This window comes from Myxococcus dinghuensis (assembly GCF_024198235.1).
Lineage (GTDB): Bacteria > Myxococcota > Myxococcia > Myxococcales > Myxococcaceae > Myxococcus > Myxococcus dinghuensis.
In genome coordinates, this window is the sequence record NZ_JAKCFB010000004.1 from 230,372 (window position 1) to 288,042 (window position 57,671).

The window sequence follows — 57,671 nt, forward strand, 5'->3', positions numbered from 1 at the left end:
CGGGCGAGTCTCCCGGCGAGTATCGCCAGCGCATCCAGCGCGACGGTGAGTGAGTCCACGGCATGAGCCCCCCACGGGAGATCCGCGCGGACTTCGACCGCGCCTCCGTCGTCATGTACCAGGCCTACCCGGACGCCATCGCGGACGTCGCGGTGGAGCGGCAGCGGTTCGGCCCGCCGTTCTCCGTGGGGCGGATGACCTGGATAAAGCCCAGCTTCCTGTGGCTCATGCACCGCTCGAACTGGGGCCGCAAGAGCGGCCAGGAGCGCATCCTCGCGGTGCGCATCCGGCGCGGGGGCTGGGAGGCGGCGCTCGGCGAGGCCGTCCTCACCCACTTCGACCCCCGTGCCCACAGCACACCCGAGGCGTGGCGCCAGGCCTTCGCGTCCGCCACCGTCCACGTGCAGTGGGACCCCGAGCGCTCGCTGCGCGGCGCCGGCCTGCCCCACGACAGCATCCAGGTGGGCCTGGGCCGCGCCGTCATCCAGCACTTCGTCGACGACTGGACCCTCTCCATCACCGACCTGACCCCGCTCGTCCACAAGCTGCGCAAGCACCTGGAGGAAGGGCGCGCGGACCACGCCGCCCGCCTCCTCCCCAAGGAGGCCCCCTACCCCGTCCCCCCGCACCTCACCCGTGCCCTGGGGATGTGAGAGGCCTTCCACACCACGCCACCGCGCTTCCCGGCCCTCCCGACTTCACGGACCCACGACAGGCTTTGACGCTCTCACTGCCAGCGCGTATGGTGCGCCGCCATCAATATTGATTCGCAGAATCGAAATGACCCCAGGCGCCCGCCTCCGGGTCGCTTCGTGGAGCGCGCCGCGTGCGCGGCGGAGCCGTTCGCTTCGAGCGCCTTGGGCTGGATGAAACCGTGAGCACACCTGACCGTCGTCCGTCGTCGTCCCCCGTCGTCATCCTGGCCGTCGTCGCCCTCCTCGGAGGCGCGGGCGCAGTGACGTGGCTCCTGCGTGGGGACGTCCCGGCCCCGTCCGCGCCCGCGGCGGCGCCCTCCTCGCAGGCGGCCGAGGGGCACCGCGTGACGCACGCGCAGGGCACCACGGTCGTCCCGCGCAACCCCCAGCGGGTCGTCGTCTTCGACCTGGCCGCGCTGGACATCCTCCAGGCGCTGGGGGTGGACGTGCTGGGTGTCGCGGGGGACCAGTTCCCCCTGCACCTGGCGCCCTTCGGTGACGCGAAGTACCGGCGCATGGGGACGCTGTTCGAGCCCGACTACGAGGCCCTCCACGCCGCGCGCCCGGACCTCATCATCACCGGGGGGCGCTCCAGCGCGAAGTACGCCAACCTCTCCCAGCTCGCGCCCACCGTCGACCTGCCCATGGGCGGGGCGAACTACCTCGACACGGTGGTGGCCAACACGGAGCTCCTGGCGGGCATCTTCGGCAAGGAGGAGAAGGCGCGTGAGCTGGTCTCGGCGCTGCGCCAGGCCGTCGCCTCGCTCAAGGAGACGGCGGCGACGCGCGGGAAGGGGCTCGTCGTGCTCGTCACCGGGGGGCGCATCAGCGCCTATGGCCCCGGCTCCCGCTTCGGCATCCTCCACGGTGACTTCGGCGTGCCGGTGGCCGTGGACGGGCTGACCGCCTCGTTGCACGGCGAGGTCATCAGCTCCGAGTTCCTCCGCGAGAAGAACCCCGACTGGCTGTTCGTCATCGACCGGGACGCGGGCATGGGGCAGCAGGGCGGCGCGCAGCAGGTGCTCGGCAACGAGCTGGTGCGCCAGACGACGGCCTGGCAGAAGGGCCAGGTCGTCTATCTCGACCCGATGAATGCCTATCTCATCGGCGGTGGCATCCAGGCCGTGAAGCACCTGCGGGACCAGGTCGCCGCGGCCTACGCCGCCCCGCCCCGCCAGGTCGCTGGGCCGTGAAACGCTTCACCCTCGCGCTCCTCGTGCTCGTCGTCGTGGCCGGGGCCAGCCTGCTCGTCGGCGTCGGGCACCTGTCCTGGAGCGCGCTCGTCTCCCCCACGCCCGACGAGCGGGCCGTCCAGGTGCTGGTCGTCAGCCGCATCCCCCGGCTGCTGGCGGTGCTGCTGGTGGGCACGTCCCTGGGCGTCGCGGGCCTCATCATGCAGATGCTCGCGCGCAACCGCTTCGTGGAGCCGGCCACGGCGGGGACGGCGGAGTCGGCGAGCCTGGGCATGCTGGCCGCGACGGCGCTCGCGCCCCAGCTCCCCGTGCTGGCGAAGATGGGCATCGCCGCGCTCTTCGCGCTGGCGGGCACCGCCCTGTTCCTGCTCATCCTCCAGCGCATCCCCCTGCGCTCGGTGCTCGTCGTGCCGCTGGTGGGCATCGTCCTGGGCGGCATCATCGACTCCGTGACGACCTTCTTCGCCCACCGCATGGAGCTGCTCCAGTCCGTCAACGCCTGGACCACGGGCGACTTCTCCACGGTGTTGCGGGGCCGGTACGAGCTGCTCTGGGTGACGCTGGGCCTCACCTGCCTGGCCTATGTCGCCGCGGACCGCTTCACCGTGGCGGGCATGGGGGAGAGCTTCACCACCAACCTGGGGCTGCGCTACCGGCGCATCGTGGTGCTGGGGCTCGTCATCGTCTCCATGGTGACCGCCATGGTCGTCGTCACCGTGGGGATGATTCCGTTCCTGGGCCTCATCGTCCCCAACGTCGTCAGCCTGGTCATGGGGGACAACGCGCGGCGCTCCATCCCCTGGGTGGCGCTGGGCGGCGCGGGCTTCGTCCTGGTGTGCGACCTGCTGGGGCGCGTGGTGCGCTTCCCCTACGAGATTCCAGGGGCGACCCTCGCGGGCATCCTCGGCAGCCTGCTCTTCCTCCACCTGCTCCTGCGGAGGAACGCCCGTGTCGGCTAGCAGCGTCCCGCTCGCCAGGCCCGAGCGCACCCTGTTCGTCCTGGGCTGCGTGGCGACGGCGTGCGCCCTGGTGTTCCTGCTCGTGGACGTGGGCGGACAGTGGGACTTCGTGCTGCCGTTCCGCGGGCGGAAGCTCGCGACGGCGCTGCTGGTGGGCTACGCCATCGGCGTCTCCACGGTCCTCTTCCAGACGGTGACGGGCAACCGCGTGCTGACGCCCGCCATCATGGGGTTCGACTACCTCTACGTGCTCATCCAGACGTGCCTGCTCTTCTTCCTGGGGTCGGGCACGGTGGCGCGGATGGATCCCCGCCTGCTGTTCGGCGTGGAGGTCGTCGTCATGGTGGCCTTCTCCGGCCTGCTGCACTGGGGCCTGTTCGGCGGGGCGCGACGCAGCCTCCACCTGCTGCTGCTCACGGGCGTGGTGCTGGGTGTGCTCTTCCGGAGCCTGGCGCAGTTCCTCCAGCGCGTCATCGACCCCAACGAGTTCATCTTCCTCCAGGACCGCTTCTTCGCCAGCTTCAACAACCCGGACGCGCACCTGCTGCTCGTCGCCGCCGCCGTGACGCTGGGCGTCTCCCTGGTGGGCCTGCGCGTGCTGGGGGCGTGCGACGTCCTGGTGCTGGGCCGCGAGGCGGCCATCAACCTGGGCGTGGACCACCGGCGGACGGCGGGGCTCATCCTGGTGCTGGTGGCCATCCTGGTCTCCGTCTCCACGGCGCTGGTGGGCCCGGTGACGTTCTTCGGGCTCCTGGTGTCCAACCTGGCCCACATGCTGATGCGCACCTACCGGCACGTGCTGCTGCTCCCCGCCGCCGCGCTCATCGGCGCCGTGGCGCTGGTCGCCGGGCAGGTCGCCCTGGAGCGGCTCTTCGCCTTCGACGCCAGCCCCCGCGTCATCATCGAGTTCGTGGGCGGCCTGGTGTTCATCACGATGCTCATGAGGAAGACGCCGGTATGATCGAGGCGAAGAACGTCACCAAGCGCTACGGCCAGACGGTGGTCGTGGACGACGTCACCCTCCAGCTCCCGGTGGGAGGCATCACCTCCATCATCGGACCGAACGGGGCCGGCAAGTCGACGCTCCTGTCGATGATGAGCCGGGTGCTGCCCATGTCCTCCGGCACGGTGCGGGTGGACGGGCTGGACGTCACCACCACGCCCGGGGACGTGCTCGCGCGCCGGCTGGCCATCCTCCGCCAGGACAACCCCCTCACCGCCCGCCTGACGGTGCGCGAGCTGGTGACGTTCGGCCGCTACCCGCACTCCAAGGGCCGGCCGACGGTGAAGGACCGCGAGCACGTGGAGCAGGCCATCCGCCACATGGGACTGGACGCGCTCGCCGAGCGCTTCCTGGACGAGCTGTCCGGCGGCCAGCGGCAGCGCGCCTTCGTGGCGATGGTGCTCTGCCAGGACACGGACTACGTCCTGTTGGACGAGCCGCTCAACGGCCTGGACCTCAAGCACGCCGTGTCGATGATGAAGCACCTGCGGCACGCGGCGGACGCGCTCCAGAAGAGCGTCGTCGTGGTGCTCCACGACATCAACTTCGCCTCCTGCTACTCCAACCACCTCATCGCCATGCGGGACGGGAAGGTCGCGTTCCAGGGGCGCCCCGCGGACATCATGCGCCCGGAGGTCCTGCGCGCCGTCTACGAGCTCGACATCTCCATCCAGCGCATCGACGGCGACTTCATCGCCACCCACTACCGCTGACGAAGCGCCCGGGCGCGGGAGGCGACAGCGTCCAGCCTCCCGCGCGTCACGTCCGCGTCACGCGGTCAGCTCACGGCAGGGCCGTGGCGACCACGCAGATGTGGGTCGAGGCGGAGCGCACGCCGCCCAGCGGATCCCGGGCCGTCATGGTGACGAGGCAGTTGTTGCAGGGCGCCGCCGGGACGGCGGAGGGCGTGAAGACCGAGGACATGCTGGTGGGCGTGGAGAACGTCCCGGGGCAGCTCGCCGTCCACTGATAGAACACCTCGCCACGGTCCGGGTCGACCACGTTGGCGGACAGATAGGTGCTCTGCCCCATCAGCACGCGCCCCTCGTTGGCGATGACGTTGAGGACGAAGGGCGGGTGATTGAAGGTCACCTGGACGGTGGCGCCCCCGACGGCTACGCCGGGCGGGGCCACCGTGACGGTCAGGCGCACCGCGCTGATGCCGTTCTGCTGATCACGCACCGTCAGCGTGAGGTAGACGGTCGCCACCGGAGAGGACGGCGCCGTCCAGGAGGGGTTCGCGATGGTGGTGCTGCTGAGCTGCCCCGAGCTGGCGTTCCAGGAGTAGGACAGGTGGTCGTTGGGCTCCGGGTCGTGCGCGGTCGCGTTCAACTGGATGACGCCGTTCGGCTCCACCGTCGTGGCCGACAGCGTCACCGAGTCGATGATGGGGACTTCGTTGGTGGGCGTCTGCGGCGTGGACACGTCGTGGAGGGTGACGGCGACCAGCGCCGTCTGGCCCGCGAGGATGGTGACGCCCGAGGCCTGCCCCTCGTACTGGTGCGAGTTGTCGGAGGCGAAGGCGGTGAGCCGGAAGCTGCGCTGGGTGCCGGACGGGATGTCCGCGAGGGTGCCGCCCCAGACGCCGTCCGTCTTCACCAGGTCCTGGGAGATGTCCGCGAAGTCCGCGCCGGAGACGACCACCTGGATGCGCGTCACGGAGGCCTCCGACGCGGCGAACTCCTGGTTCCCGATGACCACCTGGACCGCGCCGGTGGACGGCGACTCCGAACCACAGCCAGCGACGAGCGCCACCAACGAGGCGACGACTGTGAGGGTTTTCAATGCACGCATGGACGGCTCCTCCTCGCGCCCAGGCGGAGATTCGCCTGACATGTCGCGAGGGCCGCGAAGGTGCATCAACGGCAAGACAGACAGAATGGGGAAACATTGACACCGATGCGCTGGCGCCGCTGGGGCCCGCAGGACACCGCCGGCAGATTCTGCGTGCCTGGGTATCGCTCGGGACGACCGCAAATCCTGCGCGCGTGAGACATGAGGAGGTGTGTTTTCAGACACACAGGGAGTGCACCCTCACCCATCCGCGTGATAGAGAGTCAGGCCGAACCATTCACCTGGGAGTCTCTTCATGAACCGGATTGCACGAAACATCCTGGCCGTCGGGCTGCTGCTCGTCTCGTCGTCGGCGCTGGCGTCGGAGCAGTGGGCGGACGGGCGCGCGGTGCTCCACTCCTGTGTCTACGCCAGCTCCTACGAGGCGGAGGTCCGGATGTCGTACCGGAACTTCACGCTGCCGTGGGGCACGTCCGTGTATCTCATCCACGGCTGGGGCGGGATGAGCAACGGCGTGGCCATCGACTGGGACAACACGCAGACGGTCGAAGCGCCGGCTTCCGCGCCGTGGACCTGGACCACCACCGTGCGCAGCACCATCTCCACCCGCAGCGGGACGAAGTGGTACACCCACTTCGACTACGTCTGGAAGGTCGTCCTGCCGGACGGCAACGTGTTCTACGAGAAGGGCAACGGCTCGACGTTCGGCTACTACTCCGCCAACCTCCAGGACATCACCGAGCGGCCCTGCACGTCGGACTCCAGCTTCATCGGCGCGCCGTTCGCGCTGACCATCACCTCCATCGAGAAGTGGTAGGCGTCTGCCAGGCGCGCCGGGCGGGCCCCCAGGTCCGTCCGGCGCCGCGCGCGTCCAGCGTCAGGGAGGACACCCACCCTCGGGCCGGAAGGGCAGCGCGTAGAGCTTGCGGACCCCGCTGTTGTCCGCGGCCGTGAAGAAGACGAAGGAGCCGGCGCGGGTGAAGTCGCTCGGAGAGGACGAGCGGGGACCCGGCGCCGGCTCCGTCAGCGCCACGGTGCCGATGCGCGTCCCGTTGCTCACCCACCCCTCCGTCCCCCGGTTGCCAATGGTGGCGCGGAAGAAGAAGTGGTCCTCGACGGTCGTCAAGCCCTCGGGGGAGGACCCGCCCGCGCCAGGCTCCAGGTCCGCGAACAGGCGGGTGGCCACCGCCGTGCCGTTGCTCTCCCAGAGTTCGCGACCGTGCGTCCCGTTGTCCGCGGAGAAGAAGAGCCGGTTGCCCAGGACGGTGAAGTGGTCGGGGTATGAACCCGCGGCTCCGGGCCGGAGGTCCTCCAGCAGCTTCGTGCCGGCGGGCGTGCCGTCGCTGATCCACAGCTCCATGTCGTCGCTGCCCACGTCGGGCGTGGCGCTGAACAGCAGCTTGCCGCCCACCGCCGCCAGCTCCGACACCTTTCCGAAGTGCCCCAGCTTCACCGGGGGCGCCCCGTTCGTCGTCACCATCAGCATCGTCCGCATGTCGCCGTCATGGGCGCCGGGGATGACGAAGAACAGGCTGGTCCCCACGGGGACCAGCGGCGGGGCGATCCCCATGTGGCTGGGGACGCGGAACAGCTCGAGCGCGCCGGCGCTCCCCATGGAGCGCATCAACACCGTGAAGGTGTCGCGCCAGCGCGCCAGGTAGTAGAGCGCGCCATCCCCTCCCCGCGTGAGCTGGTCCGGAGCGACGCCCTCGATGCCGTCGTCCATCTCCTCGACGAGGTCGGTCCCCGCGGTGGTGCCGTCGCTGAGCCACAGCTCGCGACCGTGCGCCGGCGTCCCCGCCGCGAAGTAGAGCCGGCCGTTGTACTGCATCAGCCCGGCCGGATAGGAGCCGGCATCCCCCGGCCAGATTTCCTCCACCCGGAAGGTGCCCGCGGCGGTGCCATCCGTGGCGAACAGCTCCCGGCCGGAGAGGTGGTCGTGGGCGACGAAGAACACGCGGTCCGCCACCCGCGTGAACTCCGAGGGGTCCGAGCCGGCGTCCCCGGGGAAGAGGTCCTTCACCAGCCGGGTCCCCGCGTCGCGGTTTCCGTTGCTCACCCACAGCTCGCGCCCGCGCGTGCCGTCGTCCGCCGCGAACAGCAGGCCGTTCGGCCCCGCCACCATGGACGCGGCATAGGGGTCGACCTGGGCGGGGACGACGCCCATCGACTCGGCGGTCCTCGAGCAGTACTCCCATGCCCCGTTCACCAGCCCCGACGCCTCCCCCTCGGTGTCACGCGTTCCCGGCGAAGGGGCGCAGCTCGCGAACATCAGCACCATCAGCAGGTAACGGCTCCTGAGCAACATGGGGGACTCCTCCATTCAGCGAAGGGCGGAGACCAAGCCATTCCGCGGCGGCGGACAACGCCCCCCGGGTGGGAACCGTGCGTCTCGAAGCCGTCACCCCCCTCCGACGGGCGAACAGGTCGACCCGCCATGCGCAGTGCCTACGTTGCGGCGCCGCGAGTCGCGGCCTCTCCGGAGCCCCGCATGTCGAACCGCCCCCGCCTCCGCGCACCCTGTGTGCACGCGGCATGGATCCTCGGTCTCCTGCTCCTCGCGCCATCCGTCCAGGCCCAGTCCCCCTCACAGGTCGGACGATGGTCGACGGTGATGACCTGGCCCATCTCCTCCACGCACACCGTGCTCACGCCGGACGGGAAGGTGGTGTTCTATGGTGAGTTCGAGGAGGGCAACTACCCTCCTCGGCGGTGGGACCCGACCACCCAGACACTCACCGACCTGCCCCTGGCCGGCTACAACATCTTCTGCTCGGGCCACGCGTTCCTGTCGAACGGGAAGCTGCTCGTCACCGGAGGCCACATCGCGTCCGACGTGGGCCTGCCCAACGCGAGCCTCTACGACTATCTCTCCAACACCTGGACGCGGCTGCCGGACATGAACGCGCCGCGCTGGTACCCCACCAACACCACGCTCAACAACGGCGACGTGCTCGTCACCTCCGGCGAGATGAACGGCCCGGGTGACATCAACACGATTCCCCAGCGGTTCATCGCGGCCACCAACGCCTGGAAGACGCTCACTGGCGCGCCGATGAACATCCCGTTCTATCCGAAGATGTTCCTCGCCCCGAACGGCAAGGTCTTCTACGCCGGCTCCCTGCGTGGCTCGCTCTGGCTGGACCCGACCGGCGTGGGGGCGTGGACCAACGGCCCCGTGAGCAACTACGGCGGCCGCAGCTACGGCCCGGCCGTCTACCTGGACGGGAAGCTCCTCCTCATCGGCGGGGGAGAGCCGCCCACCCCCACCGTCGAGGTCATCGACCTCAACGCCCCCAACCCCACCTTTTCGTACGTGGCGTCGATGAACATCCGCCGGCGCCAGCACAACGCGGTCATCCTCCCGGATGGCACCGTGCTCGTCCTGGGCGGCAGCAGCGGCCCCTCCTTCAACGACGACACCGCGCCCGTCTACCAGGCAGAGCTCTACAACCCCGTGACGAACACCTGGACCTTGATGTCCGGCAACACCCAGTACCGTGGTTACCACTCCATCGGCTTGCTGCTCCCGGATGGGCGCGTGCTCTCCTCGGGTGGCTACCAGAACCTCACCGCGGAGGTGTTCTCCCCGCCCTACCTCTTCAAGGGAGCCCGCCCCACGGTCACCGCGGCGCCGACCACGGCCCTGCCCGCGAGCACCTTCACCATCACCACGCCCGACGCGAGCACCATCACCCGGGTGTCGCTCATCGGGATCAGCTCCGTGACGCACACCTTCGACCAGGGACAGCGGCTGCTCACCCTGCCCTTCACCCAGGGCGCCGGCGTCCTCACCGTCACCGCACCTCCCAACCGCAACGTGGCGCCGCCGGGCTACTACCAGCTCTTCATCGTGAACAACGCGGGGGTCCCCTCGTACGGCCGCCGCATCCGCATCCCGCCCCCGTGAGCCGCACGCCCGGCATCAGGTGGCCCCGAGCGGATCCCCTGTGGGCGAGGTGCGCGCCCGCAGCCCCGGCCCCAGCTCGAAGATGAGGCCGAACTGGACCAGGCTCACCGGCTGGAGGAAGAGGATGTTGAGGGCGTCCTGGCCGCGCACGTAGCGCGCGAACGCGCCGAAGCCCGCGGCCCATCGCGGCAGGATGGCCGCCTCCACGTTGAGCGTCCACCGCTGACGGGGCGTCTCTCCGAAGGGGCCACCGAGGTTGCCCTCCACGCGGAAGCGGTGCTCGAACCACATGCGCTCCAGCATGAGGCCGAAGCCCAGGTGCCCGTCCCCGTAGACCTCTCGCATCTCCGAGGTGATTCCGCCGAAGGCGAGCGACGAGTTGCGCTCGATGAAGGCGCTGGCGCCGAGCGTCCACGCCGAGCGCCGCGCCATGTCGATGTGGCCGACGACGCGGCCCTGCGCCTCCAGCCGGATGAAGTTGGTGGAGAAGTCCCCGGACGTCTCGTTGAGCGGCAGGCGGCCCGAGACGGTGGCGCAGCCATGCTCGGCCTCCTCCTGGTTCTCGTAGAAGCACCCCGCCTGCCCGTTGGAGTAGTGCCCCACCACGAGGTTGACGAGGCTCAGCGCGAAGCGGCGCGGCTGCCCCGCCTCGTCGAGCGTGGGCTTCCACAAGTGCGCCACCTGGAGCGTCAGCTTCGGCATGAACGACGGCGGGATGACGGGGCTCGACTCCTGCGCCAGCATCCGCAGCCGGATGTTCGGCGTCACCACCGCGCTGATGATGTATTCGCCCAGCGTGGGCGTGGCGTGGCCGATGTGCAGTTGGGGGAGGAAGAGGTTGGGGGCGACCTGCGCCTCGAACACCAGGTGCGAGGGCTCCGCGTCCCCCACCCGCCGGATGCGACTGGGCGAATAGAACACGTACGAGCGGTCCAACCCCACGTTGAACGGTGCATCGAGTTCGAACCGCGACTCCGCGTGGGCGACGCCAGCGCCGCTCAGCACGAGCAGGCACGCGACCAGCACCCATCCGCCCGTCGTCCGCCGGTATCGCCGCCCCTCCCGCTGCTGAAGACGGGCCTCGGATGGGACGACGGGCGGAGCGATGGAGTGGGCGGCGAGGAGCACGGGCGACTTCCCGGGAACGAACCGACGGAATGTCGCCAGATACACCGGCAAGCAGATATTCCGCAATGCGGAATAATCAACCTGGGCGAATCATGGCCGGGACCGGGCACCTGAGAGGCGTGCGGCCGGAGGGCTGCTCGGGCTCGGGGGAGCTGGGAGGGGGTGGCGCGGAGGGACTCGACGTCCTGGACGGAGTCCCGGCGCCGGGCGGGAGGCGTGTCGTCCCCGCCGCCCGGCGAATCCAGCGAAAGCTACGGCAAAGGACGACAGGTCTTCATGTCGCAGTAGTAGCCATCGGGGCACGGCTTGGGCTCGTCCACCAGGCAACGGGGCAGTTGCTGCTCCTGCTCGGACAGGTCGGTCTGGACGGCGTCATCCGCCGCACCGCCACAGCCCACCGCCGCCAGCATCGCCACCAGCCCCAGTCCTCGCAGCATCATGTTGCGCATTGTCGACTCCTTCGGGTGAGGGCCCGGACTCTCGCCCGACACCCGCACCAGCGTCAACATTCTCGCAACACGATTACATCAACACCCAAGAGACCGATTCGAAGACGAACGAGCCGTTGCGAAGACGAACACACGCTGTCGCGGAAACGAACACGCGGCGCCCGCGAAAACCACCCGATGAAACACCGGACGGGTCGTCGTGCGTGTCCAGGTCTCGCACCTGGGCCGCGCCCATCCGGTGGAGACGTCCTCACGGGAGGGAGGAGCGCGAGCGAGCCAGGTCCCGCTTGAGCTCGCGCAGCTCCTCGCGCAGGGCCCGGACCTCGGCGCTCATGGCGCGCAGCTCGCGCGTGCGACGTTCGAGCGCCTGGATGGCGGCCATGTTGACGCCGTCGATGTCGAGCATCCCGATGCTCTTGTCGTCCGTGCCCAGGCCGAAGGCGGCGCGGAAGTCCTGGGCCACCGGGCCCAGGTGCCGCACACCCGCCGCCTCCTCCTTGTAGCGCCAGGTCTCCACGGGCAGGCGCGCGACCTCGTCGAGGAGCCGCTCGCCATCCACCGGCAGAAAGTCCTCCTTCTGGTGGCGGTCCGACGTGCAGGAGAACACGCCCGAGCCCGCGGGCAGGTTGCAGCCCGTGGTCAGGGTGGAGTTGGTCCGCAGTTGGATGCCGCCCGCGGCGCGGACCAGGAACTGGTTGTCCGCGGTGTTGGTGGCCGGGGTGGTGGTGGAGACGTCGCCCCAGATGAACGAGCCCTTCCAACCTCCCGAGGAGACGCGCGTGCCCAGCGCCGTGCAGTAGTCCCCGTCCGCGGCGACCCGGTAGCCCAGCGCCACGGAGCCCTGGCCCGTGGCGGAGGTCGTGTACCCCTGCGCGAGGGAAGCGAAGCCGCTGGCGACGGAGTTGGCTCCGCTCGCGAAGCTGACGGACCCCGAGGCGCTGTTCGTGGCGCCGAAGCAGACCGCCCCCACGCCGGTCGCCTGGCATGCGTCACCGAACGCGAGCGAGGCATAGCCACTGGCCATGGAGCGGCTTCCTCCGGCCCACGAGTCGACACCGATGTGGGCCTCGTCCCACTCGGTGTCCGCGACGCCGGCACGGAAGGCGCCCTGCTTCGGGAACCACATCATCCGCACGCCCGCCCCCGTCATCGGAATCTTGCCGAACCCCGCCTCACCCCGGGCCAGCAGCCCGCCCGCGGCGTCGACGGAGAACAGGGGCAGCGAGTCCCACACAGGCGAGGCCGCGCTCGTGTTCGTCACGCGCAGCAGCGGCCCCGGCGTCGCGACCGCGGACGTCGCGTCGACGAACAGGCCGGCCTTCGACGTGGCCGCCCCCGTCACGGACAGGGTGGCCTCCTGCGTCTGCGTCCCGTTGTGGATGTAGCTGGGGCTCCCGGGCAGCGGGGACCGGGCATCGCTCAGCCGGGCATCGCTCCCCTCCACGACGGTCCCCGGCCCCGCGCCGTACGCGACACTCACCACGTTGTCGTCATCGAGCCGGAGCCCCGAGCCGACCTCCCACTTCGGCTCCGAGGACTTCTCCTCCCCACAACCGACCATTCCCACGGACAGACATCCCAGTGTGACGAACAGTGGTCTCACCCGCATGTGGCCTCCTGGACCAGACAAGTCCTCCCGTGAACGGAGCCGGCGGGAAGTCTTCGCCGACCCGCTCGATTCTTCTCCGGTGGAGGCTGGGACCGGGGAGGTCGCCCGCTGGGACTCAGCGGCCCGCGGCGCGGGCGGGTGAGCGACAGGTCCCCAACGAGTACGGACGGCTGCGCGCGCACCACTCCGGTTTGCCGGACGCGGCCCAGGAGAGGACGAGGTCCGAGGCATCCCCGCCCTCGATGCGTCCCCCCGGCCAGTCCTCCACGAGTTGGAGTCCCTGCCGCGCATCCCAGTGGTACAGGCCGATGGGCGCCTCCGGTGGGTTCTCGTCCAACACGAGGGCGAGCGTCCGCGCTGGCCCGCACAGCACACGCGGCACCCTGCGCAGTCCCCGGTAGATGGTGTCGCGGTGGGTCTCCCCTCCGGGCTCGAACCCGACGTGCTCGAGGGTGGTGCCCTGAGGGCCGCCGTTCGCGCCGAAGGAGGTGAGCGGCGAGTTCACGACCACCGCCGCGTCGCCGCACCAGGTCTCCACGGAGGACAGCACGGGCAGTCGCGTGAGGACGGTGCCGGTGCGCGACTCCAGCACCAGAGCCCCTCCGTTGGAGAGGATGACCACGAGCCGCTCGGCGTGGGGACTGGCGGAGACCGAGTTGACCCGCTCGAGGCGGGTCGTCCCCGCGGTGAGGACGGAGTCGATTCGACAGGAGGTGTTCTCCCAGTCGAGCCACTTGCAGGAGCGCACGGAAGTGAGGGTCGCGTCGCCGAAGGACTCGGTGCGCGGGGGTTCGGTGCGTCGACACGAGGCTGTCGCGGCCAGCAGGAGCCACGCGAGGACGAGACGGCGCATGAACAGGCCTCTTCGAGGAGGAAGGGTGCGGACGGCGTGGATGACTCTAGCAGTCCGCGTCGACGCCCCGCGCGGCGCGCTCCGCCATGACGCGCCCGAGCTACGGCGCCTCGGGGGGACGCGGCCTCCCCTGCGCATCCCGGGACGGCGTGGTCACCCGTGAGAAGAAGCGGTCCAGGGCCTCGGGACTGAAGGGGATGGGCTCCGGCCAGTAGTACGCGTCGTCCCCGTCGATGGGCGGCTCGTCCGGTACGGGAAGACATGACCTCGGATTTCCGACCCGGAGCACGCCGTCGATGCGGTGAACACACCACCGCTCCTTCCCGAGGTGCAGACGTCCGTCGACGTAGGTCCACGTTCCGCGCTCGGCGCCTCGCAGATAGGTCCCATCTCCGAGCAACGACACGGTGCCGAGGGTGGGCGACAGCCAGTCTCCTACCAGGTCTCCGACCGGAGGGCCGGGGCGCGGGTCGACGTATGGGTAGCGCAGCCGACGCATCTCCCACCACGCGCCCACGGTGAGGCAGATTGCCATGCCCAACGCGACGAGCGCCGTGACGAGTCGGCGCGGCTTCCCGCGGGTTCCGAGCCCGATTGTCACCAGCGACAGCAACAGCAAGAGCGGCGTGAAGAGACAGGACCAGGAGCAGTAGAACATGGACATCCGCGATTGCATCCGACGTGCCTCGGCGGGCTCGTGACTCCCGACCTGCCGTCCCACGGCAGGGAGGAGGCCGTGCCTCTCCCGACTGCGCGGCGAAAACGCCCCCTGCTCCGCAACTCTCGGCCGGGACGGGTGTTCGCCCTACAGAATCGGAGTGTTCCCTCATGTCCCGCACCGTCCTCGTCTGCCTCCTGGGTGTCCTCCTCTCCACCGCGTGCGCCTCGTCGTCGGAGCCCGACCCCGAGGCGCCTCCCGACTCCGGAGCCGAGTCCGACGCGGGGCTCCCCGACTCCGGGGAGACCGATGCGTCGACCCCGGACGCCGGGGACACACCGGACGCCGGGGCCAGCGACGCCGGCAGCGAGCCCGATGGCGGCGCCAACGAGAGTCTGTGCGCCGCCGCGCCGTTCCCCACGCCCTGCGAGGAGCCCGTTCCCGGCACGCTCGTCCAGGCCGTCAGCGACTGGGGCACACCGGGGCCCTACGCGGTCATCGAGGAGAAGGTGGCGAACCCGCACCCCGTGGCCCGGGGGCAGGTCATCACCTACCGGCCCGGCGGTCTGGAGGGAGTCCCCGTCCTCTTCTTCTCGCACGCCTTCGGCGCGACCGACGCGGACCTGTACGTCGAGCTGTTCCGCATGCTGGCGAGCCAGGGGCACGCCGTCGTGTTCGTGCCCTATCCCCTCACGCCCGACGTCACCGCGCCGAACGAGGCGCGCTACGACTGCCTGTGGCAGGGCTTCCTCGCGGCCGTCGCGCAGCAGCAGGGCCGCTTCGACCTCACGCGGGTGGGCTTCTTCGGTCACAGCTACGGCGGCGGTGCCACGCCGGAGATGGCGCGCCGGGGCTTCGTCGAGCGCGGCTGGGGTTCACGCGGGCGCTTCTTCTTCTCGCTGGCCCCCTGGTACTCGTGGGGCCACGACTACGAGTCGCTCCCCCAGGACGTGCGCGCCGTCATCCAGGTGTATGCCGACGACGACGTGAACGACCACCGGACCGCCGTGGAGGACATCTGGAACCACCTGCCCTCGGGCATGGAGCGCGCGTGGCTCACGGTGGTGAGTGATGCCTGCGGCTGCGGCCTCAACGCCACACACACCGTACCGATGACGCGCGTGGGCCTCAGCGGCAACCCGCAGAACGTGCTCAACAGCCACGACCGGCAGGCGGTGTGGCGTCCCCTGCACGCGCTCGCGACCTACGCCTTCACGGGCTCCACCGCGGCACGCGATGTCGCCTTCGGCACGGACGCGCGGCTGGGGAACTGGAACGGATGTGGGGGCCGCGCCGTGCGCCCACTGAGGGCGAGCCGCTCGGCCCCCCTCTCCACGCCCTGCCACACCTACAAGTATTCGCAGGCGGCGCGGTGCCAGTACGCGGACCCTGGCACCGCGTGTCCGTGAGGCCTCCGGGGCCACGCGGGCAGGTCGGCTCCTCGGCGGGGCAACGGCCCTCGGAGGCCTTGGGCTGGGTCTCCGGACACGCGGCGATGCGCGCGAAGGTGCCTGCCCTCCCGCACCCCGAGGACGCGCCGCTCCTCGCGCAGTCCGCTCCCTCGCCAGGAGGAGGAACACGGAGCCCTCCCCCACCGACGCGCGCGCCCCACGCCATGGAGTGCCGGGTTATCCTGGCGCGAAATGGAAGTTCGATTGTCGCGAGGCCTGCTGGCCTGCATCCTCCTGCTGGGCGTCTCCCGCCCGGCGTCGGCCACCCCTCGCGCGACGACCCTCCACGACTTCCACCACACCGCCTGGACCCAGAAGGACGGCGCGCCCGCGGGCATCTGGGCCATGGCGCAGACGCTCGATGGCTGGCTCTGGCTGGGCACCGCGTCCGGGCTGTACCGCTTCGACGGCGTCTCCTTCGAGCGCCACGACCTGCTGCCTCCGGACAGCCTCGCGTCGCGCTCCATCAGCGTCCTCCTCGCCTCCAGTTCGGGGGACCTGTGGGTGTCCTATTCGTTCGGGGGCACCAGCGTCCGCCGCGCCACGGGAGCGGTCGAGCACCAGCTCCCGGGAGGCCTGCCCCTGGGCGCTCCCGTCCAGGACTTCACCGAGGACGGCGCCGGCCGCATCTGGGCCTCCACGCCCCAGGGCCTCTACTTCCACGAGCAGGGCGCGTGGCATGAAGCCGCCCCCCGGTGGGGCATTCCCCCGGGGCCCTGGAACGACCTCACCCGCGACGGCGAGGGCCGGCTCTGGCTGGTCGGCGAGGCCGGGACCTTCCTGCTGGAAAGGGACGCGCGGGGATTCGCGCGCGTCGAGCCCGGCCTCGAGCCAGACGCGACGATGTGGCTGGCCCAGGACGGGCGCCTCTGGATCACCTCGAGCCGAGGCCCCATGCGCCCGCTCGTCCACCCGCTCCAACCCGAGCCGCCTCGAAGCCCGCGCCTCGGGTCGGACCGGGGCTGGGCGTCGAACACCCAGGTCCTCGACCAGCGCGGCAACGCCTGGCGCGTCGGGTGTGCCACGGGCGGCGTCTGTCGCCTCCCCCTTCCTCCGGATGCCCGCCCCGCCCTGGCCCCCCAGGACGGCACGGACCGCTTCACCGCGCGGGACGGACTCTCCACCGACTCGGCGATGTCGCTGCTCGAGGACCGCGAGGGCAACGTCTGGGTCGGAACCCAACTGGGGCTCGACCGGTTCCGCGCCAACGACGTGACGACGGTGCACTTCGACGAGGCCGTCAGCTACTTCGCGCTGGTCTCCGACGCCTCGGGCGCGGTGTGGAGCGGCTCCGCGACCCAGATGCCGGGGGTCGACCACTGGTGGCGGATGGACGCGTCGTCGCCCCAGGAGGTCCCCGGCCTCGAGGAGGACATCACCGCGACGTTCCTCGACCGGGACGGCGCCCTCCTCCTCGCGGGCTCCCAGGGTTTCTGGCGCTTCACCGAGGGCCGCTTCGAGAAGCAGCCCCGCCCACCGGAGGAGGAGAACCAGCGTGTGCAGGCCATCGTCCGGGACCGCGCCGGACGGCTGTGGATGTCCTTCCGCGCCTCCACCGTCTACCGCCTCGACGGGGAGACGTGGGTGCGCAAGGGTCACCTCGCGGCGCTGCCGGACCTGCCGCCCGCGCGCGCGGTGAACGACGACCAGGGGCGCCTGTGGTTCGGCTACACCTCCAACCAGGTCGCCATCCTGGAGGGAGACCACGTCCGCCTCTTCTCCGAACCGGAGGGGCTCCGCACCGGCACGGTGACCGCCATCCTGCCAGGGAAGACCCCCCTGGTCGGTGGCGCGCTCGGGCTCGCCGCCTTCGATGGCGAGCGCTTCCGCCCGCTCACCGCCTCGCGCCCGGAGGTCCTGCGCGGCATCACCGGCCTCGTGCGCACACGGGACGGCACGCTCTGGCTGCATGGACACGCGGGCGGGGTGCGCATCGACACGCGGAGCCTGGAGCGCGCGCTCGTCGAGCCCGGCTACGCGATGCCGTTCGAGCTCTTCGACATGAACGACGGCATGCCCGGGGGCGCGCAGCAGGTCCGCCCCATGCCCTCGCTGGTGGAGGGCGGCGACGGGCGGCTGTGGTTCGCCTCCACCAACGGCCTGGGCGTCATCGACCCGGCGACCCTCCACCGCAACCCCGTGGCGCCGCCCGTGGAGCTCCGCGCCCTCATCGCCGGCGAGCAGGTCCATCCTCCCACCGGCACGGTCCAGCTCCCGCCGCGCACGCGCGACCTGCGCATCACCTACAGCGCGCTGGCCCTGGGGATGCCGGAGCGCGTCTCCTTCCGCTACCGGCTCCTGGGACTGGACGACGGCTGGCAGGACCCTGGGGCGCGGCGCGAGGCCATCTACACGAACCTGGGGCCGGGGACGTACCGCTTCGAGGTCATCGCCGCCAACGAGGACGGCGTCTGGAACATGGAGGGCGCCTCCCTCTCGTTCGAGATCGCTCCGACCTTCGTGCAGTCGCGCGGGTTCGTGGTGCTCTGTGGGGTCGTGGCGCTGCTGGCGCTGTGGTGCCTCTACGTCTTGAGGATGTGGCAGGTGACCCGGCGGCTGCGCATGCGCCTGGAGGAGCGCCACGGCGAGCGCGAGCGCATCGCCCGCGAGCTGCACGACACGCTGCTCCAAGACATCCAGGCGCTGGTGCTCCATGTCCACCTGGCCATGTCGCGGCTGTCCGCCGGCTCGGTCCGCGACGACCTCCAACGGGCGCTGGACCGCGCCGACGACACGCTCGCGCAAGGCAGGGACCGCGTCGCCACGCTGCGCGCCGCCAACGACAGCCAGTTGGACCTCCCGCTCGCGCTCCAGACGCTGGGCATGGAGCTGAGCGAGAACGGCGGGCCGGACTTCCGCTTCGGCCTCCAGGGGGCGGTGGGCGCGGTGGATCCGCTGGTCGCCGACGAGCTCTATCACCTGGGCCGCGAGGCCCTGTCCAATGCCTATGCCCACTCGCGTGCCCGCCTGGTGGAGGTGAACCTGGTCTTCGGCGACAGGTCCCTGCTGCTGGAGGTGCGTGACGACGGCCAGGGCATCGACGCGGAGGTGCTGCACAAGGGCGGCCGCGCGGGACACTGGGGCCTGCGAGGCATGCGCGAGCGCGCGCAGAAGCTGGAGGGCCACTTCGACCTCCGGAGCGACCCGGGACAGGGCACCGTCATCACCGTCACGGTGAGCGCCCGCCGCGCCTACCTGCGCAACGCCCGCGGCTGGAGGCGCCTCTTCCAGCGGCCGGGGCCAGGTCGACAAGGCGGAGGCCCCCACGTAGCGTGAGGCTTCACGACGGACGCCCGCCTCGCGCGCGTCCGGGTCCAGGAGCCAAACGATGCGCGGACGTCGGCGGGGTCTTCTGTGCATGGGGGTGGTGATGACGCTCGGGATGACGTCCTCGGTCCACGCGCAGACACCCGCGTCCGCCCTGGTGGGGCCGGTGCTCGTCAACGCCGAGGCCCGCGCGGGGCTGGACCTGTCGGGCCCGTGGCACTGGTCCGTGGACCCGTACCGAGACGGACTGGCGGGTTTCCACGGCGCCGAGGCCGGCCCCGGCCACCGCCGCTACGACGAGGTCGACGTGGACGCGGTGACGCGGGAACACCCCACGGCGCTCTACGAATACGACATGCGCCGCTCCCCCGTGGTGCACCTGCCCTCGTCGTGGCTGACGCACGACGCGACGATGCGCTACTACGACGGGCTCGTCTGGTACCAGCGCACCTTCACCTTCCGGAAGGCGCCGGGCCAGCGCGCCTTCCTGCGCTTCGGCGCGGCCGACTACCTGACGCGGGTGTACCTCAACGGCAAGCCCCTGGGGCAACACGAGGGAGGCTTCACACCGTTCGCCTTCGAGGTGACCGAGCACCTGCGCGACGGAGAGAACCAGGTCACCGTGGGCGTCGACTCCACGCGCTCCGCGGACTCCGTGCCCCCCACCGTCACGGACTGGGAGACGTACGGCGGCATCACCCGACCGGTGAGGCTGGTGTCGACGCCCGCGACCTACGTCGACGACGCCTGGGTCCGGCTCGGCGCCAACCAACGCCTCCTCGCCACGGTGAGGCTGCGCGGCCCGGGCGCCGGAGGATGCCCGGTGCGCGTGCGCATCCCCGCCCTCGGCCTGACGCTGGCGGGAGAGACGGCGGCGGACGGGAGCTGGACGGGCGCGGTGCCGGAGCCGCGGGCGCTGAAGCGCTGGAGCCCCGAAGCCCCCACGCTCTACGACGTGGTGGTGGCGGCGGGAGACGACACGCTCGTGGACCGGGTCGGCTTCCGGACCCTGGCCGTGAAGGGGCACGACATCCTGCTCAATGGCAAGCCCCTCTTCCTGCGCGGCATCAGCCTCCACGAGGAGGAGCCCGGCCGCCAGCCCACGCGCGCGATGACGCCCGCCGCGGCGCGGGCCCTGCTGGGCGAGGTGAAGTCCGGGCTGAACGGGAACTTCGTGCGGCTGGCCCACTACCCGCACTCGGAGGTGATGACGCGCATGGCGGACGAGCTGGGCCTGCTCGTGTGGAGCGAGATTCCCGTCTACTGGCGCGTCAACTTCGCCCGGGCGGAGACGCTGACGACGGCGCGGCGGATGTTGGCGGAGAACCTCCTGCGCGACCGCAACCGTGCCTCCATCGCCTTCTGGAGCGTGGCCAACGAGACGCCCCCGGGCGAGGCGCGGGATGCCTTCCTCGCCCAGCTCGCGCGGGACGTGCGTGAGCTGGACGACACGCGCCTGGTCACCGCCGCGCTGCTCATCGACCGCGTCCAGGAGCAGGGCCGCCCGGTGATGGTGGTGAAGGACCCGCTGGTGCGCCACCTCGACGTGGCGGCGGTGAACACCTACAACGGCTGGTACTCCGACGACGCCCTGTCGTCGCTGCCGGACATCGGCTGGCGCAACGACACGGGCAAGCCGCTCATCTTCTCCGAGTTCGGCGCGGATGCCCTCGCGGGCTTCCACGAGCCGGAGCGCATGCGGAAGTTCTCCGAGGAGTACCAGGCCGAGTACCACCGCCAGACGTTGGCGATGAGCGAACGCATCCCGTCCCTCCGAGGGCTGTCGCCCTGGGTGCTCAAGGACTTCCGCTCCCCACGGCGCCAGCACCCCGTCTACCAGCAGGGCTGGAACCGCAAGGGCCTCATCTCCGAGACAGGGCAACGCAAGCAGGCGTTCGAGGTGCTCGCCGAGCACTACCGGAAGCTCGCGGCCCAAGGGCGCTGAGGCGGGCGGGACGACCGCGGCGGAGCCCTCGACGGGCGCCCCACCGCGCATCACGACGCCGTCACAGGCAGACGCACTGGCCTCTCACGACGATGTAGGCGCCCCCACAGGAGCCCCCTCAGTCGGGCACCACCGACGCGTCGGTCGGCGCGGAGGGGCCCCTGCGGCGCGCACGCCAGCCCCGAACGACACGGCGCCCCCCAGCACTCCGGCAAGGATGACTTGCTTCGTGTTCGACGCCCAGGCAGACATGCCGCGCATCGGCATGACGGGCGGATGGCCGGCGCCCATCACCGACCTCCCCCCTCCACGGGGGCAACCCGACGACCTCACGGGAGCGCGACACGCTGAAACAGCTCGGCGCCCCCGAGGCGGTGGGCATGCGCTTCCGGATGCCCCACTTCGGGCATGTGTTCTCGAGCAACGCGTACGCCGCGGGCTACTCCACCTATCTCTGGGCGGACGTGCTCGCCGCGGACGCCTTCGAGGCCTTCCGCGGGGCCCGGCGGCTGAATGACCCCACCGTGGCGGCGCGGCTGCGCGCGCACGTGCTCTCCGTGGGCAACACCGTGGACCCGTTCGAGGGCTACCGCGGGTTCCGGGGCCGGGAGGCGACCCCCGGCGCGCTGATGCGCGAGCGCGGCCTCCAGGAGCTCACCGCGCCCGCTCCTGACGCACCAGCCACGCGGAGATGGCGCGCTCGCACGTCGCTCGGCGGTCCAGGAAGGCGAAGTGCCCGCTGTCCACCTCCACGGAGGTGGCCAGCGCGCCCAGGCGCTCGACGTACGCGCGCACCTCGCTCGTGGGCATCATCGAATCGCCGCGCCCCTGGACGACGAGCGTGGGGACCCGGGGCACGGGCGCCGAGGGCAGCGCGCCCGAGACGAGCACGAGCCCCCGGAGCTCGAGGCCCGGGGGCATGGCGCGCGCGGCCAGCACGCTCGCGCCCACGCCACCATTCGACAAGCCAGAGAGGTAGACGCGGCGGATACCCTGGCTCGCGAGCCAGGCGAGCGTCGCATCCAGCGTCCGCGCGCCATCCGCCCCCCACCATCTCCCGGTGGGGCCCACGGAGGGACAGACGGTGAGCGCGGAGATGGCGCGCGCGGCCTGGGCCATCTGCCAGCAATACACCGCGAAGTTGCCGGCGAAGCCATGCAGGAAGACGACGGCGACCCGGGGTGGCGCCCGCCCCTGGGGTGGAATCACCACGGCGTCGAAGTCGTCGGGCGACTGGAGCCCCAGGTAGGTGGCGATAGCGGGAGTCTCGTAGGCCCCCGTGGCCCCGTCGATGCGGTCGAACGCCGTGCGCAGCGTCGTCAGGAGGTCCCCGGCATCCCTCGCGGGCAGCCGCCCCGTCAGCAGCAGCAGGTGCGCGGCCACCAGGGTGCCGTCCCGCTCCGAGACGAGCCGGTTCAGCCAGCGGCCCCGCCCCGTCTCCAGGCGCACGGTCCGCACCGGCCCCTGCCCCACCCACGCCACGCGAAACAACGCCACCAGCACGAGCAACCCCACGCCGCCGCGCGTCAGGCCCCGCCACCGTCGCCAGCGCCGCGTGAGCAGCCCGGCCGCCACGAGCAGCCCGCCCACCGCGTACACATGGCCAGACGGTGAGGCCCCCAGGTAGAGGGCCTCCCCCATCACCAGGACGGCGAGCGGCGACAGCACGAGCCCGAGCACGAACGCCCACCCGCCCTGGGCGCCACACGGACGCGAAACGGGAGCCGCCACCGGCTTGTCGAGGACCTGGAGCATGTCCCCCAGGTTGCATCGCGACCTGAGGCCTCGAGGGTTCCACGCACCCCAGCGGTCGGAAGCCGCCCGTGAACGGCCGCGTCGTCCATGGAGGCGGCGCACGGAAGACACACGCGCTGACGACTCGACAACCACGCATGAGCCGCGTGCCATTCCGCTGCGCGAAACATTCACAAACACCCAGACATGTTTCGCATCGCGGAAGCAAAACAGCAAAACGAGATATCCATCCAAATCACCATAGACAAGAACCCATGCCGGGCGCTTAATGACTCTCAACGAGCCAGATGAGCATCACGATGGCTCGTCTCAACCGTTGTTCAACGACAGCGCGGCGCGTCGACGACTCTCCTGGGCGAGAGCCGGGGACGCGCGTCCGCGCGGTCATCCCCTGAACGAGGAGAAGGCACGATGATGAAGACGGGTTCGAAGTTCCTGATGGGCGTGGTCCTCACCCTGGCCTGGGCGTCCACCGCGGGAGCGCAGAGCAGCTTCACGGCGACCTACCGCGGCGGCAGCGGCACGCTGTGCGGCACGACGTACAACATCCGCGGCCAGGAGCCGACGGCCTCCGGGAAGTACCCGGTGTTCATCTACACGGTGGGCACCACGGAGCAGTACGACCACTCGTCGGCGCTGGCGGCGGTGGAGGAGATGGCGTCGCGTGGCTATGTCGCGGCGACGGTGGAGTACGAGAACGCCACGTTCGGCTCGTGCACCACCATCAACAGCCGCGCCAAGTGCACCTATGACGGGAGCCGGTCCACCAGCGCGCTCGCCACGCTGTGCGCGCGCGCGAAGGCAGACTGCTCCAAGGGCGTCGTCGTGGCGGGCTTCAGCCAAGGCTCGGTCATGGCCATGCTCGCCAAGAACCACGACTCGCGCGTCCAGGCCGCCTACGCCCTGGGCGCGGGCGTCCAATACTCCATCTACGACCTGCGCTCCTGCGTCGCCAACGGCAACCGCACCCTGCCCAGCAACCGCCTGCGCGTGGTGAACGGCGAACAGGATGGCTTCGTGGGCCCCACCGAGGCCCTGGTCCGCGCGCAGAACACGGAGACCACCGGCTACTCCTGCCCGCTGGCCACCAGCTGCCTCCAGAGCAACGGCAGCGGCTGGTACATCATCAAGGACATCCAGGTCGGCGACCTCCAGGCCGACCACTGCTACATGCGCACGGGCACCTGCGTCGGGCTGCTGCTGGACACCACCTGGCGCTACGGCACCGACCCCTGGTCCCTGCGCACCAACCTCAACTGGCTGACCCAGTTCACCACCCCCTGAAGTCCCCGCCGCCTCCGTCCCCCTTGACAAAACGGCGACTCAATCACACGATTCAATCGCTTGATTGAAGTCGCCGATCACGGGCCGGGGTCCGCGGACATGACGTCCTCCTGAATGCCTCTCACCTCAGGCAATGCCTGACACGGGAGACGTGTGTCTCGACGGTCCAGAAGCCTGCCATCGCCGTTCGATGTCAGGCTTCTCGCGATGGGCGAATGACAGAAAAACATGTGTCGGGTGTTCGACACGTCGAACCTGTCGTTCGGAGGTCCCACGCCATGAATCACTCACTGAATCGTCGCTCCCTGCTTCGCGCCGGACTGGGCATCACCGGAGGGCTGGCGCTCCTGCGCGCGGCGCCCGCCACCGCGGCGCCCCCCGTCGTCACGAGCGCGCCGACGGCCGACCCGCAGCCGCGTCCCTGGTGGGAGCTGGGGTTGATGTCGGACCCCGTCATGGAGAACCAGTTGCTGCACTTCCTGGCCGCGACGTACAGCGCCCAGGCGGACATCGGCGAGGTGCTGGACACCGCGCACCGCATCGTCCCGGGAGACGACTGGAGCTGGCCCACCGAGTGGGTGAGCACGGCGGACCGGCTCGCGGGGATGGCCGACGCGAGCCTGGCGCGCAACCACCGCATCAGCGCGGGCCAGGCGCTGCTGCGCTCGGCCAACTACTACCGCGCCGCGCTCATCCACCACCCCGACCCGTCACACCCCAGCGTGCTGGAGACGGGCCGCAAGGCGGTGGCCGCGTACGACCGGGCGTTGGTGTTGCTGCGAATCCCCGCCGTGCCCGTGCGGATTCCGTACGAGCGCACCACCCTGCCCGGCTACTTCTTCCGCTCGCCCCACGCGCGAGGCCACGCGCCCCTGTTCATCTTCCACCAGGGGCGTGACGCGTGGCCGGAGGAGTCCAAGTACGTCATCGACGCGGCGATGGAGCGCGGCTACCACTGCCTCATCGTCCACGCGCCGGGGCAGGGCATGGCGGTGCGCGCGCAGCACCTGGCCTTCCGCCCGGACTGGGAGAAGGTCGTCACGCCCGTCATCGACTTCGCGGTGCGCATCGCGGGCGTGGATTCGCGGCGCATCGCGCTGCTGGGCTGGAGCATGGGCGGGGCGCTCGTGCCGCGCGCCGCGGCGTTCGAGCGGCGAATCAAGCTGCTGATTCCCAACCCGGGCGTGCTGGACTGGGGCCAGTCGATGTTCGAGCAGTTCAACGCCCTGTTCCCGGAGCTGATGCCCCTGCTGGAGGAGGCTCCGGCGGCCTTCGACGCGGCCATGGCGGAGCTGATGGCGCAGGTGTTCCTGTACCGCTGGTACATGCGCGACTCCATGTCCAAGCATGGCGCGAGCTCGCCGTCGGACCTGATGTTCAAGCTGCGCGAGTTCACCAACGTCCCCACCGTGCAGCGCATCCGCTGCCGCACGCTCGTCATGGACGGCACCGAGGAGGCCTACTCCGGCGGACAGGCGCGCAAGCTCTTCGATGCCCTGACGTGCCCGAAGGACTACCTGCTCTTCACGGAGGAGGACACCGGCCTCCTGCATTGCCAGGAGGCGGCCCAGGCCGTCGCCAACCACCGCATGTTCGATTGGGTGGACGAGTACCTCTGAGGCCCTCGCGGCGACGCGAGCGCGGCGGTCGACACCGACGTCGTCCTGGAATCCTTGGCACTCATTGAATCTTTTCCGACGACTTCCGTCAGTGGGGGCTCTTCGCGAAATGCCGGGCCGGCGGCATCCCCCAGGAGTCGTACATGAGTACGAGGAGTACAGGTGCCATCCGCTGTGCGGTGGGCATGATGGCGGCGTTGAGCGTGAGCGCATGTGAGGAGGGCCCTCGGAGCATCCCCGAGGCCCCCTCCTCGGAGGCGCCCCCTTCGGCGGCGACGCAGGTCCAGCCCCTGGTGCAGGGGTTGGTTGCGGGGCCGGACCTCGTGGTGACGGAGGTCTCGGGCCCGTCGACGGTGCAGTCGGGCATGTATTTCGATGCCACGGTGGTGGTGTGCAACCAGGGGACGGAGGCGGCCCAGCCCAGCCAGGGGGCCCTCTACCTGTCGGCGGACGACGTCCTCGTCTCCGCGCAGCCCCTGACGCCCCGCTCGGACAAGGTGCTGACGCCATTCAACGTCGGCCCGCTGGCGGTGGGTGAATGCTGGGGAGCGACGGCGAGGGTTCGCGCCGACACGAACATCCCGGGCGCGTACTACCTGGGCGCCATCATCAACGATGGCGGCGGCGGCGCGTTCGAGACCGACCGCACGAACAACCGGCGCATCGGAAACATGCTGGGCATCGGGGATGGCCCCGACCTCGTGGTGACGGGCATCACCGCGCCCGCGAGCAGCACGAACGCCTCCTTCCAGGGCCAGGCGACGGTCTGCAACCGGGGCACCCAACCCAGTCCGTCGACGGACCTCCAGGTGCTCCTGTCGGCGGACGCGGTCATCACCTCCAACACGCCGCAGCGGCCGACCTCCGACCAGTTGCTGGGCAACGTCACCGTGGAGCCCCTGCAGCCCGGAGCCTGTCTGACGGTCCCCTACTCCGGCGCTCCGGTGCCGGTGCTCGTGGAGGGGGCGTACCACGTCGGGGCGCTCGTCGACCCGTCGCAGCGGGTGGCCGAGCTCATCGAGGAGAACAACACGAAGGCCGGCGCGCGCGTCGGCATCGGCAACGCTCCGGACTTCGTGGTGAGCGAGGTGACGGGCCCCGTGTCCCTTGCCCCGGGCCAGCCCCTCACGGCCAGCGTCCGTGTCTGCAACCAGGGCACCCAGAGCGGCAACGTCCCCGTCGAGCTGTACCTGTCGCCAGACACGGTCATCACGCCCCAGGTCCCTCCCGAGCTGGCGCCCGACCTGCGCCTGGCGACCTCGGACACGGGCACGCTCGAGGCGGGTGCGTGCAGGACGCTCACCTTCACGGCGACTGCGGGAGGCCTCGCGAACGGCACGTACTACCTGGGCACCCTCATCGACCCCTTCCGCATGGTGCGTGAGCTGGACACCGAGAACAACACGACGCTGAGCCGTCCGCTGAGCATCGGCATCGGTCCGGACCTGGTGGTCGCCTCGGTGACGAGCCCCTCGAGCGTGGCGCCGGGGGCCCCCCTCACGGCGGGCGTCCAGGTGTGCAACCAGGGCACGTCCCCGTCTGGCCCGAGCGCCGTGGCCGTCGTCCTGTCCACGGGCGTGGCCATCACCCTGGCCGACTTCCCGCTGGGGACGGTGAACCTCAACGCGCTGGCGCCGAACGAGTGCCAGACGGGCTCCGTCACCGCCAACGTCCAGACGCCTCCGGGCACCTGGTTCGTGGGCGCCATCGCGGACGCCTCGCGGTCCGTCACCGAACTCCAGGAGGGCAACAACACCCGGAAGGGCACCCGCGTGGCCGTGGGCATGCTGCCCGACCTCGTCGTGACGGCCATCACCGCGCCCCCCAGCCTCCTGCCGGGTCAGCCCCTCTCCGCCTCCCTCACGCTCTGCAACCAGGGCACCCTGCCCGTGGCGTCGCCCACCACCGCGGAGCTCTACCTGTCGAAGGATGCGGTCATCACGCCGAACAGCCCCGGACGGCCGGCCCCGGACTTCCTGGTGGGGATCGCCACCCTCCAGGAGCCGCTGGCGGTGGGCGCCTGCCGTGAGGTGGTGGTCCAGAGCACCCCGACGAGTGTCGCTCCGGACGTCTACTACCTGGGCGCGGTCGTCGACGTGTTCCAGAGCGTCCCGGAGCTCTTCGAGGACAACAACGTGACGACGGGTCCGCGCATCGGCATCGGGGACGCGCCCGACTTCATCGTCGCCTCCGTCTCCGCTCCGGCGACCGTCCCGTGGGGCACGCCCTTCACGGTCGCCTTCGAGGTCTGCAACCAGGGCACCCGGCAGGGCGCCACCCTGCTGGAGCTGTTCCTGTCGGAGGACACGCTCATCACTCCGCCCACGCAGCCTGGCGTGCCGGCCGACTACCCGGTGGGCATCACGCCTGTCTTCATGCTCGCGCCCGGGCAGTGCCAGACGGGCTCGCAGCAGGTCCACAGTGGAGGCTTCAACGGCACCGCGTTCCACGTGGGCGTGGTCGCGGACCCGGGCCGGGCCATCATCGAGCTGATCGAGGACAACAACAGCAAGGCCAGCTCGCGCGTCGTCATGGCGCCCTGAGCCCTCGCCGCCCGCTCCACGCTTCGGGAGCGGGCGGCGCCTCGACCCACCGGACCGCCCCCGCGCAACGGGAGCGGTCCTTCAGGCCGGTGACTCCAGGGAGAGCAGCCGCTGGCGCAGCTCGTCCGTCGTCACGGCGGGCGAGCCCTCCGCGCCCACGAGGGTGTGCCCATCCCGAGGCGAATACAGCGCCGGGCGCGCATACAGCATCCGCAGGGCGCGCAGGTGCGGGTAGACGGTGGAGGCCTCCGGGTTGAGCGCGCGGAGGTGCTCGCGCACGAGCGGCGCGAACCGGGGGCTCATGGCCGGGAAGACGTGGTGCTCCTGGTGATAGCTGAAGTTGAGGTGCAGCCAGTTCATCACCGGGTGCGTCTCCACGCTGGCCGTGTTCACGAACGGGTTGTCGTGGTCCTCGGACGCGGGCTGGAGCCAGTGGTTGGTCGCGATGTAGACCATGAGGGTGATGTTGGCGAAGACGAGCGGGAGGACGAGCGCGAAGAACGCGCCCCTGGGCCCCATCGCCCACCCGAGCGTGCCCCAGCCCAGCGCGACGAGGACCGTCGCCAGCCGCTCGCGCAACCGGTTCAGGCGCACGTGCCGGAACTGCGGCTGGTCGCAGTGGTACCAGAGGAAGGCCTGCCCCTGGGCGGTGAAGAACAGGCTGAAGCTGACGAAGCTGAGCCAGTGCCCCGAGCCCGGGGAGATGGCGTGGAACATCCGGGCGAAGCGGTGGCTGCGCAGGTCCGGCTGACGCGGGAGGATGTCCGGGTCCTGGAGGAAGACGTTGGCGGCGCTGTGGTGCGCCTGGACATGCCAGGCCCGCCAGTTGCCGGGCGTCACCAGGAAGGGCGCGAAGCCCGCCCAGCCGATGAGGTCCTCCAGGCGCCGGCTGCGGAACACCGCGTGGTGGAGCGCCTCGTGGGCCGCCAGCCCCACCGTCGTCACCAGTTGGCCCAGGGCGAAGGAGAGCAGCAGGCAGGCCCACCAGGGCAGCCCACCCCAGGCCACCACCGCCATCAGGGCCGCCGTCACCGGCACGAGCGCCAGCGTGATGACACCCCGATGGGGCTGAGGCTTGAACGCCTCGGGGGGAAGCACGCGCCGCAGCTCCGCGCGCAACAGCTTCGGGTCGTCGACGGGAAGGGGCGCCGTCGACACGGTCGTCGAGTTCATGAGTTCACCCGTTCGGGATTCGTGGTTCACGCCATGGGACGTGCGAGGCCGCCCTCGAGCAGCATCCGCAGCCGCCCCGCTTCATCGATGGCCGCGACGGTGCCGCACTGGAGCACCTCGCCCTCCAGGCGCGGCGGCAGCGAGCGCAGGGAGAGCGTGGGAGCCGCCTCCGTCCCCCGCGTCACCAGCGCCCGGTCGAAGATGGCCCGCTGGAACTGGATGGGGGCGAACACCGCGTCCGACACCCCCTCCACGTGCATGGCGCTCAGCCGCAGCGCCGCGTCCAGGACGAGCGCGGGCACCGCCTGCCCCACCTGCTCCGGCACCTCCGGCAGGTCGAGCCGCGCGAACCGCGCCGCCGGCTCGAGGGTGATGTCCTCCAGGCAGTCGAACAGCCCCCGCAGCTCGATGGGAGCGCCCGCCGCGCAGTGGGGGTCATGCACCGGGAGTCCCCGGCCGGAGGGAAGCGTCGTCCGCAGCCGCTCCTCGCTGCGGGGAGGCTCGCGGGTCAACGAGAAGCGCGCCTCCGCGTGGACGACGTCGCGGTCCAGGACACGTCCGGACGGATGCACGATGTCGCCGACGAGCCGCACCTTCACGTCGTACCGGTCCGCCGCGTCGATGAGCGGCGTGGCCTCCACGCGCAGCGCCTGGCGCCCTCCCGGCTTGACGCGGACGAAGCGCGAGAAGCGGACATCCTCGATGGTGACGGTGCGGAGGTCCGCTCGCGCGTTCCCCAGCGCCGTGTGCAACATGAGGTCCAGCGCCCACGTCCCCGGCAGGGTCGGCGTGCCACGCACGAGGTGGTCCGGCAGGCAGGGGACACGGCCCGCGTCGACCACGATGTCGTGCGTCACCGGCCCTGGGGGCAGGGGCTTCGGCGTCGCGCGCGGGAGCAGCTCGAGCGAGTAGAAGGCGCGCTCGCTCGGGGTGAGCTGCACGTTGATGGGCTCTCTCGGTTGTCCCTCCACGAGCTGGAGGAACAGCGCCTCCCCCTCCTCCGCGCGGATGCCCCGGAGCTGACGGCTGGCGCCCAGCACCCGGTACTCCGAGCCCCGCGTCATCCCGATGCCGTCCCAGGCGAGCCACCCCACGCTGCACCAGTCCACCGCCCCGTGGGCGTCACTCACCCAGGCGCAGAGCCGATCCAACGCCTCGTTCGCCGCGCCGTAGTCCGCCTGGCCGTCATTGCCGATGAAGCTGAAGGCGGACGTGAGCACATGGAAGGGCACGGGCTTCCCGAGGCGGCTCGCGCAGGCCTCACGCAGGTTGCGCAACCCGAGCAGCTTGGTGCCGAGGTTCGTCCGCAGCTCGGAGAGGCGCCGCCGGTGGAGCTTCTTCGACGTCTGCGTGCCGGCGCCGTGGACGACGAGGTCCAGCCTGCCGTGCTCACGGACGACCTCGTCCACCACGCGCGACACCTCCTCCGGGCGTGTCACGTCCGCCACGCGGTACACGGTGCGCCCGGGCAGGCGCGCGAGTCCGTCGAGCGTGGCGCGCAGCTCGCGCACGGCCAGGTGGCGCTCGAAGCGCGCACGAAGCTCCGGAAGCTTCGCGCCGCGCCCGGCCGCCAGCTCCGCCGCGTAGAACTCCCGCTCCACCGTGGGCAGCTCCTCCTCCGAGGCGCGCAACACGCGCTCCGGCGCATCCGCCGGGTCGCTGCGGCCCAGGAGCACCACCGTGCAGCCGAAGCGCTTCAAGAGGGCCGCCGCGTGGACCGCCGTCACACCCCGGCCCCCGCCGGTCAGCAGGACCACGGAGCGCGCATCGAGTCCCGCGCTCCCCTGGGCCGGCACGTCCGTCGGCCGCAGGAGACGCACGCAGCGCGTGGAGCCGTCGAAGCAGACCTCCACCGACGTGCTGTCGTCCTCCGCCGCGCCCAGCTCCCCGAGGACCCGCGCGAGGGCCTCCTGGAGGGGCTCGGCCGAGGTCGCGATGGCGCGGAGGCCCCGAGCCGGGACCTCCCTCGCGATGGACTTGAGCATGCCCGCGAACAGGCCGGTGACGGGATGCAGGACCCTCCGCGGGCCGACGCCGCCGACGCACAGGCTCGCCAGCTCGACCTCTCCCGCGACGAGGCGCTCATACGAGCGGCGCGCGACCAGGAAGAGCAGCTCCAGGGCCTCGTGACGCAGCGCCGTCGCGGCGACGACGTCCGCCTCCAGCGCTCCCGGGTCCAGCTGGCAGACGGAGAGGATGAGCTGGGGCTCGAACCCCAGGGCCGCGAGGCCCTCCTCCGCGCGCTCCTCCCGGGACAGGTCGATCCCCCGCACCCGCCCCGTGCCACCCGGCGTCCCCGCATGGACCACGAGGAACTCGGGGCCACACAGACGGGGGGCCTGGTCGGCGAGGGCCCGAGCCAGGGCCTCGTCCGGCGCGATGAAGAGCACGCGCCGCTCCTTCGAGGCCTTCCTCCCGGGAGTCCGAGCCACTCGCTCCACGAGGACCGGAGCGTGGTAGCCGATGGGCGCGGAGTGGTCGAACCCCTCCCCATTCGAATCCCGCGCCGAGGCGTCCTCCATCGGCAACAACTGGAGCGCCAGCCGAGCGCGCGTGGCCGCATCAGCGTGGAGTCGCAACGTCGTGGCCCGCCCCTTCGAGGCGGATTCCACGGCGCGCAGGACGGCGAGACACTCCTCCACGCCGTGAGCGGGACCCGCGCCCAGTTCGTCGGTGGGGGCCATGCGCAGACGGCACACCGGCTTCAGTCCGCGCCGGGCCGCGTGCTCCGGCGTCGTGACGGCGAGCATCGCCAGGCCTTCGCGAGGCCCCGCTCCCTCCGAATCGGCCCCGGGTCGGAGGACGTGCACGCCGCCGACGAGGGCCAGCTCGAAGCCACTGTCCAGCACGCCCCGGGAGGCACGCAACGCCGCGGCCAACGAACCACCCCCCGCGTCGACCACGAAGTTCGGTCCCTTGACGTCGAGCGCTCCGGCCACCCGCCCCGGCGTCACGTTCGGCATCATCCCCTGCAACGTGTATGGCCCCGAGGGACGCACCGTCGCCAGCACCTCGTCATGGAAGCGCTTGGCCAGCGGCGCCAGCGGAGCGCCCGTCACCCCGTCCCGGGACAGGGCGCGAAGCCTCCGCAGGGTCGACGCGGACAGGACGCGCTGGACGGCCTCCACGCCTCGACGTGTCTTCCCCTCCAGGCCGAGCACGATGGCGGTGCTCGTGCGAAGGGCGTCGAAGCCCTCGACCTTTCGCGTGAGGGCGCTCGTGACGGACAACGCCAGGCCCTGGGTGGGGTCCATGTCCTCGGCGATGTCGGGCAGGAGCCTCACGGACGACGGCAGTCGGAAGGCGCTGAAGTCGAACCGGGCGCCCACCGTCTCGGGCACGCCCGCGACGGGCACCCCCCGCGCGTCCGGGAACAGGCCCTCCGCCGCGACCACCACCAGGTCGCGTGACACCGGGGGCCGAGCCCGCGTCGCCTCGCGCCCCTCGCGGTACTCCTCCAGCACCAGGTGCGCGTTGGTGCCACCGAAGCCGAACCCGTTGGTCGCGGCACGGCGGGGATGCGCTCCGTTCTCGGGCCAGGGCCGCTCCTCGAGGGCCACCTCGAAGTCGGGACCGAGCGCCCGCAGCCCCTCCCCCGCGCGCGCGAAGTTCGACTGCTTGGGGAAACACCGGTGCTCCAGGGCCTTGCACAGCTTGATGACGGAGGCCACGCCCGCGGCCCAGCCCACATGGCCAATCAAGGCCTTGACGCTGGCGAGCTGGAGCCCCTTCCGCTGCCCTCCGAAGACCCGGGCGATCGACTTCAGCTCGGTCGCATCACCGGCAGGCGTGGCCGTTCCGTGCGCCTCCAGGTACTGGATGGAGGACGGCTCGACGCGGGCCGCCGCATAGCAGGCCTCCATCGCGGCCACCTGCCCCTCCGAGCGTGGCACGTTCGCCGAGCTGCTGCGCCCGTCGCTGGAGAGGCCCGCGCCCCGGATGACGGCGTGGATGCGCAACCCCGCAGAGCGCGCGTCCGCCACGCGCATCAACCCCACCACCCCAGCGCCCTCTCCGAAGATGACGCCGTCCGCGCGCTCGTCGAACGGGCGGCTGCCCGTCGCGGACAGGCCATTGAACTGGGAGAACAGGCAACTGTTGCCGGGCCCCGGCGAGAAGACGCCCCCCGCCAGGACGAGACGCGCCTCGCCCGACTCCAACGCCTTCATCCCCAGCGCGATGGCGTACAGCGAGGAGGCGCACGCGGCATCCAGCAGCACGACGGGGACCGGCGCGCCCACGACGTCCGACACCACGCGCTGGAGCGTCGGGTGGGGCGCGAGCGAGGACGAGGGCGCGGCGACGCCGAGGACCGCGCGGGCCGAGCGCATGAGCGCCTCGACCTCCGGGCCCCCCATTCCCCTCGAGCGCAAGAGGGCCTCTCCAGCCTCCACGCTCAGCGCGGCGTCATACTCGGCGGACCCTTCCGCCGTGGAACCCAGCAGGCACTGGATGCGCCCGGTGGACTGGCGGATGACCCCGCCGAGCCCGTGAACCGCCTGGGAGAGCGCGATGGCCAGCAGCTTCTGCTCGCGCGCGTAGCCGGCGAAGCGCTCCTTCGACATCCCCTCCGGCGCCACGAGGTCCTCGTCACGCACCGCGCCCGTGAGCAACGTGTACGTGCGGTCCGGGGTGCCACGCGGCCCGACGAAGTCCGCGACGAGCATCGGGTCCACGGTGCCGGGATCGACGATGCCGCTGACGCCGTGCCGGACGTTGCGCCAGTACGCCTCCGGGTCCGAGGCCCCTCCGGGCAGCAGGCAACCGAGGGAGACCACCGCGACCGAATCGTCCTCGGCCACCGCCCCGGCCTTCTCCTCCGGAACAAGCGCCGGGGACACGGACGGCGCGGGGAGCAGGCCGACGATGGCCACCGTCTCGTGCGTGCTCGCCTCCGGCAGGATGCGCTGGACGATGCGAGCCAGGCGTCCATCCGTTCCACAGTCCACGAAGCGGGCGCAGCCCGCGCCCGCCAACCGCTCCACCGCGCCGAGGAAGTCGAAGGGCCGCACCAGGTGCGAGGCGAGCGACACCGCCAGCTCACCCGGTGCCCCGGTGTACAGCCGACCCTCGATGGGTGAATAGACGCGTCCCGCCGGGGCCCGCGTCTCGACCCGGGCGAGCGCGGCGCGGAAGGCCTCGGCCGCGCCGGCGAGCCCTCGATGGTGGAAGGGATACCGGCTGGCGACGTATGTGAAGCCCTTCCCCTGGCCCTCCAGGTGCGCGCGCAAACGCTCCAGTTGCCCACGCGGGCCCGACACCACCGTCTGACGCGGGTGATTGCGCCCCGCCACCTCCAGGTCCTGCGCGCCGCTGTCCGCCAGGGCCCTCACCGTCTCCTCGGCCCCGAGCGCCACGGCCGCGAGCGTGCCCAGGTCCTCGCTCACCGACTGCAACGCGCGGACGCGCAGGCAGACCACCTCGGCGCCCGCGCGCAGGTCGAACGCGCCCGCGGCGGTGAGCGCGGCAATCTCTCCGAAGCTGTGCCCCACGTAGACGTCGGGCGGGGCCCCCTGTCGCGTGAGCCACCTCGCGCCCATGACGCCCATCAGGAAGATGCCGAGCTGGTCCAGCGACGGCGACCGGGCCATGGCGGCGCGGACCGCCTCCACGTCACGGGCCTCGAGCAGGGGGGCCACATCGAACCCCCGTGCCGCGACCCTGGTGGCGACCTCGGCCAGCTCCGGTCCCAGCTCCGGCTGGAGGGCCTTCAAGCGGACGAAGAGCGCCGCGTCGAAGGAGCCCTGGCCGGCGAAGAGGAACGCCGAGGCCCCCTTGGGCAGCTCCAGCTTCGAGGCCACGGGCAACGGCTCGACACCGGCGGAGCGGTCGTCGACCCGACGCCCGAGCCCCAGCGCCGCGGGCTCCGCCAGCAGCTCCCGTGAGAGTCGCTTGACGGACTCGGGGAACAGCTCGGTGACGCCCGAGCCGCCGCGCAGCACCCGGTCGCGGAAGCTCGCCCCCTCGCCGGGCTCGAACATCCCGGCCAGGGATTCGAAGCAGGGAAGGAACGACGGAGGGAACGCGCACAGCGCCCCGGTCTCCCGGTCCGCGCACAGGACGGTCTGGTAGCCGCAGGCCACCGGAGTCCCATCGCGCTTGAGCGTCCGGAAGCAGAAGCGCACGGACACCTCGCCCCGCTCCTCGAACGAGGTCAGCACCACCAACCGGTCTCCCAGGTTGGCCGGGGCGAGGTTGCGCGAGTACCCCTCGTAGGTGAGCAACAACACGCGGTCGAAGTCGCGCCGGAACCCGGGCTCCTCGAAGAAGTGCGGGCTGAACAGCAGGTGCTCGCGCCCCGCGCACTGGAACTTGAAGTTGGTGAGGAAGTGATGGCTCCCGTAGGCCATCGTGTCGTCGAAGTGAATCTCGTACGGGACGGCGAAGTAACCCATGGTGGTCAGCCCCGTTCAGTGGTTCAGGCGTCGAGCGCGAGCAGCGCGCGCACGTCATGTCCGTTGGCGTGGTCCTCGCGGCGCGGCGACTTCGGGGGCGCGCCGGGCAGCAGCCCGTCCACCGTCCCGGAGAGCCCGGCGTCCACGACCCAGATGGCGCCATTGACTCGCTGGGTCTTCGGCCCCAGGAGCAGCTCCGTCACGTCGGCGACGTCATCCGCGGTGCAGAGCACGCCGCCCGGGGTGGCCGCCTCCCAGCGCGAGACACGCCCCACCGCGTCGGGGAACATCCCCAGCAGCTCGCCATGCACCGGGCCCGCGGACACGCAGTTGGTCCGGATGCGCTCGGGCGCCAGCTCCGCCGCCAGGTAGCGCGTCAGCGACTCCACCGCGGCCTTCACCACGCCCTGGCACCCCAGGTCGTGCATGTAGCGCTGGGACATGGACGTGGACATCGTGACGATGCTCCCCCCGCCCCGCCGGGCCATCAGCGGCCGGGCGCGCATCGCGCACTCGTACGTCCCGGTGATGCAGGTGCGGAACGCCTTGTCCCAGTCACGCGGGGTGATGCCGTCGAACGGACCGATGAGCCCGTTGGACGCGTTGCACACCAGGAAGTCCAGGCCGCCGAAGCGCTCGCCGATGGACGCGAACATCCGCTCCAGGTGCTCCTCCTGCGCCACCGAGCCCCACAGGTGGAGGGCCTTTCCTCCCGCCGCGAGGAGTTCCTGCGCCGTGCGCTCCCCCTCCTCACGGGAGTGGAAGGAATTGACGACCACCGTCGCGCCCGCGCGGGCGAGCCGCGTGGCGATGACCTTGCCGATTCCCTTCCCGGAACCCGTGACGAGGGCCACCTTGCCCTCGAACGGCAGCCGCGTGGGGGGCACACCGGGCAGCGGCCCGACACGCGGGGCGAGCTCCGGCTCGCGGGGTGCCTCAGCGACACGGGGCGCGTCCTGCATCCAGCGCCGCGCCTCCTCGCAGATGGCGCCGAGCGTCCGCAACCGCTGGGACGGACGCGGGGCGTGGGACAGGCCCAGCTCCTTCACGAGCACCGCCAGGACCTCCGCCTGCTTCACGGAGTCGATGCCCAGCTCGTCCTCCAGGTCCGCGTCCCGCGTCAGCAGGTCCTCGGGATAGCGCGTCACCCGCGCGAACACGGCGCGGACGCGCGCCTCGAGGCCCCCCTCTCCAGAGGCAGGGGCCGGGGGCGCCACCGTGGGGCCGGGCACGACGACCACGGGCGCGCTGGGGGGCGCGGACACGGGCTCGGACGAAGGGGCGCCGAGCAGGTCCACCACCCAGTCCGCCATGGCCCCCAACGTGCGAGCCTTGCCGCTCCGGGGGAGCTGCGCCGAGGGGAGGTCGAACTCGCGGCCGACGACGGCGGCAATCTCCGCGAGCTTCACCGAGTCGATTCCCAGGTCGTCCTCCAGGAGGGCCTCGGCCGTGAGGAGGTCCAGGGGATACCGGGTGACCGTCGCGGCGCACCGGCGGACGCGCTCCAGCACATCAATTCCAGAATTCAATGTTTTGACAGACATTCAATCCCTCACATCGTCGATACCGCGTGGAGATGAGCGAACCACGCGAGTTGTGCATGAGGGGTCTGACATTGTTTGATGGAGCCGCCATCCCCCGCTTCAAACACAGCTCACGACAATCCGTGCAGTCGACACACGAAGCGATACACCTCTCCCGTTCGTGGCCGTCTGGCTGGACACACCTCGAGCCCGGAGGGCGAACACGGTTCACGGAGCGGAGGGCAGACCTCCACCGTCCGCGACGACTCTCGCTGGCCTCGGTGGTCTTGTTTCATTCCTTCACGCGTGGCGTTCGTTCCGCCGGGGAGAACGCCAGGTCTTCGATTCCTTCCGCGCCGGAGGTTGTCGAAAGCGGAAGCGTGCGCGCGCCGTGGGCGTGCGGGGATGGGGCCTTCACGCGGCCCCACCCACGGAGCTCAGGCCCTGCCTACTTCCGCGCGGCGGTCTGCTGGCGCAGCCGCTCCTCCTGCTCGCGCAGCTCCGGCGTGAGGGCCTCGCCGAAATCATCCGGCTCGAACACCTGGCGCAGTTCGATCTCCGACTCGCCCAGCATGGGGTTCGGGCAGCGCTTGATCCACTCGACGGCCTCTTCCTTGGACTTCACCTGGAGGAGCCAGAAGCCCGCGACCAGCTCCTTCGTCTCCGCGAACGGGCCGTCAATCACGGTCCGATTCGTTCCGGAGAAGCGCACCCGCACGCCCTTCGAGCTGGGGTGCAGTCCCTCTCCCGCGAGCAGCACGCCGGCCTTCACCAGCTCCTCGTTGTACTTGCCCATCTCGACCAGGAGCTTCTCGTCCGGCATCACCCCGGCTTCCGAGTTCTTGTCCGCCTTCACAATCGCCATGAATCGCATCGCCGTGACTCCCGTTCGGTTTCGTCGAAGTGCCCGTTTCGCGGGCTCTATCGACACGTCGAAATTGGGCGCGGCGGATCGACATGTCCCCTTCTTTTTTCGCGCGCTCCGCCAACCGCGCGAAATGACATGGAGCCGGGCACGCGCCATCCGGAGAAATCCGGTTTTGACCCGAAAAAACGGGCGGCGGCCTCTGTCCCGACGGTTCAGCCGACCGTCCTCCCCTCCTCTCAAGGACCGCCCCATGCCCCGTTCCCGCTCCGCCACTCGGATGGCCCTTCCCATCTGGGTGGTCCTCGTCACCCTCTTCGCCTTCCTGGGTCCGGAGTCCGCGCTCGCGGCGGACCGGGGAGCCTGGGCGCCCAATGTCCCGTACACCGTGGGCGACATCGTCTCCCATGAGGGCAAGGGCTACGACTGCCGCCAGTCCCACACCTCACTCGTGGGCTGGGAGCCGCCCAACGTCCCGGCGCTCTGGCTGGAGCGGACGAGCGCGCCGGACACACAGGCGCCCACGGCCCCGACCCAGCTCACCGCGCCGTCGAAGACCCACGCGAGCGTGACGTTGTCCTGGAGTGCGTCCACGGACAACGTCGGCGTGACGGGCTACGAGGTCTTCGTCAACGCAGGTGCGTCACCGTCCGCCACCACCACGGGGGCCACCACGGCCACGGTCTCCAACCTGGCCGCGAACACGACCTATACCTTCACCGTGAAGGCCCGGGATGCGGCCGGCAACCGGTCCGTCGCGAGCGCCGCGTTCAGCACGACCACCTCCGCGCCGCCGCCCGTGGACACCGAGCCTCCGACGGCGCCCTCCGCGCTGCGCTCCACCAGCGTGGGGAACAGCAGCGTCTCGCTCGCATGGAACGCCTCCACCGACAACGTCGGCGTGACGGGCTACGAGGTCTTCGTCAACGCAGGTGCCTCGCCGTCCACCACCACCACGGGCGCGACCAGCGCCACGGTCTCCAACCTGGCCGCGAACACCACCTATGCCTTCACCGTGAAGGCCCGCGACGCGGCCGGCAACCGCTCCGTGAGCAGCGGCGCCGTGTCGGTGACGACGACGAGCGCGCCGCCCCCTGGCACCAAGGTCCTCGTGGGCTACTGGCACAACTTCGACAACGGCTCGACGAACATCCGCCTGCGCAACGTGTCCGCGAAGTTCGACGTCATCCAGGTCGCCTTCGCCGAGCCGGTGGGCGGCGCGGGCTCCGGCACCCTGGCGTTCACGCCGTACAACTCCACCGTGGCGGACTTCAAGGCGGACATCGCCTTCCTCCAGGGCCAGGGCCGCAAGGTGCTCATCTCCATTGGCGGCGCGAACGGGACGCTCCACCTGGACGACGCCACCGCGCGACAGAACTTCGTCACCAGCATGCAGTCGCTCATCACCACCTATGGCTTCAACGGCCTGGACCTGGACCTGGAGGGCAGCTCGCTGTCGCTCAACGGCGGAGACACCGACTTCCGCAACCCCACCACGCCCCGCATCGTCAACCTCATCCAGGCCACGCGGCAGCTGCTCGACCAGAACGGCGCGGGCTTCCTGCTCACCATGGCGCCGGAGACGGCCTACGTGCAGGGCGGCATGGCCGCGTACGGAGGTCCCTGGGGCGCGTACCTGCCCGTCATCCACGCGCTGAGGGACCGGCTGACGTACCTGCACGTGCAGCACTACAACACCGGCACCGTCACCGCGCTCGACGGGCGCGCCTACGCGCAGGGGACCTCCGACTTCCACGTCGCCATGGCGGAGATGCTGCTGCGCGGCTTCCCCGTGGGGGGCAACACGAGCGCGATGTTCCCGGCCCTGCGCCCCGAGCAGGTCATCATCGGGCTGCCGTCCTCGCCCCAGGCCGCGGGCGGCGGCTACACCTCGCCGGCCAACGTCCACAAGGCGCTCGACTACCTCATGAAGGGCCAGTCGTTCGGCGGCGCCTACGTGCTGCGGGAGCCCGCGGGCTACCCCGGCTTCAAGGGGTTGATGACCTGGTCCATCAACTGGGACCAGTTCACCCAGTTCGAGTTCTCCAACAGCCACCGGGCGTACCTGGACACCTACCGGTAGCAGCGGAGGTGGGGCGGCCGCGCAGGCGGTCATTGCGCGCGGCTCCGCCCTGGGATTAGGGAGGCGGTCTCGTATGTCCGCGACCGCCGACCTGCTCGAAGCCATCCAGGAAGAAGCCCGCTCGGACATCTGGTCCGCGGGGATGGGGCTCGCCCGCGCCGGGGCCGTGTCCGTGCAGTCCGTGGGCGAGGAGGAGACGGTGCTGCGCGTGCGCGCCACCGGCCGCCCCGCCCCCGTCACCACCACCCTCTATCCCGAGGACGAAATCTGGGAGTGCGACTGCCGGGGGAAGGTGGACCCCTGCGAGCACGTGGTCGCCGCGGCCCTCTACCTGCACCACGTCGGCGCCCAGCGCGCCCCGGCGGCCCGCCCTCCCGCGCGGCCCGCGGCCGTGCCCTCCCGCCCCGCGGCCCCAGCCAGCCCGAGGCCCTCCGCGCCCCCGGCTGGTGCGCGCCCGACGGGCACCCCCAAGTCCGAGCGGATGGTGTACCGCTTCAAGCGCGTGGACGGAGGCGTCCAGTTGGAGCGGCTGGTGGTGCGGCCCGACAACACGGCCCGGCTGCTGGCGCGCAGCCTGTCCTCGCTCCTGCAGAACCCCGTGGAGGCCGCGCGAATCCAGGTGGAGCCCTGTGACGTCGTGGCGGACCGGCTCTTGGCGAAGCCGACGCGGGGCGCGCTGCCCCCCGAGCGCCTGGAGTCCCTGCTGCGCGCGCTGGAGCCCGCCCGCACCGTGCTCTTCGACGGCATGCTGGTGTCCGTGTCGAGCGAGCTGCTCCTGCCCCGCGTCGTGGTGGAGGACCGGGGCGAGCAGACGGTGCTGCGCATCGAGAAGGACCCGCGCGCCACGGAGGTCGTCAGCCCCGGCGTCGCGGTGGGCGGCGGCACGCTGTTCCGCATGGGTGAGCAGGCGCTCACGGGCCCGCGGCTCGAGCACCTGCCCCAGGAGCGCGTCTTCTCACCGCAGCAGATGGGGGACCTCACCGGCAAGGTGCTCCCCGACCTGGCCCGGCGCCTGCCGGTGGACGTGCGCAGCCAGCGACTGCCGCGCATCGACAAGACGCTCGCGCCCCGCATCTCCCTGGAGCTGGACAAGCTCGACACCGGGCTGTCCGTGCTGCCCACGCTGGTCTACGGCTCGCCGCCCACGGTGCGCATCGACAACGGCCGCATGGTCTACCTGCAGGGCGCCGTGCCCGTACGCGACGAGGGCGCGGAGCAGACGCTCGTCCACGGGCTGCGCGACGAGCTGAACATGGTGCCCGGCCGTCGGGTGACGGTGCAGGGCAAGGAGGCGGTGCAGCTGGCGGACAAGCTGCGGCGCTGGCGCGGCGGCCTCACCGGCAACGCCGCGCAGGTGGTGAGCCCGAACGTCAAGCTGCGCCCCGTGATGGACGTGAAGGCGCACGCGCAGGAGGCGGGCGCGCCGCGCGTGGAGTTCAACTTCGCGTTCGAGGTCGAAGGAGGAGCCCCCGGCGCGCCGCGCATGGTGGACGCCGCAGAGGTGATGCGCGCGTACGAGGAGGGCCTCGGCCTGGTTCCCCTGGCGGGAGGCGGCTGGGCGCCGCTGCCCGGCGCGTGGCTCAAGTCGAACGGGCAGCGGGTCGCGGACCTCCTGGCGGCGCGGGACGGTGGCGGGCGGCTCGCCAACCACGCCATCCCCCAGCTCACGGAGATGTGCGAGGCGCTGGAACACCCACCTCCGGCGGGCCTGGAGCGGCTGGCGCCCCTGCTCCAGGGGTTCGAGAAGCTGCCCGACCCCCGAATCCCCACGGACCTCACGGCGACGCTGCGGCCCTATCAGCTCGCGGGCCTGAGCTGGCTGACGTTCCTGCGGCAGGCGGGCCTGGGCGGGGTGCTCGCGGACGACATGGGCCTGGGCAAGACGCTCCAGACCCTCTGCACCATCGGCCCGGGGACCCTCGTCGTCGCGCCCACCAGCGTGCTCCCCAACTGGGAGGCGGAGGTGAAGCGCTTCCGGCCCTCGCTGAAGGTGTCCGTGTACCACGGCCCCGGACGCGCGCTCGACGAGACGGCGGACGTGACGCTCACCACCTACGCGCTGCTGCGGCTCGACGCGGAGGTGCTCGGGGCGAAGACGTGGGACATGGTGGTGCTCGACGAGGCGCAGGCCATCAAGAACCCGGACAGCCAGGTGGCGCGCGCGGCCTACGCCCTGGAGGCTTCGTTCCGGCTGGCGCTGAGCGGCACGCCCATCGAGAACCGGCTCGAGGAGCTGTGGAGCCTGATGCACTTCACCAACCGGGGCCTGCTGGGCGGGCGCAAGGAGTTCGAGGAGCGCTGGTCCCGCCCCGTCTCGGACAACCTCAAGGGCGCCGCGGAGAAGCTGCGCGCGCGCATCCGCCCGTTCGTGCTGCGCAGGTTGAAGCGAGAGGTGGCGCCGGAATTGCCGCCACGCACGGAGTCCGTGCGCCACGTCGCGCTCAGCGAGCACGAGCGCGCCGTCTACGACGCCGTCTACTCGGCCACGCGCGAGGAGGTGGTCTCGCAGTTGGAAGCGGGCGGCAGCGTGCTCAAGGCCCTGGAGGCCCTGCTGCGGCTGCGCCAGGCCGCGTGCCACCCGGCGCTGGTGCCCGGCCAGCAGGCGAAGACGTCCTCCAAGGTCCAGGCGCTGGTGGAGGCGTTGTCCACGGCGGTGGACGACGGGCACAAGGCGCTCGTCTTCTCGCAGTGGACGTCCATGCTGGACCTCATCGAGCCCGCGCTGAAGGAGGCGGGCATCGGCTTCATCCGACTGGACGGGAGCACGTCCAACCGAGGCGCCGTCGCGGCCTCGTTCCAGGACCCGAAGGGCCCCCCCGTCATGCTCATCTCGCTGAAGGCGGGCGCCACCGGCCTCAACCTCACCGCGGCGGACCACGTCTTCCTGGTGGACCCCTGGTGGAATCCCTCCGTGGAGGCGCAGGCCGCCGACCGTGCCCATCGCATCGGCCAGCAGCGGCCGGTCATGGTCTACCGGCTGGTGTCACGCGGGACGGTGGAGGAGAAGATCCTCACGCTCCAGGACAAGAAGCGCGCCCTCTTCGAGTCCGCGCTGGGCGGGGAGTCGGGCGGCGCCGCCATCACCCGCGCGGACCTGATGCAACTGCTCGACTGACGGGAGGACGACGCGCCCACGAAGCGCGCCGCCCACCGCTTGGACGCGTCAGTTGGTGCAGTTCTCGTTGCCCGTCAGGGGCTTGTTCGTCGTGGAGACGCAGGAGCAGACTCCGCCGCCCCGGCACTTGAACGACGCGGACTCGTCACAGAGGTTGGCCACGCGCTTCCAGCGCTTGGTGAACTTCGGGCTGTCCTCGTCGTTCTGCGTGAAGAGGTCGTCCCCGCGGACGACGAAGGAGTAGGTCTCCGTGTAGGGGTGGTCCAGGGGCCCCGCGCTGTAGTCGTCACAGGTCGCGGCCCGGTACACCTCCAGCTTCCCGTTGGTCACCTTCCAGGTCCCCTGGTAGTTGCTCCAGATAGAGTCCAGGAAGAGGATGTTGTTGCCCTGGACGTACATCGCCTCCGCGTAGGCGAGGTCGACGCCCTGCTCCAGCCGGTAGAGGCCGTCCTTGAGGGTGCCACCCGAGAACGCCGGCGCGTTCGTCACCTCGGTGTCGTCCGGGGTCCAGTTCGTACACCACCCCACGGCGTGACACTGGAGCTTCTCCCCCTCTCCACCGCCGCCCCCGTCATCGTCCTTGTCCTTGGAATCGCCACAGGCCGTGGCGAACACGCACAGGGACAGCACCAGCGCACCCAGCATCTTCTTCGTCATCAGGTCCTCCGCATCGAGACATGGGGAACCAGCCCCCGAAACGGAGGAGACGGCTCGAAGTCAGGTGTTGCGGAGAATCGATGCACTACGGGGAGCAGTGCCCCAGCTCCGCCCGTGCCTCGAGGACCTCCCCGGGGTAGCCCGCGCGCCAGGACGCCCACTCCGTCCAGGCCCGCCGCGCCTCCTGACAGGCCTCGTCGGGAGCCCCCGACAACCGCAGCGCCCGGGCGAGCCGTCGCCGGGCCAGGGGAACCCGGGCGGACACCACCCCGTCGCCAGAGAGCGCCTCCAGCGCGGAGCGCAGGAACGGCACCGCTCTTCCCGGCGCGCCCTCCGCCAGGTGGATGTCGCCCAGCAGGACCAACGCCTTGATGCGCTCCGGCGCCATGGGCCCGCGCTCCTTCTCCAGCGCCTCGAGTCCCCGTTCGGCGTGGGTCCGCGCCTCCCCGACCCGCCCCAGGAACAGCAGGGCGTCCGCGAGCCAGCGCAGCCCCTCTCCATCCACCGCGCCCTTCGCCACCAGGGGCTCCTGGAGCGCGACCCCCCGGACGTGGAAGGTACGGGCCTCGGTGGTGCGCCCCAGGACCCTCAACAGCCGCCCCACCTCGTGCAGATCCAAGGCGACCTCGGGGTGGGCCGCGCCATAGGCCCGCTCGCGGGACGCCAGGCTGCGCCGGGCCTGCGCCAGCTCGGCCTCGCGCTCGCCCAGCTCCCCCTGGACGCCCCGCATGTTCGACTCCAGGCCCATCAGCAGGAAGTCCGCGGACTCCGGAGGGACGACCTTGCGCCCGAGCGCGACGCTCCGCTCCGCCGCCTCCCGTGCCTGGGCGCCGTGCCCCCACTCGAAGTAGACGAACGCCAGGACGGACAGGGTGCGAGCCACCGCCAGGTGCTCGGGGCCCCACACCCGCTGGAAGATGACGAGGGCCCGCTGGAGGGCGCCCTCCGCGCGCGAGAACTCCCCCAGGTAGACCAGCGTCCCGCCCAGGTTCACCAGGGCCCGCGCGGTGTCCCGGTGGTCGGGGCCGTGGAGCGCCTCGTGGAGTCGGAACGCCTCCTCCTGCCACTGCTTCGCCTCGAGGAGCCGCCCCTGCTGCCGGGCCAGCAGCCCCAGGCGTCCGACGAGCTCCGCGCGCGTCGCCGCGTGAGACGCGCCCTTCGCGATGACACGCTCGAGCGCCCGGCGCAGCAGCGGCTCGGCCTCCGCGAAGCGGCCCTCCGTCTCGAGCAGCTCGGCGTGGACGTAGTCGAGCAACGCGTCGAACTCGGGGTCACGCAGCGGCTCCGCCACGGCCTGCGCGCGGTGGAAATGCGCCCAGGCCTCCCGCGTCTGCCCCAGGCCATGCACCGTGACCCAGGCCACCCCGTAGAGCGCCCGGGCCAGCACGCCATGGTGCCGTCCCGCCTCCGCCGCGAGGGCCGCCTGGTTCGCGGAGTCCCGGGCGGGCTCGAACATGCCGGCGTCCGACTGGATGGTCGCGCACAGCAGGTGGGCCTCCGCCTCCACGGGGCGGTAGCGCGTGCGCACGGCGCGCTCCCGCGCCGCCTGCGCCACCTTCAGGGCCTCCGGGGTGTGCCCCGCGAGCAGCTCCGCGTTCGCCCGCGCCAGCTCGCCCCGGATGGCCGCCACCTCGGCCAGGACGGCCGGGTCCTCGGGAGGCGCCACCGCCTCCTGCAACGTCCTCACGTCGGAGCAGCGCCGCAGGCTCACCAGCGAGGCGCCCAGGCCGAAGCCGCGCTCCACCGTGCGCGCATCCGCCGTCTGGAGCACGGACACCACGCGCGTCACCTCGCCCAGGCGCTCGTCGAGGCACGCCATGCGCAGCCCCAGCACCTCGTCCGACTGCTCGCCCCAGACGCGCGTGGCCTCGCAGGCCTCCTGATGCGCGCGCACCCAGTCCGTCTTCCAGCGCTCCAAGGCCTCCGCCACCGCAGAGAAGGAGCCCTCCGCGTCCGCCGAGCCCGTGGTCTGGAACGCCCGGTGGACGGCCTCGCGCGCCGCCGCGTCCCATACCCCCGCGAAGTGCCGCTCGCTCCCCTGGCACAGCTCGCGCGGATCCCGCGTGGCCACGACCCCCAGCGCCGCGACGACGAGGACCCCCGCCAGCGCGCCGAGGCTCGCGTTGCGCCAGCGCGCGACGGGGTCCCTCGAGAGCCGCGCGCGCAGCTCCTCCATGGAGATGAAGCGCTTCGCCGGGTCCGCGCAGAGCCCCCGTCGGACCACGGAGCGAAGCCACGCGGGCACACCGGGCCGCTCGGGACGCACCGCCTGTCGCGACATCTCCTCGAGCAGGGCCTCCCGCGTCGTCCCCTCGAAGGGCCGATGCCCGTTGAGCGCTTCGTACAACGCCACACAGAAGGAGAACTGGTCCGTGCGCGCGTCACCGCGCTCGCCGCGCAGTTGCTCCGGCGCGCCGTAGGCCAGCGTGCCGAGCAGGGTCCCCGTGACGGTGAGGGAGTCGCTCGTCGGCGGCGGGGCCGACACCGGCGCGTCCCCGGACGACGCCGTCGCGTGGGAGAGACCGAAGTCGGTGATGCGGACGACGCCGTCTTTCGTGAGCAGGACGTTGTCCGGCTTGAAGTCGCGGTGGACGATGCCCAGCGCGTGCGAGGCCACCAGTCCATCCGCGGCCTGGAGGAAGCACGCCAGCACCTCGCGGCGCGAGCGGGGGCGCTCCGCCAGCCACTTGCGCAGCGTGCCGCCCTCCACGAACTCCATCACCAGGAACAACTGTCCCTCGTACTCGCCCACGTCGTGGAGGCTGGCGACGTGGGGATGGGACAGCCGCGCCATGGTCCGCGCCTCGCGCTCCAGACGCTGGCGCGCCAGGTCCAGCGAGTCGCCCTGGAAGCGGTCGGGGTTGAGCAGCTTCAACGCCACCTTGCGGTCCAGCTCGGGGTCGTAGGCGGCGTGGACCCGCCCCATGCCTCCCTCCCCCAGCAGGCCCAGCACCACGTAGCGGCCCACCCGCGTGCCCGTGGTGAGCAGCCCCACGCCCTGCTCGGGGGGCGGCTCCTCCAGGGCGCTCAGCGCGGCGAGCACGCCGCGACACTCGCCACAGCTGGTGACGTGGGCGCGCACCGCCTGCTCCCGCTCGGAGGACAGCAGGCCGTTCACGTAGCGCGCGAGGTCGTTCTCGTCCGGACAGCTCATTCCTTCGCCGCCAGGAGCCCGGACAGGCTCAGGTCGAGTCCGCCGTGGATGGCGCGCATCACGCTGTCCAGCTCATCCGCGGAGAGCGCCAGTCGCTCCGACATGGCCCGCCGCGTGCGCTTCTCCAGCAGCGCCTGCACGCCGGTCAGGCGCCGCGACAGCGTGGACTTGTGCAGGCCGTACAGCGTGCCCATGCGCTCCAGGGAGAGCCGCTCCACGAAGTGCAGGCGCAGCAGCTCGCGGTCCTCGTCGTCGAGCGACGCCACCGCCTGCACGAAGGCGGCGCGCACGTGCGCGCGGGAGTCCTCGCGCACCAGGCCCAGCTCCAGTCCGCCCTGCGCGGGGTGGGCGGCCAGGACCTCCGCGTCCACCTGGGCCTCCTGGCCATGCGCCTTGCGCATCCGCAGCGCGAGCCGCACCCCCGCGCTGTTCACCCAGTGGAGCAGCGAGCCCACGCCCGCGTAGCCGGCGAGCCGTGGCGCCGCCCCCATCCGGGGCATGAGCAGGTTCGCCCGGAGCGCCTGCAGCACCTCGTCCACGAAGGCGGGCGAGGGATGGAGGCGGGAGAGCGGCACACGCAAGCGCCCCAGGACCTCGCGCTCGAACAGGTCCGCGGCCCCGGGGGCCTCCTGGGCGCAGGCGAGCGCGAGCGCCAGGTCCCGGGCATGCAATCGCTCCAGGGCACGCGCCGGCTCCTCCGCCTCGGCGAGGCGCGCGCCCAGGTGCCGCGCGAACACGAGGGGCTCGGGCGCCACGCCTCGCAGCGAGGCGGCCTCGGCGAACACCCGGCCGAGCCCCTGCCGCAACCCGGGCTCGGCCCGCAGCCGCTCCGCGGCGCTCGCCGTCATCGAACCAAGAACCGCCTCGATCAGCTCGTCGGGAAGCGAGATGTCCGTGCGCATGAGCTCGCGAGTCCAGGGGCGAACCGGCCAACACCTCCAGCGCCCTCGTGGCCTGGAGGATACCCGGTCCGGACGCTCCGACGTGACGTCCGGGGGCGTATTCACCCCCAGCCCGGGCGGCCCGGGCCACGCATGGCGGCGCGGGCCCCCTCCCCTGTTCTGGCCTCGCCTCGGGCAGCACCTTGGATAGAACCGCGCGGAGGAGACCTGCCAGATGAGCCGCCGTCCACCGTCCCGCCCCACCTCGCCCGCCTCCCCCTCCACCGCCGGCTTCGTCCGCGTCCGGGGCGCGCGCGAGCACAACCTGAAGAACGTCGACGTGGAGCTGCCCCGGGACGCGCTGGTCGTCTTCACGGGCGTCTCCGGCTCCGGCAAGTCCTCGCTGGCCTTCGGGACCCTGTACGCGGAGGCGCAGCGACGTTACTTCGAGTCCGTGGCCCCGTACGCCCGGCGGCTCATCGACCAGGCGGGCATCCCGGAGGTGGACGCCATCGAGGGCCTGCCCCCCGCCGTCGCCCTCCAGCAACACCGGGGCGCGCCCACGTCACGCTCGTCCGTGGGCAGCGTGACGACCCTCTCCAACTCGCTGCGGCTGCTGTACTCGCGCGCGGGCACCTACCCCCCGAAGCAGCCCCACCTCGACTCGGACGCGTTCTCCCCCAACACCCCGGCGGGGGCCTGCGCGAACTGCCACGGCCTGGGCCGCGTGTACCAGGTGACGGAGCAGTCCCTGGTGCCCGACGACTCGCTCACCATCCGCGAGCGCGCCGTCGCGGCGTGGCCCCCGGCGTGGCACGGCCAGAACCTGCGCGACATCCTGGTGACGCTCGGCCACGACGTGGACCGGCCCTGGCGGGAGCTGCCGAAGAAGGACCGGGAGTGGATCCTCTTCACGGACGAGCAGCCCACCGTGCCCGTCTACGCGGGCTTCACGCCGGCCGAGACGCAGCGCGCGCTCAAGCGCAAGGAGCCGCCCAGCTACATGGGCACCTTCACCAGCGCGCGCAAGTACGTGCTCCAGGCCTTCGCCACCACCCAGAGCGCCCTCATCAAGCGGCGCGTCTCCCAGTACATGGTCAGCGGCGAGTGCCCCGTGTGCCACGGCAAGCGGCTGAAGCCGGAGTCGCTGTCCGTCACCTTCGCGGGCCTGGACATCGGCGAGCTGTCGCAGTTGCCGCTCCAGCGCGTCGCCGACCTGCTGCGTCCCTACGCCCAGGGCACCGCGCCCGCCGCGCGGAAGCTCTCGAAGGAGCACCCGGAGAAGGCGCTGGTGATGGAGCGCATCTCCAAGGACCTGCTGGGCCGCATCGACGTGCTGCGGGAGCTGGGCCTGGGCTACCTCGCGCTGGAGCGCGCCACGCCCACCCTCTCTCCCGGAGAGCTGCAGCGGCTGCGGCTGGCCACGCAGGTGCGCTCCAACCTGTTCGGCGTGGTGTACGTGCTGGACGAGCCCTCCGCGGGGCTGCACCCGGCGGACACCGAGTCCCTGCTCCGGGCGCTCGACGCGCTCAAGGGCGCGGGCAACTCGCTGTTCGTCGTGGAGCACGAGGTGGACGTCATCCGCCACGCGGACTGGGTGGTGGACGTGGGCCCGGCCGCGGGCGAGCACGGCGGCGAAATCGTCTACAGCGGCCCGCTCGACGGCCTCCGGGCGGTGGAGGCCTCCCGCACGCGGCACTACCTCTTCGCCCCCCAGCCCTCGCGGACGCGTCCACCGCGCGAGCCCCGGGGCTGGCTGCGGCTGGAGGGCGTGTCGCGAAACAACCTGCGCGCGCTCGACGTGGACTTCCCGCTGGGGGTCTTCACCACCGTGACGGGCATCTCCGGCTCCGGGAAGTCGAGCCTCGTCAGCCAGGTGCTGGTGGAGCTGGTCGCCGCCCACCTGGGCCACGCGCCGCCGGAAGACGAGGAGGAAGGGGACGCGCTGGAGCGCGCCGAGGTGCGCACCACGGGCGGGCGGCTCGTCTCCGGCATGGAGGGCCTCCAGCGGCTGGTGCGCGTGGACCAGAAGCCCATCGGCCGCACGCCGCGCTCCAACCTGGCCACGTACACCGGCCTGTTCGACAACGTCCGCAAGCTGTTCGCGGCGACGCCCGCCGCCCGGGCGCGGCGCTACGACGCCGGCCGCTTCTCCTTCAACGTCCCCAAGGGGCGCTGCGAGACCTGCGAAGGCGAGGGCTTCGTCAGCGTGGAGCTGCTCTTCCTGCCCAGCGTCTACGCGCCGTGCCCCACCTGCCACGGGGCCCGCTACAACGCGAAGACGCTCGAAATCACCTACCGGGGCAAGACCATCGCCCAGGTGCTGGGCATGACGGTGGACACGGCCCACACGTTCTTCACCGACGAGCCCCACGTCCTGCGCTCGCTCGAGGTGCTGCGCGAGGTGGGCCTGGGCTACCTGCGCCTGGGCCAGCCCGCCACGGAGCTGTCCGGCGGCGAGGCCCAGCGCATCAAGCTGGCCACGGAGCTGCAACGCGTCCAGCGCGGCAACACGCTCTACGTCCTCGACGAGCCCACCACCGGCCTGCACCCCTCGGACGTGGACAAGCTGATGGCCCAGTTGGACGGCCTCGTGGCCGCGGGCAACACGGTCATCCTCGTGGAGCACGACATGCGCGTCATCGCCGCCAGCGACTGGGTCATCGACATGGGGCCGGGCGCGGGCGACGAGGGCGGAAAGGTGGTCGTGGCCGGCACACCCGCCCAGGTCGCCGCCACGCCCCGGAGCCGCACGGCCCCGTTCCTGGCCCGGGAGCTGGCTGGCTAGGATGGCGCCTCCCCCACGCCCCGCCCTCGCGGGGCCGCCCCAGGTGAAGGCCCATGAGACGCTGGCTCGCGCCGTCCTGCATCGCGTTGCTCCTGCTGCTGGGTTGCGACCCCGCCGACCCGAAGAAGCCCGGCGGCAACACCCCTGAAGACGACGCGGGCACGCCCGTGGGCGGCACCAAGAGCGCCAAGCGCGGCATCGCCTTCGACCTGGCCACGCCGGAGGACCTGGCGGCCGTCTCGTCCGGCGTGAGCTGGTGGTACAACTGGAGCCCCCAGCCCCACACCGGCGTGCCCGCGGACTTCCGCGCCCGCTACGGCATGGACTTCATCCCCATGCTGTGGAACGGCAACTTCGACGCCCCGCGCATCGAGGCCATGCTGAAGGCCAACCCCCACATCCAGTACCTGCTGCTGCTCAACGAGCCCAACCTCACGGACCAGGCGAACATGTCGCCCACGGACGCGGCGCGGCTCTGGCCCCGGTACGAGAGCGTCGCGGCGAACACGGGCGTCAAGCTGGTGGGCCCGGCGATGAACTGGGGGACGCTGAGCGGCTACTCCGACCCGGTGACGTGGCTGGACGCCTTCTACGCGGCGTACCGCGCGCAGAACGACAACCGGGAGCCGCGCATCGACTACCTCGCGTTCCACTGGTACGACTACGGGCTCGACGGGCAGTTGAACCGGCTGACGAAGTACGGCAAGCCGTTCTGGGTGACGGAGTTCGCCAACTGCCACCAGCAGCGGGACGGCGCGCAGATCGACTCCGTGGCCAAGCAGAAGGCGCAGATGACGGAGATGGTGGCCGTCTGCGAGCGCCGGGCCGACGTGTTCCGCTACGCGTGGTTCACGGGACGCTGGACGAACGACCCGTGCTTCGCGAGCCTGCTCGGCGCCAACGGCGTCCTCAACGAGCTGGGCAAGCACTACGTGTCCCTGCCCGTCCCCTGAGGACGGGCGCGGGGCGCGGCGGGCTACTTCGCGGGCTGCGTCTTGTTGGCCAGCAGGGTGACGGCCTGGTAGCCGCTGCCCTGCTCGAAGATGCCCTTCGCCGCCGGGTCCTTCTCCAGCTTCGCCTGCACCGACTTGGGGAGCTGGGCGTAGAGGTCCTGGCCGAGCAGCTCCTCGATGCGGTCCACGGGCACGCGCGTGGACTCCAGCAGCGGGAGGATCTGCTCCTTCTTCGACGGGCCCTCCTTCTGGTTCGGCACCATGTACGCGAACATGGACAGGTTGCCGTTGGGCAGCTCCAGGAGGACCGTCTTGAAGTTGTGCGTGGGGACGGCGATGCGGCGGTCGCTCTTGGCGCCCGTGGTGGCGATCTGGTCCGCCGGCAGCGGCTTGCCCTTCTCGTCCAGGTAGAGGTTGCCGGTGACGATATAGGCCTTGCCGCCGGTCGCCTTCACCAGGTCGTTCACGCCCTTCTCCAGCGTGCGCCACACCTGCTGGTTGTGGTTGCCGTGCTGGGGGGCGATGTTGCTCATCAGGTGGCTCTCGTTCATCGCCTCCTGATTGGGCGAGTCCTCCGCGGGCTTCATGTGCCCCCGGTCGAACCCCGTGTTGTTGTAGTCCGAGTCGACGACCCCCGCGCGCCCCAGCTCCGAGTCGCGAACGAAGGTGCTCTGCGTCCGGTCCACGCCCGCGGGCGTCTCCTTGATGTCCGAGGCGGACAGCAGGTAGCTGACGAACGCGGGGACGTTCTTGCCCTCCTCCATCATCGCGCGCGAGTACTGCTTCACCAGCCCCACGCCCTTGGGCTCGCCCTTGGGACGCAGCGGGTCCAGCTCGCCGGCGGCCTCCGCCACCCGGCTCTGGAAGGCGGCCATCTGCTGGTCGGGCACCCACTTCGCGCCCTCGGCCTGGCCCATCTTCGACTTCTGGATGTAGGCCGCCAGCTCCTGCTGGGACAGCTCGCCGTCGCCGTTGCCCCCCAGGCGGTCCGCGCGCTTCGCCAGCTCGTCCTGCCACCTGGTGTCGAAGGCGTCGACGTCCACCGTGTTCGTGCCGCTCGTGGCCAGCTTCGCGTCGAGCGCGGCGCGGCCCTGCTGGAGCGTGGTGGAGGTGAGGTACTTGCCGTCCGTGGGGGCCGCCAGGTACGCCTGGAGCTCCGCCGCGGACACCTTGCCGTTGCGTCCGCGGGTCTTGTCGCCCGCGGCGTCCGCCGCCTTCAGCAGCCCGGCCTCCCAGCTCCCCTCGGCCCAACCGAACTTCGCCTGGAGCTCCGCGACGGACACCTCACGCGTCGCGGCGCGGTTCCAGCTCCCCCCCCGCGTCGTCACGCCGTCGTTGGACACGGCGCCGGCGGTGGTGGCGGACGGGGTGCTGGCTCGGGAGGTCGGTCGCAGCGTCGTCATCCGGGGGAAGTCCTCGGGCCGTCGAGGGAAAAACCTGGTGAGGGCCCTGCTCACCTATCGTCGGGTGCAACGGTCGCCCGGTTGCGTCACGGATTCACTTTTTCGTGACAATTCCGCATCGGGGGCCCGGCGGGGCCCGTGGATCAGGGCTTGCGCCCCTGGGGGAGCGTGGAGGCCCGGGCCTGCTGGACGGTCTGGACGATGCGGGCCTCGGCCTGGAGCCGCTCCACGTGGTCCGGGGACAGCCCCGCCCGCTCCGCCGCGAGCGCCACGGTGACGAGGAACGACTCGCTGATGGTCCCGGCGCCGCTCCCGGTGCGCCCCGGAGGCGTGAAGGCCTGGGCCACGAGCGTCGCCCCGGTGGCGGTGCGGACCTTCACGGGCCGCGTGCTGGTGGACTCGGACAGGGCGGCCTCCATGCGGACCACGGCCTCCCACTGCGCGGCGGAGGGCAGCCGGCGCAGCAGCCCCGGCAGGCTCTTTCCGGGCGCATCCACGAGGCGGGCGACCCGGCCGCCCCAGGTGGCCGAGTCCACGTCGTAGACGACCTCCACGTCGAGCGCCTCCGCCAGCTCGCCGTCGGGCAGCGCGGGCGTGGGGGGCAGGGACGGCAGACGCTCGCGCGCCGTCCCGGGCGCCAGGTCGAGGGAGAACGCGAACCAGGGCTGCGGTGCGGAGGACATGGCGTCGAGTCTCGACGGGGCCGGGCGCCAGGACAAGCCTCCTGGCGCTCGGCGGGAGCGGGACTACTTCTTCGTGTCCGGCTCCACGACGCGGTTGGCGGCCAGCTCGATGACGTTGATCATCAGGTCCTTGACCCGACGCGGCTTCTCGCCGCCGTTGTCGCGGAGGATGAGGTCGATGTCGTCGCCGGGCTCGTGGTACTCGGGGATGAGGTCGCCGCCGCCCTTGGGGTTGGAGAGGCCCTCGAACATGAAGAGGACGTCCTCGCCCTTCTGACCGAACACCGCGCCGTCCTGGCGGTCGCGGTACTGGTTGATGTCCTTGTTGATGCGGTCGAACGGGTCCTCGAGCTTCGCGTTGGCCTGGTCCACCAGGTCGCGGAAGTAGTTGGGCTGGCCGCGGCGGTTGGTGTCGACGACGGACAGGCGCTGGTCATCCCAGCGGCCCACCATGTCCACGTTGATGACGCCGGCGATCTCCTCCGTGCCCAGGCCCGGGATGGGGTGGTCCACGAAGTACTGCGAGCCGACGAGGCCCTTCTCCTCCGCGCCCGTCCAGATGAAGAGCACGGAGCGGTCCAGCTCGCCCTTCTTGGCCGCCTCGGCCAGCTCCGGGACGGCGGCCATCAGCACCGCGCTGCCGGACGCGTTGTCGTCCGCGCCGTTGTGGACGTTGCCCTTGCGGTCGGTGCCCACGTGGTCCAGGTGGGCCATCACCACGATGACCTCGTCCTTGTTCGGACCGGAGCCGGGCAGCAGGGCCATGGTGTTCACCGCCTGGCCGGACTCCTGCGCCAGCGCCTTCAGCTCCTCGACGGAGCGCTGCTTGCCGTTGCGCGCGGCCACCGTCGGCTGACCCTCCGCCTTCATGGCGGTCTCGTACTGGCGGTTGAGCTTGGAGAGCGTCTCCTTCGGCATGCCCGACTCGAGATAGAACCCCTCCTCGAAGAGCTTGTGGCCGAACTCCTTGTGGCCCTCGTGCGCCTCGTCGCTCCGGGCCGCGCCCGGCTTGCCCACCCACGAGTAGACGTCGAACTTCTGCTGGTAGGGGTTCTCCGGGTTGTTCACGTTGGGGCCGACGAGGCCGTACTTCTGCACGTGGGCCTGCACGTAGGCGGACGCCGCGTCGAGCCCGGCGGACGGGCTGTCACGCCCCTGCAGCTCGTCCGAGGCCAGGTACGCGATGTGCGTCATCGGGTCCGACTCCGGCAGGGACGAGACGGGAGGCTGCTCCGGCTCCGGCGGCGTCGTGGGCTCGGTGGGTTCCACCGGACCGGGCGTGGGCGGCGTCGTGGGCACGGGGACCTTGCACGTCGCCGGCTTCGTCTCGAAGGAGTCCTTGTTCCATCCCAGGTCCCGGGCCACGGGCTTGTTGGCCGGGCGCGCATCCTTGGCGGCGGCCGCCGGGCGCTGCTGGAGGATGGAGAGGGGGCGAGGCGAATCGCTGATCTTCGAGGCCATGGTGGGGGATCCCGTTGGAGGGCGTAGACGGCGCGCCTCGGAATTATCGCGCCAGGCTGCTCCGTGTTGCGCGGAGGATCACGCTTCCCGTGTTTTCAGCGGGGTCTGAGCCATGTTTCACGCGGCTCCCGCCTGTCCCGGGCCGACCTGAACGCTCCCAGTGCGAGCGCCGATAGGCCTGGGTGTGTGCCCTGCTCCTCCTCGACCCGGGACGCCCCGTCAGAAATCCCGGGAATATCCGGGAAGGGCTCCGTTCCTCCCCCAGCCCATCCCAGCACCGAGAGGGCCCCGCCATCTCCGGGGCCCGCCGGTGCCCATCGCAGTCCCAGTCAGGAGGCGCCCGAGGGCGCCACGAGCCGGGGAGCCCGCGCCATCCGCGCGTGCGCCACGGGAGGAGTCCGTCCATGCGTCTGTTGAAGCTGTGGTGTCTCGGAGCGCTCTGCGCGCTGACCGCGTGCGGCGACGCCGCCGAGGAGGCCGTGAGCGAGTTGGAAGCCCTGGCGAGGTCCGACGCCAGCCAGGCCCTGAGCGGCGCGTGCGACGACACGCGGCTGGCCTGGGCCTCCGCGGGGGATCCGAACAACGTCTGCGCGGTGCCCTGGCAATACGGGCTCGACTGCAACAAGTCGGGCAGCAACAGCACCTGCGGCGCCGTCACCGGCTATCAGCAGACGACCTGCTACCACTATCCGGAGTGCCGGCTGCCCGCCTTCGGCGTCGAGAGCCGGGCAACGAAGACCTTCTCCCAGACGGTGACGGGCTGCACGGCGTACCCGGAGGAGATCTGCCGGCCCAAGCCGAACACGCCCGACATCGAGCTGTGCACGACGGAGACCCGCTACAACTGCACCTCCCAGTGCCTCGCGGCGGCGAACGCCAGGCGCAACAGCCTGCCCGTGGCGGACCGCAACCTGGTCACCGTCTCGTCGTACAGCGGCGCCATGGAGCTCGCGACGTCCTCCGGTGCCTGCACGTACACGCTGACCCAGTGGCCCACGTACAACGCCAAGAAGGACGCGGCGTGCGGCCCGTCGACGGGTTCCTACACGTGCGACGACACGACCAGGCCCATCTACCCCACCTGCCGTCACAACAGCTTCGGTGACGACGTCGCCTCCGCGTGCAACGCCAACCCCCTGTTCCTGCCGGCGGGCACGACGCTGAACCAGGTGAACGCGGCGGCGAACGCGGCCTGGGGCGCGATGACGCCGAAGAACCGCGAGGCGTCACCCCTGTTCGTCCAGACGCCCCTGTGCCGCACCTGCGACGACCTGCCGCTGGGCACGCCCGCCACCGTCGCGCAGGTGACGGCCAAGTATGACTGCCTGGTGCAGAAGGGGCTGGCCTCCGGGCTCCCCGCCGGGGCGGGAGGCGCGAGCCTGCGCGCGGAGGTCGTCTCCCGGCTGAAGCTGCTCTACGAGCTGCATTCCCACCAGATGACGGCGGCCCAGACGCAGTTCGTGCGCGGCCTGTACCAGTCCGACCCGACGTCCAACACCACGTGCAGCGCGGGCTTCGTCCCGCCCACCACGACGGGATGCGGCACGAGCCTCGCGTCGCTCGACGCGGCCATGGACGTCTGCACGCGGCTGGCCTCGTCGCACGTGCCGGGCGCGTCCGCCCGCTCGCAACTGCCCTTCTGCACGGGGCTGGCGACCCAGGCGGCCGCGGTGCCCCAGGGCGTCTGCCAGGGCGGCGTGTACCGGGAGAAGTACCACCTCATGTGGATGCGGCTGTACGAGCGCACGCTGTCCGACCTGCGCCGCCAGGACGTGGCGGGTGACGCGCTCCAGCGCAAGGTGCCGCACCCGGACGACGTGCGCGTCCACCTGAAGAGCATCAGCGACTGGTACGCCGTGCAGCAGACCCAGATGTTCCCCGGCGCGCCCGACAGCCCCGTGCTGACGCGGCAGTTGAGCGAGACGTTCGGCGTCTTCTGGAAGGTCGCCTACGAGAACGCGCTGCTCAACGTCAACGGCCTGCCGGTCCACGCCCAGCCGCTCAACGCGGGCCTGCTGGTGGACCAGACGGTGCTGAAGGCCGCGCTGACGGGCACCCCGGCGATGAGCGGCCCGCCGCTGCTGATGCTGCTGGGCGATGGCTTCAGCGGCCTGTTCGACCGCATGGAGGACTTCAGCGCCCTGCACGACCTGGGCTGCCGCTTCAAGGGCTGCGGCAACGGCGCGGTGGACACGGAGACGGCGGAGCTGTGGGCGCTGTTCGGCGCGGTGCCCCAGGCGGCCACGCTCCAGACGGCGCTCGCCGGCGCCAACAAGCTGAACACCTCCAGCTACGACCACCACGCGGAGTGGGTGGCCGTGTTCGACCAACTGCGCGCCAACCACGCCGTCTTCGCCCAGGCCGTCGCCGCCGCCAGCGGGGTGCCCACGTACACGCCCGCCCTCCTGAAGACGGGCGCCGC

The 57,671-nt window shown here is 71.4% G+C and carries 37 protein-coding genes and 1 pseudogene (2 of these 38 running past the window's edge); 20 read left to right on the top strand and 18 right to left on the bottom strand.

What is annotated here, in order from left to right; translation table 11 throughout:
• From LZ198_RS07980 to LZ198_RS08005, 6 genes are all read left to right on the top strand, one after another.
• A protein-coding gene (locus tag LZ198_RS07980) for an AraC family transcriptional regulator (protein ID WP_253971285.1) crosses the window boundary here: on the top strand, positions 1 to 53 show its 3' portion. Its footprint begins 940 nt before the window's first position; only the last 53 of its 993 coding nucleotides appear in the window; its start codon lies off the left edge, out of view; the stop codon is at positions 51 to 53.
• Between the two features lie 9 nt (positions 54 to 62).
• A complete protein-coding gene (locus tag LZ198_RS07985) occupies positions 63 to 653 on the top strand; it encodes a DUF4291 domain-containing protein (RefSeq protein WP_253971286.1) in 591 nt (196 codons plus the stop codon).
• Positions 654 to 874: 221 nt separating this feature from the next.
• Positions 875 to 1,888, top strand: a complete 1,014-nt coding sequence (locus LZ198_RS07990; protein WP_253971287.1) for a siderophore ABC transporter substrate-binding protein — start codon at positions 875 to 877, stop codon at positions 1,886 to 1,888.
• Positions 1,885 to 2,847 (top strand): ABC transporter permease, encoded by a 963-nt coding sequence (locus tag LZ198_RS07995; RefSeq protein WP_253971288.1) that lies wholly within the window; start codon positions 1,885 to 1,887, stop codon positions 2,845 to 2,847. The genes LZ198_RS07990 and LZ198_RS07995 overlap by 4 nt, the downstream gene beginning before the upstream one ends.
• Entirely contained in the window at positions 2,837 to 3,808 is a 972-nt protein-coding gene (locus LZ198_RS08000; RefSeq protein WP_253971289.1) for an iron chelate uptake ABC transporter family permease subunit, read from the top strand. Before LZ198_RS07995 ends, LZ198_RS08000 begins: the two co-directional genes overlap by 11 nt.
• On the top strand, positions 3,805 to 4,563 hold the full coding sequence (locus tag LZ198_RS08005) for an iron ABC transporter ATP-binding protein (protein ID WP_253971290.1): 759 nt from the start codon (positions 3,805 to 3,807) through the stop codon (positions 4,561 to 4,563). The genes LZ198_RS08000 and LZ198_RS08005 overlap by 4 nt, the downstream gene beginning before the upstream one ends.
• Positions 4,564 to 4,633: 70 nt before the next feature.
• On the opposite strand, the gene LZ198_RS08010 is transcribed toward LZ198_RS08005, so the two are convergent.
• Positions 4,634 to 5,644, bottom strand: coding sequence for a PKD domain-containing protein (locus LZ198_RS08010; RefSeq protein WP_253971291.1), 1,011 nt, complete (start codon positions 5,642 to 5,644; stop codon positions 4,634 to 4,636).
• Positions 5,645 to 5,939: 295 nt separating this feature from the next.
• Between LZ198_RS08010 and LZ198_RS08015 the strand changes: the two genes are divergently transcribed.
• Positions 5,940 to 6,461 carry a hypothetical protein gene (locus LZ198_RS08015; protein WP_253971292.1) on the top strand — a complete coding sequence of 174 codons (522 nt, stop codon included), beginning with the start codon at positions 5,940 to 5,942 and terminating at the stop codon, positions 6,459 to 6,461.
• Between the two features lie 60 nt (positions 6,462 to 6,521).
• Here the strand turns inward: LZ198_RS08015 and LZ198_RS08020 are convergent, their stop codons facing one another.
• Positions 6,522 to 7,952 (bottom strand): ELWxxDGT repeat protein, encoded by a 1,431-nt coding sequence (locus LZ198_RS08020; RefSeq protein ID WP_253971293.1) that lies wholly within the window; start codon positions 7,950 to 7,952, stop codon positions 6,522 to 6,524.
• Positions 7,953 to 8,258: 306 nt separating this feature from the next.
• Between LZ198_RS08020 and LZ198_RS08025 the strand changes: the two genes are divergently transcribed.
• Entirely contained in the window at positions 8,259 to 9,554 is a 1,296-nt protein-coding gene (locus tag LZ198_RS08025; protein WP_253971294.1) for a galactose oxidase-like domain-containing protein, read from the top strand.
• A gap of 15 nt (positions 9,555 to 9,569) precedes the next feature.
• Here the strand turns inward: LZ198_RS08025 and LZ198_RS08030 are convergent, their stop codons facing one another.
• From LZ198_RS08030 to LZ198_RS08050, 5 genes are all read right to left on the bottom strand, one after another.
• A complete protein-coding gene (locus LZ198_RS08030; RefSeq protein ID WP_253971295.1) occupies positions 9,570 to 10,682 on the bottom strand; it encodes a hypothetical protein in 1,113 nt (370 codons plus the stop codon).
• Between the two features lie 251 nt (positions 10,683 to 10,933).
• Positions 10,934 to 11,131: a hypothetical protein gene (locus tag LZ198_RS08035; RefSeq protein ID WP_253971296.1), complete on the bottom strand. Its 198-nt coding sequence runs from the start codon at positions 11,129 to 11,131 to the stop codon at positions 10,934 to 10,936.
• A 250-nt stretch (positions 11,132 to 11,381) separates the two neighbouring features.
• Complete coding sequence (locus LZ198_RS08040) at positions 11,382 to 12,740, bottom strand: tail fiber domain-containing protein (protein ID WP_253971297.1); 1,359 nt, start codon at positions 12,738 to 12,740, stop codon at positions 11,382 to 11,384.
• Between the two features lie 115 nt (positions 12,741 to 12,855).
• Entirely contained in the window at positions 12,856 to 13,593 is a 738-nt protein-coding gene (locus LZ198_RS08045) for a hypothetical protein (RefSeq protein WP_253971298.1), read from the bottom strand.
• A gap of 100 nt (positions 13,594 to 13,693) precedes the next feature.
• On the bottom strand, positions 13,694 to 14,257 hold the full coding sequence (locus LZ198_RS08050) for a hypothetical protein (RefSeq protein ID WP_253971299.1): 564 nt from the start codon (positions 14,255 to 14,257) through the stop codon (positions 13,694 to 13,696).
• A 164-nt stretch (positions 14,258 to 14,421) separates the two neighbouring features.
• Between LZ198_RS08050 and LZ198_RS08055 the strand changes: the two genes are divergently transcribed.
• The 4 genes and pseudogenes from LZ198_RS08055 to LZ198_RS43170 form a co-directional block, all read left to right on the top strand.
• On the top strand, positions 14,422 to 15,660 hold the full coding sequence (locus LZ198_RS08055; RefSeq protein WP_253971300.1) for an alpha/beta hydrolase: 1,239 nt from the start codon (positions 14,422 to 14,424) through the stop codon (positions 15,658 to 15,660).
• A gap of 246 nt (positions 15,661 to 15,906) precedes the next feature.
• Entirely contained in the window at positions 15,907 to 18,978 is a 3,072-nt protein-coding gene (locus LZ198_RS08060; protein WP_253971301.1) for a sensor histidine kinase, read from the top strand.
• 52 nt (positions 18,979 to 19,030) lie between these two features.
• Positions 19,031 to 20,914 (top strand): glycoside hydrolase family 2 protein, encoded by a 1,884-nt coding sequence (locus LZ198_RS08065; RefSeq protein ID WP_253971302.1) that lies wholly within the window; start codon positions 19,031 to 19,033, stop codon positions 20,912 to 20,914.
• 392 nt (positions 20,915 to 21,306) lie between these two features.
• Positions 21,307 to 21,546: pseudogene (locus LZ198_RS43170) on the top strand (M3 family metallopeptidase); the annotation flags it as partial.
• Between the two features lie 22 nt (positions 21,547 to 21,568).
• On the opposite strand, the gene LZ198_RS43175 reads toward LZ198_RS43170, so the two are convergent.
• Positions 21,569 to 22,669: an alpha/beta hydrolase gene (locus LZ198_RS43175; protein ID WP_267145460.1), complete on the bottom strand. Its 1,101-nt coding sequence runs from the start codon at positions 22,667 to 22,669 to the stop codon at positions 21,569 to 21,571.
• A 411-nt stretch (positions 22,670 to 23,080) separates the two neighbouring features.
• Here LZ198_RS43175 and LZ198_RS08075 point away from each other — a divergent pair, with 411 nt between their 5' ends.
• From LZ198_RS08075 to LZ198_RS08085, 3 genes are all read left to right on the top strand, one after another.
• Positions 23,081 to 23,953 carry an alpha/beta hydrolase family protein gene (locus LZ198_RS08075; RefSeq protein WP_253971303.1) on the top strand — a complete coding sequence of 291 codons (873 nt, stop codon included), beginning with the start codon at positions 23,081 to 23,083 and terminating at the stop codon, positions 23,951 to 23,953.
• Between the two features lie 278 nt (positions 23,954 to 24,231).
• Positions 24,232 to 25,572, top strand: a complete 1,341-nt coding sequence (locus LZ198_RS08080; protein WP_253971304.1) for an alpha/beta hydrolase family protein — start codon at positions 24,232 to 24,234, stop codon at positions 25,570 to 25,572.
• Positions 25,573 to 25,715: 143 nt separating this feature from the next.
• Positions 25,716 to 28,115 (top strand): CARDB domain-containing protein, encoded by a 2,400-nt coding sequence (locus tag LZ198_RS08085; protein ID WP_253971305.1) that lies wholly within the window; start codon positions 25,716 to 25,718, stop codon positions 28,113 to 28,115.
• 81 nt (positions 28,116 to 28,196) lie between these two features.
• On the opposite strand, the gene LZ198_RS08090 is transcribed toward LZ198_RS08085, so the two are convergent.
• The 4 genes from LZ198_RS08090 to LZ198_RS08105 all read right to left on the bottom strand — a co-directional run bounded on the left by LZ198_RS08090 (position 28,197) and on the right by LZ198_RS08105 (position 38,080).
• Positions 28,197 to 29,288, bottom strand: coding sequence for a fatty acid desaturase family protein (locus tag LZ198_RS08090; protein ID WP_253971306.1), 1,092 nt, complete (start codon positions 29,286 to 29,288; stop codon positions 28,197 to 28,199).
• 26 nt (positions 29,289 to 29,314) lie between these two features.
• Complete coding sequence (locus LZ198_RS08095) at positions 29,315 to 35,683, bottom strand: type I polyketide synthase (RefSeq protein WP_253971307.1); 6,369 nt, start codon at positions 35,681 to 35,683, stop codon at positions 29,315 to 29,317.
• Between the two features lie 23 nt (positions 35,684 to 35,706).
• A complete protein-coding gene (locus tag LZ198_RS08100) occupies positions 35,707 to 37,227 on the bottom strand; it encodes an SDR family oxidoreductase (RefSeq protein ID WP_256559350.1) in 1,521 nt (506 codons plus the stop codon).
• 427 nt (positions 37,228 to 37,654) lie between these two features.
• Positions 37,655 to 38,080 (bottom strand): YciI family protein, encoded by a 426-nt coding sequence (locus tag LZ198_RS08105; protein WP_253971309.1) that lies wholly within the window; start codon positions 38,078 to 38,080, stop codon positions 37,655 to 37,657.
• 244 nt (positions 38,081 to 38,324) lie between these two features.
• Between LZ198_RS08105 and LZ198_RS08110 the strand changes: the two genes are divergently transcribed.
• Positions 38,325 to 40,154: a fibronectin type III domain-containing protein gene (locus LZ198_RS08110; RefSeq protein WP_253971310.1), complete on the top strand. Its 1,830-nt coding sequence runs from the start codon at positions 38,325 to 38,327 to the stop codon at positions 40,152 to 40,154.
• 73 nt (positions 40,155 to 40,227) lie between these two features.
• Positions 40,228 to 43,269, top strand: coding sequence for a DEAD/DEAH box helicase (locus LZ198_RS08115; protein WP_253971311.1), 3,042 nt, complete (start codon positions 40,228 to 40,230; stop codon positions 43,267 to 43,269).
• A gap of 48 nt (positions 43,270 to 43,317) precedes the next feature.
• On the opposite strand, the gene LZ198_RS08120 is transcribed toward LZ198_RS08115, so the two are convergent.
• The 3 genes from LZ198_RS08120 to LZ198_RS08130 all read right to left on the bottom strand — a co-directional run bounded on the left by LZ198_RS08120 (position 43,318) and on the right by LZ198_RS08130 (position 47,982).
• Entirely contained in the window at positions 43,318 to 43,926 is a 609-nt protein-coding gene (locus LZ198_RS08120; RefSeq protein WP_253971312.1) for a hypothetical protein, read from the bottom strand.
• Between the two features lie 85 nt (positions 43,927 to 44,011).
• Positions 44,012 to 47,080: a serine/threonine-protein kinase gene (locus LZ198_RS08125; protein WP_253971313.1), complete on the bottom strand. Its 3,069-nt coding sequence runs from the start codon at positions 47,078 to 47,080 to the stop codon at positions 44,012 to 44,014.
• Complete coding sequence (locus LZ198_RS08130; protein WP_253971314.1) at positions 47,077 to 47,982, bottom strand: transcriptional regulator; 906 nt, start codon at positions 47,980 to 47,982, stop codon at positions 47,077 to 47,079. The genes LZ198_RS08125 and LZ198_RS08130 overlap by 4 nt, the downstream gene beginning before the upstream one ends.
• A gap of 214 nt (positions 47,983 to 48,196) precedes the next feature.
• Here LZ198_RS08130 and uvrA point away from each other — a divergent pair, with 214 nt between their 5' ends.
• Complete coding sequence (gene uvrA, locus LZ198_RS08135; RefSeq protein ID WP_253971315.1) at positions 48,197 to 50,749, top strand: excinuclease ABC subunit UvrA; 2,553 nt, start codon at positions 48,197 to 48,199, stop codon at positions 50,747 to 50,749.
• A gap of 53 nt (positions 50,750 to 50,802) precedes the next feature.
• A complete protein-coding gene (locus LZ198_RS08140) occupies positions 50,803 to 51,702 on the top strand; it encodes a glycoside hydrolase family protein (RefSeq protein ID WP_253971316.1) in 900 nt (299 codons plus the stop codon).
• Positions 51,703 to 51,725: 23 nt separating this feature from the next.
• Here LZ198_RS08140 and LZ198_RS08145 read toward each other — a convergent pair whose 3' ends face one another.
• The 3 genes from LZ198_RS08145 to LZ198_RS08155 all read right to left on the bottom strand — a co-directional run bounded on the left by LZ198_RS08145 (position 51,726) and on the right by LZ198_RS08155 (position 55,249).
• Entirely contained in the window at positions 51,726 to 53,105 is a 1,380-nt protein-coding gene (locus LZ198_RS08145; protein WP_253971317.1) for a DNA/RNA non-specific endonuclease, read from the bottom strand.
• Between the two features lie 143 nt (positions 53,106 to 53,248).
• Positions 53,249 to 53,788 (bottom strand): gamma-glutamylcyclotransferase, encoded by a 540-nt coding sequence (locus LZ198_RS08150; RefSeq protein WP_253971318.1) that lies wholly within the window; start codon positions 53,786 to 53,788, stop codon positions 53,249 to 53,251.
• 63 nt (positions 53,789 to 53,851) lie between these two features.
• The gene (locus LZ198_RS08155; RefSeq protein ID WP_253971319.1) at positions 53,852 to 55,249 is read right to left on the bottom strand and encodes a M28 family metallopeptidase; all 1,398 of its coding nucleotides are present in this window, start codon (positions 55,247 to 55,249) and stop codon (positions 53,852 to 53,854) included.
• Between the two features lie 404 nt (positions 55,250 to 55,653).
• Here LZ198_RS08155 and LZ198_RS08160 point away from each other — a divergent pair, with 404 nt between their 5' ends.
• On the top strand, positions 55,654 to 57,671 hold the 5' portion of the coding sequence (locus tag LZ198_RS08160) for a hypothetical protein (protein ID WP_253971320.1). Its footprint extends 2,455 nt past the window's final position; only the first 2,018 of its 4,473 coding nucleotides appear in the window; the start codon lies at positions 55,654 to 55,656; its stop codon lies beyond the right edge, outside the window.

What these genes read in the sequence shown, in the direction of transcription:
- LZ198_RS08075 (WP_253971303.1), top strand. Translation starts at nt 23,081, where the DNA reads ATGATGAAGACGGGTTCGAAGTTCCTGATGGGCGTGGTCCTCACCCTG.
- LZ198_RS08090 (WP_253971306.1), bottom strand. Translation starts at nt 29,288, where the DNA reads ATGAACTCGACGACCGTGTCGACGGCGCCCCTTCCCGTCGACGACCCG.
- LZ198_RS08140 (WP_253971316.1), top strand. Translation starts at nt 50,803, where the DNA reads ATGAGACGCTGGCTCGCGCCGTCCTGCATCGCGTTGCTCCTGCTGCTG.
- LZ198_RS08085 (WP_253971305.1), top strand. Translation starts at nt 25,716, where the DNA reads ATGAGTACGAGGAGTACAGGTGCCATCCGCTGTGCGGTGGGCATGATG.
- LZ198_RS08105 (WP_253971309.1), bottom strand. Translation starts at nt 38,080, where the DNA reads ATGCGATTCATGGCGATTGTGAAGGCGGACAAGAACTCGGAAGCCGGG.
- LZ198_RS08095 (WP_253971307.1), bottom strand. Translation starts at nt 35,683, where the DNA reads ATGGGTTACTTCGCCGTCCCGTACGAGATTCACTTCGACGACACGATG.
- LZ198_RS08045 (WP_253971298.1), bottom strand. Translation starts at nt 13,593, where the DNA reads ATGCGCCGTCTCGTCCTCGCGTGGCTCCTGCTGGCCGCGACAGCCTCG.
- LZ198_RS08080 (WP_253971304.1), top strand. Translation starts at nt 24,232, where the DNA reads ATGAATCACTCACTGAATCGTCGCTCCCTGCTTCGCGCCGGACTGGGC.
- LZ198_RS08130 (WP_253971314.1), bottom strand. Translation starts at nt 47,982, where the DNA reads ATGCGCACGGACATCTCGCTTCCCGACGAGCTGATCGAGGCGGTTCTT.
- LZ198_RS08050 (WP_253971299.1), bottom strand. Translation starts at nt 14,257, where the DNA reads ATGTCCATGTTCTACTGCTCCTGGTCCTGTCTCTTCACGCCGCTCTTG.
- LZ198_RS43175 (WP_267145460.1), bottom strand. Translation starts at nt 22,669, where the DNA reads ATGCTCCAGGTCCTCGACAAGCCGGTGGCGGCTCCCGTTTCGCGTCCG.
- LZ198_RS08015 (WP_253971292.1), top strand. Translation starts at nt 5,940, where the DNA reads ATGAACCGGATTGCACGAAACATCCTGGCCGTCGGGCTGCTGCTCGTC.
- LZ198_RS08145 (WP_253971317.1), bottom strand. Translation starts at nt 53,105, where the DNA reads ATGACGACGCTGCGACCGACCTCCCGAGCCAGCACCCCGTCCGCCACC.
- LZ198_RS08010 (WP_253971291.1), bottom strand. Translation starts at nt 5,644, where the DNA reads ATGCGTGCATTGAAAACCCTCACAGTCGTCGCCTCGTTGGTGGCGCTC.
- LZ198_RS08035 (WP_253971296.1), bottom strand. Translation starts at nt 11,131, where the DNA reads ATGCGCAACATGATGCTGCGAGGACTGGGGCTGGTGGCGATGCTGGCG.
- LZ198_RS08120 (WP_253971312.1), bottom strand. Translation starts at nt 43,926, where the DNA reads ATGACGAAGAAGATGCTGGGTGCGCTGGTGCTGTCCCTGTGCGTGTTC.
- LZ198_RS08100 (WP_256559350.1), bottom strand. Translation starts at nt 37,227, where the DNA reads ATGTCTGTCAAAACATTGAATTCTGGAATTGATGTGCTGGAGCGCGTC.
- LZ198_RS08055 (WP_253971300.1), top strand. Translation starts at nt 14,422, where the DNA reads ATGTCCCGCACCGTCCTCGTCTGCCTCCTGGGTGTCCTCCTCTCCACC.
- LZ198_RS08020 (WP_253971293.1), bottom strand. Translation starts at nt 7,952, where the DNA reads ATGTTGCTCAGGAGCCGTTACCTGCTGATGGTGCTGATGTTCGCGAGC.
- LZ198_RS08110 (WP_253971310.1), top strand. Translation starts at nt 38,325, where the DNA reads ATGCCCCGTTCCCGCTCCGCCACTCGGATGGCCCTTCCCATCTGGGTG.
- LZ198_RS08005 (WP_253971290.1), top strand. Translation starts at nt 3,805, where the DNA reads ATGATCGAGGCGAAGAACGTCACCAAGCGCTACGGCCAGACGGTGGTC.
- LZ198_RS08025 (WP_253971294.1), top strand. Translation starts at nt 8,259, where the DNA reads ATGACCTGGCCCATCTCCTCCACGCACACCGTGCTCACGCCGGACGGG.
- LZ198_RS07985 (WP_253971286.1), top strand. Translation starts at nt 63, where the DNA reads ATGAGCCCCCCACGGGAGATCCGCGCGGACTTCGACCGCGCCTCCGTC.
- LZ198_RS08125 (WP_253971313.1), bottom strand. Translation starts at nt 47,080, where the DNA reads ATGAGCTGTCCGGACGAGAACGACCTCGCGCGCTACGTGAACGGCCTG.
- LZ198_RS08065 (WP_253971302.1), top strand. Translation starts at nt 19,031, where the DNA reads ATGCGCGGACGTCGGCGGGGTCTTCTGTGCATGGGGGTGGTGATGACG.
- LZ198_RS08155 (WP_253971319.1), bottom strand. Translation starts at nt 55,249, where the DNA reads ATGGCCTCGAAGATCAGCGATTCGCCTCGCCCCCTCTCCATCCTCCAG.
- uvrA (WP_253971315.1), top strand. Translation starts at nt 48,197, where the DNA reads ATGAGCCGCCGTCCACCGTCCCGCCCCACCTCGCCCGCCTCCCCCTCC.
- LZ198_RS08115 (WP_253971311.1), top strand. Translation starts at nt 40,228, where the DNA reads ATGTCCGCGACCGCCGACCTGCTCGAAGCCATCCAGGAAGAAGCCCGC.
- LZ198_RS08040 (WP_253971297.1), bottom strand. Translation starts at nt 12,740, where the DNA reads ATGCGGGTGAGACCACTGTTCGTCACACTGGGATGTCTGTCCGTGGGA.
- LZ198_RS08150 (WP_253971318.1), bottom strand. Translation starts at nt 53,788, where the DNA reads ATGTCCTCCGCACCGCAGCCCTGGTTCGCGTTCTCCCTCGACCTGGCG.